The following is a 56,512-nucleotide window of genomic DNA, read 5'->3' on the forward strand; positions in this document are numbered from 1 at the left end:
GTATGGCGAGCGATTTACTGCCGCTCGAGGCTGAAAGAATTCAAAACCGCCTCGCACACAAAAATACGGATAGGCCCGGCAACGTCAGGGGCTGTCAGCAAGAACCCTATCCCACCAACTCCCCACTCCTCACCGCCATAATAAAATCATTCCGATGCAACCCCTTGATCTTCTTGGTCCGCCAGGAAACCGTAGCATGCCCCCATCCAAAACTGATCTCCGGATGATGCCCCTGCTCTTCCGCCAGCTGCCCGACGCGATCAACAAACGCCAATGCCTCGGCAAAGTTGGCAAATGAAAATCGCCTCTCCAACCGAGTAGCCCCATCCACCAGATCCCATCCAGGCGCCTGCGGCAATAACGCCTCAGCCTCATCAGGCGTCAGCGGCGGGACGCCGCCACGACATGGCGTGCATGTTTGCGATGCCAGATCCTCACTCATAGCCCACTCCTAAACAGGCAGGCAGCTAAAACCTCAACCGCCCTCGGTCTCAGCCAGCGCGCGCAAGAATTCACTACTCCACCAGTGCACATCTTGCGCCCGAATCCGCTCCAGCAGCTTCTGGTGCCGCGACTGGCGCTCGGCCAGCGGCATGTGCAATGCCTGCTGGATCGCCTGCGCAGTCGCGCGGGTATCGTAGGGATTCACCAGCAGCGCCTCCTTCAATTGCTCCGCCGCGCCGGCAAATCGCGACAACACCAGCACCCCCGGATCCTCCGGATCCTGCGCGGCAATGAATTCCTTGGCCACCAGGTTCATCCCGTCCCGCAGCGGCGTCACCAACGCCACGCGACTCGCGCGGCACAGCCCAGGCAGCCGCTTGCGCGCGGTAGTGCGATGGATATACCGCACCGGCATCCAGTCCAGTTCGCCGAACTCGCCATTGATCGCGCCAGTCAACTGCTCCATCGCGCTGCGCAGGTCCACATAGGCATCGACCGACTCGCGCGACGGCGCGGCGATCTGCACCAGTGTGGCGCTCATCCGGTTTTCCGGATATTCCGCCAGCAGCCGGTAGAACGCTTTCAGCCGCTGCGGCAGTCCCTTTGAGTAATCGAGCCGGTCGATGCCGAGCAGCAGCCGCCGGCGCGCGTACTGGGCGCACATCATCTCGTAGGTTTCCTGCGCCTCCTCGCCGCGGCCGAGTGTGATGAACTCATCCACGTCGATCCCGATCGGGAACGCCTGCGCCCGCACCGTGCGATGGAAGGCCCGGTAGCGGTGCTCGCCCATCGGCTCGGCCTGCGCCTCGGCCTGCACGTAGCGCGAGAAGTGCTCCACGTCGGCGTGGCTCTGGAAGCCGAGCAGGTCGTACGCGAACAGCGCGCGCATCAGCCACTCATGCTGCGGGATGGCCGCCAGGATCAGCGGCGGCGGCAGCGGCACGTGCAGGAAGAAGCCGATCTTCTGGCCGCAGCCGATCGCGCGCAACTCGGACGCCAGCGGGATCAGGTGGTAGTCGTGGATCCAGATGACGTCGTCGGGCTTGAGCAGCGGCGCCAGCTTGCGCGCGAACAGCTGGTTCACCCGGCGGTAGCCGTTGAGGAAGTTGGAATCGAAGTCGGCGAGGTCGAGCCGGTAGTGGAACACCGGCCACAGCACGCCATTGCTGTAGCCCAGGTAATACGCGTCGTGGTCTTCGCGGCTCAGGTCCACCGTGGCCAGCGTCACGTTGCCGGCCTGCTGCAGGTGCAGTTCGCCTTCACCGGGGGTGCCGCCCTGCGCTGCTTCCAGCGCCTTGCCGCTCCAGCCAAACCACATCCCGCCAGTCTGGCGCAAGGCTTCGGAAAGCGCCACGGCAAGGCCGCCGGCGGCCACGTTGCGCGGATCTGCGACACGGTTGGATACCGCTACAAGTCTTGGCATATGTTGTTTTCTGGATTCCTTTGTTCTTGCCGTGCGAGATGCCGGGAGCGCGGGTGCGAGGTCAGATCACCGTGTCCCACGGCGCCGACAGCCGCATCGCGCCATTGATCAGCCCGACCATCGAGTAGGTCTGCGGGAAATTGCCCCACATCTCGCCGGTCACGGGATGGGTGTCCTCGGAGAGCAGGCCGAGCGGGTTGCGCGCGGCGAGCATCGCCTCGAAGATCTCGCGCGCCTCGTCGCGCCGGCCGATGCGCGCCAGCGCGTCGATGCGCCAGAAGGTGCAGATATTGAACGCGGTCTCGGGCTTGCCGAAATCGTCGGGGGCCTCGTAGCGGCGCATATACGGCCCGTCGCACAGCGAAGTCTCCAGCGCCTTCACCGTGGCGATAAAGCGCGGGTCGCGCGGATCGATGAAGTTGACCTCGGCCATCAGCAGCACGCTGGCGTCGAGCTCGCGCCCGCCGAAGCTTTCGGCAAAGGCCTGGCGCGATTCGCTCCACGCCTCGGCCAGGATCTGTTCCTTCATGCGGTTGGCATGGTCGTGCCAGTACGCCGCGCGTGTCGTGATCTGCAGCTTTTCCGCGACCTTGGCCAGCCGGTCGCATGCAGCCCAGCTCATCAGCGCCGACGAGGTATGCACGCGGGCACGCGTGCGCAGTTCCCACATGCCGGCGTCGGGGGTGCCAAAGACTTTCACCGCCTGCTCGCCCACCTCTTCCAGCCGGCGGAACTCGGCCGGGCCGCCGCGGTGCAGCAGCCGGTGGTCATGGAAGGCCTGCGCCGCGCCCAGCACCACGTTGCCATAGACGTCATGCTGGAAGTGTTCCTGCGCCTGGTTGCCCACGCGCACCGGCCCCATGCCGCGGTAGCCGGGCAGGTGGTCGAGCATGCTTTCGGGCAGCTCGCGTTCCAGGCCGATGCCGTACAGCGGCTGGATATGTCCGTCCTGCGACTGCATCACCACGTTGGAGAGCCAGCGCAGGTAGTCCTCCATGGTGCCGACCTCGGACAGGCTGTTGAGCGCGCGCACCACGAAAAACGCGTCGCGCAGCCAGCAGAAGCGGTAGTCCCAGTTGCGGCCGCTGCCCGGCGCCTCGGGGATGCTGGTGGTCATTGCCGCGACAATGGCGCCGGTCTCTTCGTACAGCGACATCTTCAGCGTGATGGCGGCACGGATCACCGCGTCCTGCCATTCGCGCGGCACCGCCAGCCGGCGGCTCCACAGGCGCCAGTAGGCGGTGGTTTCCTGCTCGAAGTCGCGCGCGATCTCTTCCACGCCATGCGCCAGGGTCTCGTCGGGGCCCAGGATAAAGTTGTGCCCGCGCGTGACCAGGAACGGCGTGTGCGACAGCACGTAGGCCAGCGGCGCATCGGTAGTCATGCGCAGCGTCATCGATTCGCCGATGTAGCGCACGTGGCTGCTGCCGCGCGAGATCTCCGGCGCCTTGCGGCCCCATTCGAAGCGCGGCGCCACCACCACCCGCACGCGCGGCGCGCCGCGCACGGGACGGATGCGCCGGATCAGCGTGGTCGGCCGGAAATAGCGGCCCAGCCGGAAGAAGCGCGGCGCGAAGTCGGTGATCTCAAGGCAGTTGCCGTGCGTGTCGCTCAGCCGCGTGCGCAGCACCGCGGTGTTGGGTTCGTACCACTGGCTGGCGCTGTGGAAGTCCTCGATCTCGATCGAGAAATGGCCGGCGTTCTCGCTCGGGTCGAGCAGTGCGTTGAAGACGGGATCGCCGTCAAAGCGCGGCAGGCACGACCAGACGATGCGCCCGCGGCAATCCACCAGCGCGGAGATTGCGCAGTTGCCGATCATGCCCAGCGAGAGCGAGCCCTCGGCATGCCGGCAGTTGCCGTCCACGGTCTTGTTCACGCCTTCGCTCGGCGGCTTTCCCAGCTCGCTGGGGCTGCTCGTATTGGTCACAGCAGTACCTCCCTCAGGATGCTGTCGGATAGGGGTTGTGGCGCGGTGCGCCTTCGCGGCCTGGCTCGGCCTCGTGCGGCACCGCGGCGGGCTGGCCGGCGGCGCGCGCGGATTGATCCAGCGCCCGCGCCGAGCGGTGCAGCCAGCAGCGCAGCGCAGCGGGCCCTTCCACGCAGACGCCGGCCACGGTCTCGCGCCGGCCCACCAGCACGCCCAGCCCGCCGAGCTTGCGCACGGCGGCAAAGCCGGGCTCGTCGGTCATGTCGTCGCCGGCAAACAGCGGCGTGCGGTCGCAGAACGGCGCCGACTTCATGAAGGCGGCGATGGCATCGCCCTTGTCGACGCCGGCGGGCTTGATCTCGACCACCATCTTGCCGGGCAACGCTTCCAGCCCGACCGCGTGGCGCAATACGTCAGTGACCGCGGCATCGACGAGGCCGGCCAGCTCGGGTGCCTGGCGGTAGTGGATGGCAACGGCGACGGACTTGCGCTCCAGCCGCAACGCCGGGTAGGCGTGCACGAGCGCTTCAAGGTGTGGGATCAACGGCTCGAGGGCCGGCGCGGGTGTCTGGGACACCATGCCGCCGTCGGTGCGGAATTCCGCCCCGTGGATGCCGGCCGCCGGCAACTGCAATGGCTGCAGGAAATGGTCCAGCTCGACGATGGGCCTGCCGGAGATGACGGCGAGCGCGCCGTCCAGCCGCTGGTAGAGCGTACGCAGCGTGCCGACCAGTTCAGGTTCCACCTGCACCAGTTCGGGCCGCGGCGCGAGGTCGGCCAGCGTGCCGTCGAAGTCGAGAAACAGCGCGGTATTGGGTTCGATAAGCGGTAGCTGAGGCATCGCGTTACACCGTAACACGTCGTTTTGACCGGCGTCCACCGGGCGCAGTCCTACATGGCGGGAGCGCAATCGTCAGCCGATGCAAGTCCGGGGCCAGCCCCGGCGCATCGTTCCGGGCCCCGCCGCCAGTGCCTTCCCCACCACTTCAAGGCACGGCCACATCCGTCCCGCGCTAACTTCCGCGGGCGACGGTTGGGCTGCCCCGGTGGGGTGCGCGGCGCCGCCATCCTTTATCATTGACGGTTTCCGCCAGAATTTCCGGTTTTTTTGCGCCGCCCCCGCGGCCCCTGCCCTGACACCATGACCCGCTCGTCCGCCGCCCGCCCCGACTACCTGAAGAAAATCCTGACCGCCAAGGTCTACGACGTGGCGCAGGAAACCGAACTGACCTATGCGCACCAGCTGTCGGCTCGCACCGGCAACTCGGTCTGGTTCAAGCGAGAAGACACCCAGCCGGTGTTCTCGTTCAAGCTGCGCGGCGCGTACAACAAGATGGCCTCGCTCACGGCGGAGGAACTCAAGCGCGGCGTGGTCGCGGCGTCGGCCGGCAACCACGCCCAGGGCGTGGCGCTGTCCGCGGCCCGGCTGCAGTGCAAGGCCATCATCGCCATGCCGGTGACCACGCCGCAGGTAAAGATCGACGCGGTGCGCGAGCGCGGCGGCCAGTGGGTCCAGGTCGAGCTGCACGGCGAGTCCTACAGCGATGCCTACCACCACGCCGCCGAGCTGGAGAAGAAGCACAAGCTGACCTTCATCCACCCGTTCGACGATCCCGAAGTGATCGCGGGCCAGGGCACCATCGCCATGGAAATCCTGCGCCAGCACCCGGGCCCGATCCATGCGGTGTTCGTCGCCATCGGCGGCGGCGGGCTGATCTCCGGCGTCGCCGCCTACATCAAGGCAGTGCGTCCGGAGATCAAGGTGATCGGCGTGCAAACCGTGGACTCGGATGCGATGAAGCGCTCGGTCGATGCCGGCAAGCGCATCGAGCTGAAGGAAGTGGGCCTGTTCTCGGACGGCACCGCGGTCAAGCTGGTCGGCAAGGAAACCTTCCGCATCACGCGCGAGCTGGTCGACGACATCATCCTGGTCGACACCGATGCCATCTGCGCAGGCGTGAAGGACGTGTTCCAGGACACCCGCAGCATCCTGGAGCCGGCCGGCGCGCTGGCGGTGGCGGGCCTGAAGGCGTATGCCGAGCGCGAGAAGCTCAAGGGCCAGCACCTGGTCGCGATCGCCTGCGGCGCCAACATGAACTTTGACCGCCTGCGCTTTGTCGCCGAGCGCGCCGAGGTGGGCGAGGCGCGCGAAGGCGTGTTCGCCGTGACCATCCCCGAGGAGCGCGGCAGCTTCAAGCGCTTCTGCGAGCTGGTCGGCACGCGCAGCGTGACCGAGTTCAACTACCGCATCGCCGACACCAGCATGGCGCATATCTTCGTCGGCGTGCAGATCGCCAGCCGCGCCGAGAACGACAAGATCGCCGCCAGCTTCCGCAAGCATGGCTTCGACACGCTCGACCTGTCCAACGACGAACTGGCCAAGCAGCACATCCGCTACATGGTCGGCGGCCGCTCGGCGCTGGCGCATGACGAACTGCTGTACCGCTTCGAGTTCCCGGAGCGCCCGGGCGCGCTGATGAAGTTCCTGTCGAGCATGAGCCCGAACTGGAACATCAGCCTGTTCCACTACCGCAACCAGGGGGCGGACACCTCCAACATCCTGGTCGGCATCCAGGTGCCGAAGAACGAAAAGCGCGCCTTCCGCGCCTTCCTTTCGACGCTGGGCTACGTACACTGGGACGAAACCGACAACCCGGTGTACAAGCTGTTCCTGTCCTGATTGCTGTCCCGCTTCCTTCCGAGCGCCCCATGAGCCTCCCCGAACACTCGCCGCTGGGCAAGCCCTCGGCCTACAAGACCGAATACGACGCCTCGCTGCTGTTCCCGATCCCGCGCCAGCCCAAGCGCACCGAGATCGGCCTGCCCGAAGGCAAGCCGGTGCCGTTCTTCGGCGTCGACATCTGGAACGCGTACGAACTGTCGTGGCTGAACCTGAAGGGCAAGCCGCAGGTGGCGCTGGCCACCTTCATCATCCCGTCGGACACGCCCAACATCGTCGAGTCCAAGTCGTTCAAGCTGTACCTGAACTCGTTCAACCAGACCAGGATCGCTTCGCCGGAAGCGCTGCAGCAGCTGTTGCACCACGACCTGTCCGACGCCACCGGCGGCACGGTGCAGGTGCGGCTGGTGACGGAGGCAGATCTTGGCAAGCAACAAATGGGCGAGCTCGACGGCCTGCTGCTGGACCGGCTCGACATCGAGGTCGACCGCTACGAGCCCGCGCCCGAACTGCTGTTCGCCAACCAGGAGGAAACGCCGGTGGAAGAAACGCTGGTGTCGCACCTGCTCAAGTCCAACTGCCTGGTCACCGGGCAGCCCGACTGGGGCAGCGTGCAGATCCGCTACGTCGGCGCGCCGATCAACCAGGAAGCGCTGCTCAAGTACCTGATCTCGTTCCGCAACCACAACGAGTTCCATGAGCAATGCGTCGAGCGGATCTTCATGGACGTGCTGCGGCAATGCAAGCCGGTGAAGCTGGCGGTGTATGCGCGCTACACGCGGCGCGGGGGGCTGGATATCAATCCGTTCCGGACCAACTTCAATACGGCCTGGCCGGACAACAAGCGCAACGCGCGGCAATAAGGCTGGACGGGGAGTCAGAACTCCCCGTGAAACCTCACCCCATAGAACTTCACCGGCCCGCGGTCCCGGTTGTAGCCGGGATTGCGCACGAACTGGAAGTCCGGGCTGATGCTCAGGTATTTCACCGGCTGGAAACTGTAGTAGACCTCCAGGATCTGCTCGGGGCCATAACGCAGCGCACCGTCACCAAGAAAGGCGCCCTGCCCGCCCGCGGCAAGATAGTTGCGATGCTGGCCGCCCAGCATATTGATCGCGACCGCCACGCCCAGCGCATCGCGGGCACGTCCCCATGCATCCCCCTTCATCACGCCGCCACCTGACACCTGCCTGCCGATCTCGGTAAAGGCATAGGTCTCGGTCTTGTCATCCGACAGGCTGGCGCGCGCAAACACTCCCAGCGAATCCGACACCTCCTGCAGCAGCGTCACGCCGACGCCCGTCTTGGCGTGCTCGCGCCGCACCTCGGCCAGGTCCGGCGTGGTGTTGTTGGCGATGCCGAACTGGATCGCATCGCTGAACGCGCCCATGCGCGCCTTGTTGCGGAACAGCAGCAGCCGCGCGGCGCCGGGCCGGCCCGCGAGCTGGTAGCGCTTCTCCAGCTCGATGATGTCGCCGTAGTGCTCGAACATGCGCGTATCGAGCTCCAGCCCGTTCGATTCCAGCGGCTGCAGGAAGCGCCCGATGCGCGCCGACCAGCCGTCGCCGATGTATTCCAGCGACACGCCCCAGGTATAGCCGCGCGCATCGGCCGGATAGTCGAACGCGCCATGCGTCATGAACGACCAGTTCATGAATTGCGTGCGCGGGTCCGAGCCGAACTCGTTCTGGTCGAACACGTCGAGCACGCCGAAGTTGCCCGCGGTCAGCACCACGCGCTGGCGGTCGACGGTGCGTGCGAACTGGTTGAAGTCGGCCTCCAGCGCCTCGCTGCCGCCGCCCATGCCCCAGGTCTGCCGCACGAAGGCGCGCGCGCGGTAGAAGACGGGGCTGGTGCTGGCCGCCTTGCCCAGTTCGCCGTTGGACAGCCCGCCCAGGCCGTGCAGGCCTGAGAACGGCACGCCTTGCGTGGCTTCCGGATTGAAGTGGAATTCCGCACCGCGCCACAGCTTCAGCCCGAGGTCGAGCGTCGCGCTGAAGGAGTAGCTCTTGGCGCGTTCGGTGCCAATGCTGTTCGGGCCCGAATAGGCGGCGTTGAACGCCGGCTTGCGCTGCCAGACGTAGGTGCTCTGGCCGTGGAAGGCGAACGGGCTATCGGCATCCGCGGCGGCGTCGGCGGCAGTTGCCTGCTGCGCCGTGGCCGCCGGCAGGCATGCGCAGCAGGCCAGCGCGGCAAGCGCGCGGCGGAATCTGTGTCGGGCGCGCGGGTACGCGGCGGCAAGTGGCGAAAACAGCATGAACAAAGAGGAGGCGAATGATGTGCCGGCGGCGGCGCGGCGCGGCGCGGCGCCGCGCACGCAGCATAGCCAAGCGCACATGACATGTCCACCGCGGAGCCAGGTGCGGTAATGCCGACGTTGTAACTGGGCTTGAATTAATTAATTCGAAAATTAATATTGTTTTCGACACGGTTCAACACACGCCCATGCCACGCAAACCAGCTACCCCGAATCCGCCCGATCGTCGCACACCCGGTCGCACACCCGGCCGCCCTGCCGCGGGTCAACCCGGCCAGCGCGAGCGCATTCTCGATGCCGCCACCGAACTGTTCTCGCGGCACGGCGTCGCCGGCACGCCGGTCAAGGCCATCGCCGTGAAGGCAGGCGTCACGCCCGCGCTGGTCCACTACTACTTCAGCGACCGCGAGCTGCTGCTCGATGCCGTGATCGAGGAGAAGGTACAGCCGCTGGTCGCACAGTTCTTCGCCACCGGCCCGGAAGTTTCGGAGCCGCTGGCGATGCTGGTCGGCATCGCCACCCGGCTGGTCCGCGCCGCGGCGGATACGCCCTGGTTTCCCGGACTATGGATTCGCGAGGTCGCCAGCGACGACGGCGCGCTGCGCGAACGCGTGCTGAAACGCTTCGCGCTGGAGCGCGGCAGCGCGCTGATGGCGCCGCTGGCCGCGGCGATCGCCAATGGGCAGCTCAACCGCGGGCTGGAGCCCGCGCTGGTGATGCCCTCGCTGGTGGGCCTGACGCTGCTGCCGCTGGCCACCACCCATATCTGGCGCCGGCTGCCGGGTGCCGAAGCGGTCGATACCGACGCGCTGGTGCGCCATGTCTCGGCGCTGCTCACGCACGGGCTGGCCCCCGCGCCGACTGACCGCGCCGGAACCTCGCCCCCACCCGCATCAAAAAAGAAGGGCCGTGCGCCCAGGCATTCCCCGGAGTCCGCTGCATGAACACCGTTGTTTCCCCCCTTCCCCTTCTGGCGCGCGCGCTCCCCATCGCCGCGCTGCTCGGCGCCGCGCTGCTTGCCGCCGGCTGCGGCAAGTCCGGCACCGACACCTGGCAAGGCTATATCGAAGGCGAGTTCGTCAGCGTCGCCTCGCCCTTCGCCGGCCGCCTCGACACGCTTTCCGTGCAGCGCGGCCAGCAGGTGGCGCAGGGCGCGGCGCTGTTCGCGCTCGAATCCGACGACGAACGCGCCGCGCGCCAGCAGGCCGAAGACCAGTTGCGCGCCGCCGAAGCGCAGCTGCAGGACATGAAGACCGGCAAGCGCCCGGTCGAAGTCGACGTGAGCCGCGCCCAGCTGGCGCAGGCGCAGGCCCAGGCGCAACGCAGCGCCGCCGCGCTGCGGCGCGACGAGCGCCAGTTTGAGATCGGCGGCATTGCGCAGGCGCAGCTCGACGAGTCGCGCGCCCAGGCGCGCAGCGATGCGGCGCGCGTGCGCGAGCTGCAGCGCGATATCGACGTGGCACGCTTGCCCGGACGCGACGCGCAACAGGCCGCACAGGCCGCGCAAGTGGCCGCGGCGCGCGCCGCGCTGGCGCAGGCGGACTGGAAGCTGTCGCGCAAGACCGTGGCCGCCACGCAGGCAGGGCTGGTCTACGATACGCCCTACCGCCTCGGCGAATGGGTGCCCGCCGGCAGCCCGGTGGTGCGCATGCTGCCGCCCGGCAACGTCAAGGTGCGTTTCTACGTACCCGAGGCCGTGGTCGGCGCGCTGCGCAACGGGCAGGCCGTGCAGGTGCGCTGCGATGGCTGCGCCGCGCCGGTGGCGGCCAGCATCACCTATGTCGCCAACGAAGCCGAATTCACGCCGCCGGTGATCTACAGCAACGAGACCCGCAACAAGCTGGTGTTCCTGGTGGAAGCACGCCCGTCCGCCGCCGATGCCATCAAGCTGCGGCCCGGCCAGCCCGTCGAGGTGGTGCGGCAATGAACACGGAGACCAGCCACGCTGACAACGGCCGCGCGCAGGAACTTGCCATCGACGTGCGCGGGCTGAACAAGCACTTCGGCGACAAGCACGTGGTCAACGACCTCAGCATGCAGGTCGCGCGCGGCGAGATCTTCGGCTTCCTCGGCCCCAACGGCAGCGGCAAGACTACCTCGATCCGCATGATGTGCGGCCTGCTGACGCCGGATTCGGGCGAAGGCACCTGCCTGGGTTTCGGCATCCTGACCGAATCCGACGAAATCAAGCGCCGAGTCGGCTACATGACGCAGAAGTTCTCGTACTGGGACGACCTGTCGATCCGCGAGAACCTGGACTTCGTCGCGCGCATGTATGGCATGCCGGACCGGCGTGATGCCGTCGACCGCGCGCTCGAAGACCTGGGCCTGGCGACGCGCTCGGCACAGCTGGCGGGATCCTTGTCGGGCGGCTGGAAGCAGCGGCTGGCGCTGGCGGCCTGTCTGCTGCACGAGCCGGAACTGCTGCTGCTCGACGAACCTACCGCCGGTGTCGACCCCAAGGCGCGGCGGGATTTCTGGGAGCATCTGCACCTGCTTGCCGCGCGCGGCATCTCGGTGCTGGTCAGCACGCACTACATGGACGAGGCCGAGCGCTGCCACAAGCTCGCCTATATCGCCTACGGCAAGCTGCTGGCGCAAGGCACCGCCGACGAAGTCGTGGCCAGCCAGCAACTGTCGACGTGGAGCGTGGAAGGCGACGACCTCGCCACGCTGTCGGAGCAATTGCAGGGCGCGCCGGGCGTGGAACAGACCGTGGCATTCGGCACCGCGCTGCACGTCACCGGGCGCGATGCGCAGGCGTTGGCGGGCACGCTGCAGCGCCTGGCCGGACCGGGACGGCGCGTGATACAGGCCCACACCAGCCTGGAAGACGTGTTCATCCACATGATGAGCCGGGCCGATGACAACATGGACACGCGCAAGGCGAAGGAGCCGACATGAACGCCGCCGCAATCCGGAACCCGCGCCAGCCTCGCGCCAACGGCACGCGCTTCTCGGTCCAGCGCTGGTGGAGCATCGTGCTGAAGGAATTCCTGCAGCTGCGCCGCGACCGCGTCACCTTCGGCATGATCGTCGGCCTGCCGATCATGCAGCTGCTGCTGTTCGGCTTTGCCATCAACACCGACCCGCGCCACCTGCCGACCGCGGTGATCGCTGCCGACCAGAGCGAATTCACCCGCACCTTCATTGCCAGCATGCAGAACTCCACCTATTTCAAGGTGGTGGCCACGCTGCCCGACGAGGCCGCCGGCAGAGAGGCGCTGATGAAGGGTGACGTGCAGTTCGTGCTCAGCATCCCGCCCGATTTCACGCGCAAGCTGCTGCGCGGCGAACGCCCCGCGCTGCTGGTGGAGGCCGACGCCACCGATCCCTCGGCCACCGGCCAGGCGATCGCCGCGCTGCCGCAGCTGCCATTCAGGGTCGGCACCCACGACCTGAAAGGCTCGCTGGCGCCGCTGGCGGGCGGCAAGGCGCCGTTCGACGTGCAGGTGCAGCGCCTGTACAACCCCGAGGGCCTGACCCAGTACAACATCATCCCCGGCCTGATGGGCGTGATCCTGTCGATGACCATGGTGATGATGACCGGGCTGGCGATGACGCGCGAACGCGAGCGCGGCACCATGGAAAACCTGCTGGCCATGCCGGTGCAGCCGCTCGAGGTGATGACCGGCAAGATCGTGCCGTACATTTTCATCGGGCTGATCCAGGTGACCATCGTGCTGCTGGCCGCGCGCTGGGTATTCAGCGTGCCTTTCGTCGGCTCGGTGACGGCGGTCTACCTCGCGGCGCTGCTGTTTATCGCGGCCAACCTGACGGTGGGCATCACCCTGTCGTCGCTGGCGCAGAACCAGCTGCAGGCGATGCAGCTGACCTTCTTCTACTTCCTGCCCAACATCCTGCTATCGGGCTTCATGTTCCCGTTTGCGGGCATGCCCGGCTGGGCGCAGGCGATCGGCAACATCCTGCCGATGACGTATTTCAACCGCATGGTGCGCGGCATCCTGCTCAAGGGCAGCGGCTGGGCCGAGCTATGGCCGCAGGTCTGGCCGATGGCGCTGTTCATCGTGGTGGTGATGACGATCGCGGTGCGCTTCTACCGCCGCACGCTGGACTGAAGGATTGCTGCCATGACCCGATTTCTTCCTTTGATGGCCGCTGCCGCGCTGCTGGCCGGCTGTGCCGTCGGCCCCGATTTCCGCCGCCCCGCGCCGACCGATGATGCCGGCTACGTGCCGGGCCCGCAACCGGTTGCCACCGTCGCGGCCGACAGCGGCGATCGCCATCCGCAATCGCACGCGCAGACACTGGCCGCAGGCGCCGACGTGCCGGCGCAATGGTGGACGCTGTTCCATAGCGCCGAGCTGGACGCCACCATCCGCATGGCGCTCGACGCCAGCCCCACGCTGGCCCAGGCGCGCGCGCGGCTGCGCGAGGCGCAGGAAAACCTTGCCGCGCGCACTGGCGCCACGCGCTGGCCCGCGGTTGACGCGCAGCTCAATACCACGCGGCAGCAGGTCAATTTCCAGTCGATGGGCATTTCGACGATCCCCAGCCCGGGACCATTTACGCTGTATGGCGCTACGGTGCAGGTGTCCTATGTACTCGACCTGTTCGGCGGGCAGCGGCGCGAGCTCGAAGGGCTGCAGGCGGCGGTCGACTACCAGCGCTACGAGCTGGAAGCGGCGCGGCTGGCGCTGGCCGCCAACGTCGCCACCGCGGCGATCCGCGAGGCCGGACTGCGCGCGCAACTGGCCGACACGGTGGCGCTGGCCGAAGCCCAGCGGCGCCAGCTCGGCATCGCCGAGGAACGCCTGCGCGCCGGCGGCGTCGCGCGCGTCGACGTGCAGCGCCAGCGCGCACAACTGGCGCAGACGCAGGCGCTGGTGCCGGGCCTGCAGCGCCAGCTGGAAGCGACACGGCACCAGCTCGCGGTCTACACCGGCCAGACTCCGGCAGCCGCCTCCTTGCCCGCATTCACGCTGGACGCGCTGCATCTGCCCGACACGCTGCCGGTCAGCCTGCCGGCCACGCTGGCGCGGCGCCGCCCCGACATCCGCGCGGCCGAAGCGCTGCTGCACCAGGCCAGCGCCGATATCGGCGTGGCCACCGCCAACCTCTATCCGCAGGTCACGCTGAGCGCCAGCGGCGGCAGCCAGGTCACCGCCGCGCGCGACCTGTTCAGCAGCCTCAATGTGTGGAGCCTCGCAGCCGGGCTGGTGCAGCCGGTGTTCCGCGGCGGCGAACTGCAGGCGCGCAAGCGCGCCGCCGAAGCGGCGTACGAGCAGGCACTGGCCGCCTACCGGCAGGCCGTGCTGCAGGGCTTGCAGGACGTGGCTGATTCGCTGCGCGCGCTCGAGGCCGACGCCGCGACGCTGCGCGAGCGCGCCGACAATGCGCGCCAGGCGCGCGACACGCTGACGGTGGTGTCGGAACAGTACCGGCTCGGCGGCGTCAGCCAGCTGGCCGTGCTCGATGCCGAGCGCGAGGCGCGGCAGGCTTCGCTGGACCTGGCGCAGTCGCGCGCCGACCGGCTGGCGGATTCGGCGGCGCTGCTGCAGGCGTTGGGGGGTGGGTGGTGGCAGGAGGAAGAAACGCCGATGGCGGCGGCGCCCCGGTAAGCGCGCCGCCGCCGCACCCGGTCACTTGCGGTCGGTCTGCGAGTACCAGTAAGTGCGCTTGCGCTTGCCGATCCCCGGCGGCGAGATCTTCTGCGCGCCCAGCGACGAGGTATTGTCGCCGCCGCCGGGACCGGTCTGGTTGCCGCCGCCGATCAGCACCGGCACGTTGCTGGTGTTGCCTGCCGCATCCGTGACGGCAACCACCCCGAACACCGGCGACGGCGGCAAGCCACCGTTGTTGAACACGACATGGCGGTCGTCGTTCAGGCCTTTGCCGGTAAGGAACGAAATTGCATAGCCGCGCGCCTTGCCCAGGTCCGGGTAGCACACGCCCGACTTCGGCACGCTTGGCTGATTGGTGCCGAAGTAGGTGTAGCCGGCCACGGTCAGCGGCGCGTTGACCACCTTCTCGCCGGTGCCCAGCACGAGGTAGAAGCCCTTGCCCGCGCTTGTGTCGGCGTATGCGGTCGAAGTCGCGTTGAACAGGTCGGCCTCGGTCAGCGGCGTCCATGTCGACGGCAGCCCGCCGGTGAGCGTCGTGTCCTTCAGCATGTAGAAGCGGTTGCTGACGTTGTAGGCCAGGCCCGGCGTAGTGCTGGTGGTGTACAGCGGATGCTCGCGGTCGCCGCTGCCGATCATCACCGCATCGTAGTTGCCGGTGGTGATGACATCCGGCGGATACATGAACTTGCGCGCATCGTTGGTGCCCTGCGCGCCGCCCAGGGATGCGAATTTATGCAGCGTCCAGGCATCTGACCCGGTGCCGGCCGCCGTCTCGAAGTCCAGCCGCCAGACATTGCCGCCGACGTCGCCGACATAGCCCTTGTCTACCAGCCCGTCACCGTTGCGGTCCACCACGGCCACGTCGGACGGGATCGCGCGGTTCATGCCGGCAGGCGTCGTGCACACCGTGGCGGAAAGACCGGTGCAGTCGGCCAGCCATGCGCGCACCACATCGCCCGTGAAGGCATCGAACACGATCACGCCACGCCCTTGTCCCGAACTGCCGCCACCCTGGGACGGCTCGGCATCCTCGGCGGGATCGTAGCCGGCGCCCATCACCACGAGCGGGTTTGCATACCCCTTGACGCGGATCACGCGCGGCTGCGACCAGGTCTGTCCCAGTTCCGCGATGCTGGTGCTGTCGGCCTTCCACAGGAATTCCGGCGCCATCGGGTCGGTGACGTCCAGCGCGTAGGTCAGGCGCCCGCCGCGGCGCGCGGTCAGGTAGATCACCACACGAGGCTTGGCCGGGTCGCGCAGGTCCTGGAACACCGTCGTGGTGCCATCGAAGAAATAGTCGCGCGGCTTCGCGCCCGCACCGGTGGGCGATCCGCTCAGCTGCACCTCGGGCGTATTGGTGTAGAGACGGCCGAGCTTGCCATAGAACTCCGGTGCAATGAAGCCCCACAGCTCCCCGCCCGGACGTATGCCGCCGATGCCGGTGGTCTGGTTGCCATTGACCGCATGGAAGACGCCGTCGTTGGCGCCATAGAACACCACCACGCCGGTCGTGCCGCCATAGTTGATCACCACCGGGCGCGAATGCAGTACATCGCCATGCACCGAGCCGCGCATGGTAACGCTGCCCCCCGGGCCTTTCTGCAACTCCGCGCCGGCCACCGAACTTTCGCCCAGTGCCCGCACGTCGCGGCCGCGCACCCAATTGATCAGGTTGTTGACGTCGGCGGCCGTGGTATTGAGCGCGGCCTGCCCGCTGGTGCCGGTCAGCCAGCTGTTGGACGTATCGAACGAAGCCAAATTCTTGCCGCTGCATGCCCCCGACGCGCAGGTGTAGAGCTTGCGCCCGCTCTGGTCGGTGGTGAACTGGGCGCGCAGCATTTCGCCGGCGCCACCTTTCTCGACGATTTCGCCATCGCCGCCGACCACACCCGCCACGCCGTCGGCAGAGTCCAGCGCACCGGCAGCGCCGGACGGACTGTTGACCCAGAACCCCTTGGCAGGCCAGCCGCTTACCTGGCTGCCGGTATAGCTGGAACCACTGAACCCCAGCGGCGGCTCGGCGGTCCAGAAACTCTTGGCGCTGGGCGAGATGAAACCCGTGCCGGCATTGCTGATCGCACTCTGCTGGTTGGGGCCGCTGGGGTTGGCGTCCAGCACCACGATCTGGTTCTTGTTGTCGTAGCCAAGCTTGTACTGCTTCAGGTTGCCCATCCAGCGCGGCGCTGCGGTGGCGTCGGGCCGGAACATGCCGATGTAGATCTGGTTCAGGTACGAACCCTGCCCGTTCACGCTGACCGGCAGGCTCACCGAGGAGAACACGTTGTTGACGGCCTGCATCTCGTTGAAGATCTGCAGCAGCGCCTTCACCAGCGCGTCCACGTCGCCCAGGTCAACCACATAGCGCTTGCCGCCGGCATTGTCGGCCATGCTGCGGGTCGACTCGACATAGTCGGGGTTCCTGCCGTCCGTGATGGCGATCGTATAGGTGATGATGTTCTGGTTATTGTCGAGATTGCCGTTCACGTCGGTTTCGTACATGAACCGCGCCCACTCGTCTCCCCAGTTGCTTTCGTACTTGTTGGCCGCCGTGTCGAGCTTGAGCTGGGTCATCTGCTTGGCGCTGGCCCCCGCCGCGGCAAGCGCGTCCTTGGGCTCGGTGCCGGTGTCCTGCGGCTTGCCGTTGTTGACCGCGTTGGCGATGTAGATAACGAAGTTCTTCTGGCACGGGTTGGTGATCGGCGACGTGTACTGCGTACCTGACAAGCCCTTCCTGCCGCCGAAGAATGCCCAGGCTTCCTGCATGCCCCCACCCACCTGGGAATTGTTTGAGTTGTCGGTCTGGCGGTCGATGCTCTTGATGTACTCAAGGAATTGCGCGCCATTGGTGGCGTCCATCAGCGGCAATGTGTATGGCGCCGCCGACGGATAGCGGAATTTGCCGCCGGGGTTGGTGCCCGTGCCGAACATCATCAAGCCCATGTTGATGTTGCCGGCCAGCTGCGGGTTGGTCGCGAGCGTGTTCACCGCGCGGTACAGTGCGCACTGGATCGCGCCGACGTCGGTGCCGGCGTTGTTGGCGCTGACGACATCGACATCGCAGCCACGGATGGTCGTGGCCGCATTCCACGTGGACGCATTGTCCAGCAGCAACAGCACATTGGGCTTGGTACCGGCATTGCTCTGCAGGCCGGTGAACAGGTCGATGTCTTCGGCATGCGCGCCCTGCCATCCGGCCAGGGCAAGCAGGGCTGCGGCGAAGGCGGCAAGGCGCCGATTCCGGCGGGCTGGGCTCGTCATCCGGGTTCCTGTGCGATCAATGGTGAATAGGTGGCAACGCCGGTGCGGTCAGGGGCAGGCCGAGCCGGTCGGCATGCGCACCGCCACGCCCTGATGGACCGTTGCCACGGCGCCGGTGCCGGCGCTGTCATCGACCGTGGCGGCTACGTCCCACTGGGTGGCGTTGCACAGCGAATTGCCCGCGTTGTTGCCGGCCGTGACGATGCCGGTGTTCTGCACGCCGCTGCCGATCATGCACGACACATCGTCGGGATCCTTCAGGTCGAGCTCGACGTTCTTGATGGGATTGCTTGCCATGCATTCCGGCTTCGCCACCTGGGCCACGTAATCGGCCTTGCCATCTCCACTGACATCCACCGGCACGCTGATGGCCGCCGGCGCCTTGGTGAAGTCGTCGGAGATCACCTGCTCGATCGACTGCTGCGCGACGTCGCGCGCTTCGGCGGTGTGCTGCTGGTTGGCCGCGACCTTGACGTTGACCAGGCCCGAATTGACCAGCGCCACGGCGATCAGCAGGAACAGCACCATGAACACCAGCGTCACGACCAGCGTGACGCCCGTCTGCCTGCGGCGCAGTGGCCGGCCGGATAACTTCGTCATTGCTTGCCCTTCGCGGTATCGCATCATTGCTCGCGCAGTCCGGCCACGTTGACCAGCCGCGCCACCTGGGCGTAGACGTGGCGCTTGTAGCCGTCATTGAACGGACCGCTGGCGGCGGCGCGCCCCAGGTCGTAGGTGCGCGTGTCTACCGTGCCGCCAGAGGTGCGCAGCGTGCGCGCCAGCAGGTTTACGCGCACGGTGGTCACGTTGCTCCAGTTGGTTAGCGCATTGGTCCAGTCGTAGCCCGGCACGATTGGGCAGGCGGCGGCATTGTTGGCGCCGGGATCGTCCACGTAGCAGTCGGCGGAGCCGTTGCTGTCCAGGTCCATGCCGTAGGCCACATGCATGTCCTGGATGCCCTGCGCCAGCGAACGCGTCTGGAACGCGCCGTTGACCAGCTCGGCCATCTTCAGCGTGGGGATGCCGTCGCCGCCGTTGGTGCAGCGGTCGCACGGCGCGAGATAGAACGCGCGCACCACCGCTTCGCGCAGCACTGCCGGTACCGCCGCATCGCAAGCCTTGGTGCGCAACGGGAAAGCGGCCGCCGCGCTGGCATCGAAGACAAAGGCAGTGGTGTCGTTCGGGCAGGCCGATACCTGCAGGTAAGGCACGCCCGGCGTCGGGGCCGCGACCGGCGTGGTCGACACGCGCCGCACCACCAGCACCTCGGAAGTGGCGGCAAGGTCGGCCAGGCAGGGCGCAACCACGCCGGCCGCATAGCCTGCCAGAGGCAGTGGGACGGTGCCTCCTGCCGCGAAGCCGAGCGCTGCCGGGTCTGTCGCGCACAGCGCGGGACCGGCCACCGTGGCGCCCCGCGCAATGCTGCCTGCCCCGTAGAACCCCGCCAGTTCCACCTCGCGCCGGATCTGCTCCAGCGCATAGCGGCCGTTCTCCACCTGCTCGGCCGACTTGACGAACTCGGTGCGCGACAAGCTGTTGGCGTAATAGAGACTGGCCAGCGCAGTCAGCATCAGCAGGCCGATGGTGATGCCGATCATCAGCTCCACCAGCGACACGCCGCGCTGGCGCCGGCGGCCTTGTGCGATACGCGGAGGCAGGCGCTTCATGACACGGTCCCCAGCGAGCCAATGCGGATCTGCGTGCTGACCGCGCGACGGTAGGCTTCGTTGCCGTACTGGTTCTGGCCGCAGCCGAGCGCGGGGGCGCCGGTGGCGGCCAGGCCTTGCCAGGCGACGGTGATGCGGTAGACGTTGGCGGCCGCGTCGACGGTGTCGATGCAGCCGCGCGCGCCGATCATGGCGCCGACCGGCTGCGCCGCCACGCCGCTGGCCGCGGCCGTCATCTCGGCGCTGCCCAGCAGCGCGGTGTTCCATGCCTGCAGGTCGCCGTTGGCGGTGGCGTTCTGCGCGGCCGTTCCCAGCGTGCAGGCCGCCGGCGCGGCTGTGCCGGTGCCCAGCCGCACGCCGTTGGCGCCATTGGCATAGCACTGCGCCACCTGGCGGTTGGCATTGATGCGGGCGGCCATGTCCTGCAGCAGCGCGAGCGCCTGCACGCGCTGGTAGGACTCCATCTCGTTCTGGCCCGAGCGCGCCACCAGTCCCGCCGTGCCCAGCAGCGCGGCGAGCAGGATCACCACCGCCACCAGCACTTCGATCAGCAGCAGGCCACGCTGCGCGGTGCGTCGCGGCAGGCGCGCCGGCCGTTGCCCGTGGCGGCGGCCGGCGTGGGGAAGGATGCGGGTCATGTGCAGGCTCCCGTTTCAGAGGCAACGCGGCCGGTCTCGCTGACCTGCACGCACACGCGCAGCGCGACCGTCGTGTCATTGGCGGGAGCGATCTCGAAGCGCATTGCCGCGCCGGCAAGCCGGCCGTCGTTGCCGACCGACAACGCCCCGGCGGCGCTGGGGGTGATGGTGAGGCTGGCGTAGGGCCCGAAGGTGCGCACTGTCTCCGCGCCGGCGCTGACGGCCCAGCCCGCGGTCCAGGCCGCACCGGTGGGCGCCAGCGTCACGGTGGCGTTGCGCTTGACCGCCTCGCTGCGCGCCAGCAGCAGCGCCGAGCTCAGGTCGAGCGAGGCGCTGCGCACGCGCTGCCCCGCCATCAGCGACGCAAACGACGGCGCGGCGGCGAACGCGAGGATCGCCAGCACGGCCAGCGTGCACATCAGTTCGACCAGGGTGAAGCCGCGCAGCGCCCGCGGCTGCGGGCGGCACAGGCGAAGCCGGTAGGTGGCTGCCATGGTCAGTTCCAGCAATCGGTGCCGCCACCGGACGCCGACCTGGCGCCGGCGCTGGTCAGCGTCAGCGTGCCGCAGCCGGTATCGGCGCTCAGCTGGCTGCCCTTGGGCGTGGCCACGATGCTGTAGCCCGGCGGCAGCGCGGCATTGGGAGTCACGGTGACGTCGTAGCGCGTGCTCTGCGCGGACGGCACCGACATGCCTAGCGCGCCGAGATTGGCGGCATAGGCGCGGTTGTCGACGAGAAACCGCTCCTGCGCGCCGGAGACTTCGAGCATGAACGACTCGATCGCGGCGCGGTGCGATCGCACCACATGGCGGCTGTAGTTGGGGATGGCGACGGCGGCCAGGATGGCGATGATCGCGACGGCGATCATCAGCTCGACCAGCGTGAAGCCGCGCGCGCGCGCGCCGCGGCCCGGCATGGCGCCCGCCGCGTCTGTTCCTGCCCCGATTTGACCCTTGACCCGAAACGGCGGCGTGACCATGCCGCCGTGTCGCACTGCAGGGCTTCTATGTCCCATGCTCGCGCTCCGTACCAATTATGTTCCGGTTGACCGATTTCCGGAGGTTATGGCGCGGAGTGTAAGTCACCGCCATTCAAGTGGGTAAGGAAATTCTGATGACAGTGCGCCAGCGTTGCGGCAATCCGACAATCGGGGGGCTTGCCAAAAACCCCGGGTACAGCTTTGGCGGTGTCCGGACGTTAACCGGCTTTCGAAGTAACGATGTGACGGCGTGACGACGTGGCAGCGCGTCGTCTGCAAGCGCCGCCGCCCGGCGCTCCGGTGCGCGGCTGTGCAACAATCGTTACAACCACGAACCCGGAGTGCCCATGCCGTCCGACAGCCCCACCCATCCGCCGCAGCCTTCCCAGGCCGGTCCCACGCCGGCGCCGCCCCACGACCTCGACGCGCTGCTGGCGTTGCTGCGCGCCAGCTTCCCGAGCCTGAGCACGCAGTTCCAGAGCGGCGCGCGCTACCTGCTCGACCACCCGCAGGACGTGCCGGTGCTGTCGATGCGCAAGATCGCCGCCAGCGCCGGCGTGCAGCCCGCCACGCTGGTGCGGCTGTCGCAGCACCTCGGCTTCGAGGGCTGGCAGGGCCTGCGCGAACTCTTTGTCGATGCGCTGCGCGGCGGTAGCCAGCCCTATGCGCGCCGCGCGCGCAAGGTGGTGCGCGAAAGCAGCGCCAGCCGCATGCTGGGCGAGATGCTCGACGCGCAGCACCATAACCTCGACCTGATCGCCGCCAACAACGACAAGACGCTGCAGCAGGCGGCGGAACTGTTGTCGCAAGCGCAGAACGTGCACGTGGCGGGCTTCCGCTCGTGCTTCCCGATCGCGTTCACCTTCCACTATGTCTACCGGCTGTTCCGCAGCTCGGTGCAGCTGATCCGCGCCGATGCCGGCACGCTGGAAATGGAGCTGCGCGGCCTGGCGCCCAAGGACGCCGTGGTGGTGGCCAGCTTCGCCCCGTATTCGCAGGAAAGCATCCGCGTGGCGGCGGCCGCGCGCGAGTGCGGCTGCAAGGTGATCGCGCTGACCGACAGCACCGTGGCGCCGATCGCGCTGGCGGCGGACTGCACGCTGCTGTTCTCGGTCGAGAGCCCGTCGTTCTTCCCCTCGATCACGGCCGGCGTGGCCATGGTCGAGGCGCTGGTCGAGCAGTTGCTGGCGCGCAAGGGCAAGGGCGCGATCCGCGCGCTCGAGCAGGCCGAGGGCGAGCTGCACCGCGCCGGGGCCTACGTGCCCGCCGGCCGCGGCTGAGGACGATTATTCGAAGGCCTCGTCGCTGGGGCTGGCGTAGGCCTTCTTCAAAGGCTCGCTCATCTGCAGCTCGAAATTGACCTGCTTGGGCGGCACCGGCGCGGCAAACCACTTGCTGTAGAGCTTGTTGATCTCGCCGCTGCGGATCAGCCCGCCGATGGCGCCGTCGACCACCTGCTTGAAGCCAGGATCGTCCTTGCGCAGCATGAACGCATAGGCCTCGAACGACTGCGGCGTGCCCACCACGGTCCAGTCGGCGGGGTTGGGCGCCAGCGTGCGCGCTCCCGACAGCAGCACGTCGTCCATCATGAACGCGGCCACGCGCCCTGACTGCAGGATCAGGAACGACTCGCCATAGTCCTTGGCGCTCTGGATGGTGATGTTGGCCTGCTTCTCGTCGTTGAGCCGGCGCAGGATGCGCTCCGAGGTGGTGCCGGCATTGGTCACCACCGCCTTGCCCGAGAGGTCGCCGAAGTCGCGCACCGGGCTGCCTTTCTTCACCAGCAGCCGCGTGCCGGCGACGAAGAACGTGGTCGAGAACGCCACCTGCTGCTGGCGCGACTTCAGGTTGGTGGTGACGCCGCATTCCAGGTCGACGGTGCCGTTCTGCACCAGCGAGATCCGGTTCTGCGAAGTCACCGGCACCATGCGCACCTGCAGCGCCGGCAGGCCGGTCTCGCGCTTCACCGCATCGATCACCCGGTCGCAGATGTCCTGCGAGAAGCCGATGACCTTCTGGTTGGCGTCGTAGTACGAGAACGGGATCGACGAGGTGCGATGGCCGATGGAGATCGTGCCTGACGACTTGATCTTGCCGAGGGTCGGGCTGGCGGCGGAATTGGCGACACCGGCGGCGACACCGGCGGCATGCGCCGTGCCGGCCGGGCCGCTGCAGAGCACCAGCGCCGCCGCTGCGGCCGATGCAACCGCGGACCGGCGCGGGGTCGGTGAACCGCCGCACGGACGCGTGACTTCTGCTGCTTTCATACAGGCTCTCCTTGGATGCGTGAATAGCTTGGTTGTCGGGGTAGCGGTCAGCGACGCGCCATCGCATCGCCAATGCTAGGCAATCAGCAACAACTGTTCCATCATGGATAACCATGAAACATATGTATTTTTCACCGGCGCGGTGAAACGACCGTTGGCGCCGCGGGCGGATGGGCGCAAACGTGGGGCATCGACGCCCGACGCTTGTGCAGCCGGCGCAGCATGGGAACGAGCAAGGAGGCAGGGAGTCGGGCGCGGGACCGCGCCGGGAGGTGGGTGGCGACGTGGGGCGGACGCCGCGCCTGGCGCGCCCGTCCGCCGTGGAACCGGCTTACCGGGTGCACTTCTCCTGGTACGCCTGCTGCAGCGACTTGCGCGGGCGCTCGCGTTCCAGCTCGGGCACCTGCCGCCCTTGCGCGGTCTCGATGGTCGAGTCGGTGGTGCGGTACTCGCGCTTGGGCGCGGTGGCGATCTGGGCGGCGAGCTCACGGCATTCCGCCGACTCGATGCTGGCCGGCGTCGCGTCCGGGTCGGGGCGGTAGGGCGTGGTGCCCTGCTGGACTGCCTCGTTGATGGCAGCGGCGGCGGCGCCCTGGACGTCCTGCTTCTGCGCCTGGGCGCTGCAGGCCACGACAAGGGTGGCAAGTGCGGCTAGGCGGATCAGGGGGCGCTGGCGGCTCGGCATGGTGGCTCCTCGGATGTATGGCTCGTTGATTTGCAGAAGTCGCCAGCTTAAACGTTCGCGCCCTGTCTGGCACTAGCGGCATCTGCGGCACTTCCGGCATTTGTTGCCGGCCGCGGCAGCCGTTGCGCTAGCGCCCGCGGTGCCCGCCCTCGTCGTCGAGTTGCCAGTCGCGCCGCATCACCACGTAGGTGAAAGACGCGGACCAGCCGATCAGGATCAGGCCCACCAGCGGCTCGATGGTCGCGATCAGCCGGGTCGCGCCGACCGGGTAGAGGTCGCCCAGGCTCTGCGTGGTGAAGGTCTCCAGCGCAAAGTAGGCATAGACCAGCAGTGAGGGCTCGCCGTGGCGGGTGGGCATGCCGGGCGCGGTCGATCCGGCCAGCCAGCCGAGGCCGAGCACATTGTCGGCAAACCAGAAGCCGAACGCGAACACCATCGCCTCCAGGCAGTGGACGAGGATGATGCAGACGATCAGCACGCCAATGTTGACGCGCCCGCTCCAGCGCCGCGGATGCAGCGACGACAGCACGCGCAGCGCCTCGTAGTGGATCCCCACCACGGCCACGGTCAGCACCGCGGCGCACAGCAGGGCCAGCAAAAAATTCTCGGCAGAGTTTTCCATGCGCAACCGGTCGAGTGGCTGGGGCGTCCGGCTTATGGCGGGCAAAAAAGACGCCCTCCAACATAACATCGGAAGGCTCGCGGGAAAACAGCCGCGGAACGCCGCAAGATGTCATGCAGAACCCGGCAAGCCACAGGATTCGTGGCCATGCGGGCCATGCACTATGCTGGAATTCCCACAATCCCAATGCAAGCGGAGGCCGACATGCGTAAATCCATCCCGATCCTGGCGGCGCTGGTGCTGTGCGGCGCCAGCGGCCTGGCACTCGCCCACAACTGCCCCAACGAGATGAAGGCGATCGACGCCAAGCTCTCGACCAAGCCGGCGCTGTCGCCGGAAGATACCGCCAAGGTGGCCAAGCTGCGTGCCGACGGCGCGGCCTATCACAAGGCCGGCAAGCATGACGAAGCGATGAAGTCGCTGCTCGAGGCCAAGAAGATACTTGGCATCTGAAGCGGGGCGCCGCACTAGAAAAAAAAGAGCCGCCGGGCAATCCCGCGCGGCGGCTTTCTCATTGCTGCATGGCCCAGGGCGAGGGCCCTGGCCCAGTCCGGTCAGGAGCCCGACCCGACCTGCTGGATCACGCCATTGGGCGCCACCAGGTAATACTCGGCGCCAACCCCCACCCAGCGCGTGCCCTTGCGCGGCGCCGGCAGGTTGTATTGCTTGTAGTCGTCGATCACATATTGGCGGTCCCTGAACTCGGTCGGCAGGCGGTCGCCCTTCTTCCATTGCTGCACCTGCACATACGGCGAGCTTTGCGGAGCTGGCGGCGGCGCAGACGCCGCGGGTTCCGTCATCGGCCGGGTAGAAGTCTTGCCACCACCCTGCGCCATGGCAAACGGCGCCGCCAGCACGCTTGCCGCCAGCAACAGGGCCGGCATCGCTTTCTTGGTATTCATCGTGATCTCCTTGCGTACGGAAAACCGAACTGCCGGAGGATCCGGACAGCTTCTACCAGATTAGTCACAAAAGCGGGAAACCGTGGCAACCGTGGCCCGGCAGCCACGTCCGCGGTGTTCACAATTGTTTGCCCGGCCGCGGCGGGCGCCATGCGCCGCGGGCCATGGTGGTGGCTAGAATGAGGCCTGACGGAAACACTCAGCAGGCCGCGGCAAGCGCCGCGCCTGCCCGGGCGCCCATGCCCTCCATAATGTTCCCTGGCCATGCCCTTCGGCCGCGCGATGCCGCGACGCATGCGCACCCTCGCCGGAGCTTGCAACCACCCCTGCCAGAGAACGACAAGAACGGGGGACTCTCGTGTTGCAAGACGCTGGTCGATTCCTGGCACTGGTCAATCCCGCCATCGCATTCTCGCTGTGCTTCGTGCTGGCCTGGCGCTATGAGCGCAGCCGGCACTACCTGCTGCTGCCGGCTGCCGCGTATTGCATGTACGCGATCGCCATCACCCTGCAGATCGTCTGGCCGCCGCACCCCGGCGGCGGGCAGGCCACGGTGACCGGCCTGCTGTACCTGGGCAGCGGCGTGCTGCTGCTGCGCGGCATGCTGGCGCGCGTCGGTGCGCGGGTCGATACCTGCGCGCAGGTGGCATTGCCGCTCGCGCTGCTCGGCGCGATCGCGTGGTTCGACCTGGTGCAGCCGCGGCTGGTGGCGCGCATCTACATCCTGAACGTCGGCATCGCCATGATCCTGCTGCTGGGCATGCCGGCACTGGCGCGGCTGCGCAGCGGGCGGCTGGCGGACCGCGTGCTGTTCTGGTTCTACCTGCTGTTCGCGCTGCACTTCCTGCCGCGCACCGTGCTGACCGTGGTGCCGGCCGCATCGCACGATCCGGTGGCCTTTATCCAATCTGCCTACTGGCTGTGGCTGCAGGCCACGCTGGCGCTGCTGCTGATGGCACTGGCCCTGGCGTTGCTGGCCGCGGCGGTGCAGGACATCATCGTCGGCCTGCGGCACGAGCGCGACACCGACCCGCTGACGCTGCTGCATACCCGCCGCGGCCTGGCCGCGCTCGCCATGCAGCAGATCCCGCCGCCGCCGGGGCAGCCGCTCAGCCTGCTGGTGTGCGACCTCGACTTCTTCAAGTTCATCAACGACAACTACGGCCACAGCGCCGGCGACGCGGTGCTGGCGCAGTTCGGCCAGATCATTGCCGGCGGCATCCGCCGGCGCGATATCGCGGCGCGGCTGGGCGGCGAAGAGTTCGTCGTGCTGCTGCCCGATACCGCGCCCGACGCCGCGCTGCAACTGGCCGAGCGCCTGCGCCATACGCTCGAACACACGCCGATGACAGTGCTGCCCGGCGTGCACCGCGTGACCGCCAGCTTCGGCGTGGCGACGCTGCGGCCCGGCGAAGACCTGGATACGCTGCTGATGCGCGCCGACCACGTGCTCTACGCGGCCAAGAACCGCGGCCGCAACTGCGTCGCGTGGGAGCGGGACGAAGCCTTGCTGGCGCCCGGCGCCCTTGCGTGAGGCGGGGCTACAGGTAGATCACCGCGAGCGCACGCAGGATCCCGCGCAGGATCCCGATGACGATGACCGGGCGGTCGTCCGCGATCCGGTCCGGATCATGACGACAAGCGTGAATGGCGGTAGCCGGGCAGGCAGGCATCCAGGATCAGGCCGAGTTCGCCGATGCGGTCCTGCGTCGCCTGCACTGCCCACGCGGCGCCGGCCTCCAGTTCGCGGCACAGCTCCGCCGCGTCGCGCGCGGCATCGATCTGCGCGAGCGCACCGCGCATGCGATGCGCGTGCGCCTGTACCGCGCCCAGGTCGCCGCTGGCGGCAGCGGCAAGCAAGGCATCGAAATCGGCCTGCACGCTCCGCGCCAGCAGCGCGGCATCGGCGTCGCCGCTAATGCGCGGCGACGCCTGAGCGCGCCCCGGCATCAGCTCCTGCAGGCACGCCGCCAGCTCCTGCAGCAACACCGGCTTGACGAGGCAGCGGTCCATGCCGGCGTCGTGGCAGCGACCGGCTTCGCCAGCGCCGGCGTTGGCGGTCAGCGCGACGATGCGCACCGGGTTGCCCGCCGCGCGCAGCCGGCGGCTGAGCGCGTAGCCATCCATGACCGGCATCTGCACATCGGTCAGCACGACGTCGAAGGCCCCTGCCGTGCACGCCGCCAGCCCCTGCGCGCCGTCGCTCGCCAGTTGCACCGCGCAGCCGAGCCGCTCCAGCTGGCCACGCAGCAATAGCCGGTTGTGCGGATGATCCTCCACGACCAGCACGCGCAGCCCGAGCTGCGGCAGCGCCGGCATCGCTGGCGCCGCATCGGCACCGGCGGCGGCGGGCGCCGGCCGTGAGGCGGTGACGGGCAGCTGCAGCGCAACGGTAAAGCGGCTGCCCTGGCCCGGCGAGCTGTCGGCGGTGATGTCGCCGCCCATCAGCCGGGCCAGTTTCCTGCAGACGGTCAGCCCGAGCCCGGCGCCGCCGGGTTCGGCCGCGCGCGTGGCATCGCCCTGCGTGAAGGGCTCGAACAGGTGCGGCAGCAGCGCGCCATCGATGCCGGGGCCGGTGTCGGCCACTTCCAGCATCAGCGTGACCTGGTCCGCGGAGGGCTGCGGTTCCTGCCACATGCGCAGCGTGACGCGCCCTTGCGCGGTGAACTTGATTGCATTGCGCAACAGGTTGGCCAGTACCTGCCGCACGCGCAGCGGATCGCCCAGCAGCCACGGCAGGCCCGGCTGCAGGTCGCAGTCCAGGGCCACGCCCTTGTGCATGGCCAACGGCTCCTGCGCGCGCGCCACGGTTTCGGCCAGCGCCACCGGATCGAACGGCACCGCGTCCAGCCTGATCTGGCCGGCTTCGATGCGCGAGAAGTCGAGCAGGTCGTCGAGCATCTGCAGCAACACCCGCGACGACTCGGTAATGGTCGCCACCTGCTGGCGCTGCCCTGCGTCCAGCTCGCTCATCGACAGCAGTTCCAGCGTGCCGAGCATGCCGTACAGAGGCGTGCGGATCTCGTGGCTCATCGCGGCCAGCAGGCGCGCGCCGGCGGTCCGGGCCGCCTCGGCCGGCGCCGGGCCAGCGCTGTCGTCGTTCGTCGTCATGGCATTTGTCCGGGGCTGCATGCCTGCCCGAAGGTGGCGGAGATATGCCAAGCATAGCCACGCGCGGCCGCGGATGCATGGAATTCGCATCGAGCGCTGTCGATGTCGATGTCGAACTCCTCCAGCCTTTGCGGCAGGGCATCGACGGCTAAATGCAACTGCGCGCCAGCAAGGCGGCGCGGCAGCGGAAGGCTCAGGTCGTGCCCAGCCGGTCGCGGGTGCGCCGGGCCACATCCTTCATCCACGGGAATGCATCCCAGTAGCGGCGCGCAAACTGTTCGATCTCGTCGCGCTGCTTCAGCGACAGGCCGATCATGTCGAGCCCCTCCAGGAACATGCGGCGATGCCGCGCCGACAGCTCGAACGGGAAGTCGCCGACCGGCGTGCGCACCTGCATCGCTTCGACGTCGATGCGGATCTCATTGGCGCTGTCGGCATCGACCGCGTCCATCAGCCGCTCGATCACCTCGCGCGGCAGCATCACCAGCAGCAGCCGGTTGTTCATCGCGTTCGAGTAGAAGATCTCGCCGAAGCTGGGTGCGATCACCGCGCGGATGCCGAACTGCTGCAGGCCCCATACGGCATGCTCGCGGCTGGAGCCGCAGCCGAAGTTGGCGCCGCCGGCCAGGATGCTGGTGCCGGCGTACTCGGGCCGGTTCAGCACGAATTCCGGGCGCCGCGCGCCGGTGGCGTCGAACCGGTGGTCATAGAGAATGCCATCGGCCAGGCCCGACTTGTCGATGCCGCGCAGGAACTGCTTGGGAATGATCTGGTCGGTGTCGAGGTTCTCGAAACGGATCGCGGCGGCTTTGCCGGCGAGGCAGGAAAGTTCAGGCATGGGACAGCTCCAGCTTGCGGATGTCGGTGATCGCGCCGGTAATGGCGGCCGCGGCCGCCATTACCGGGCTCATCAGGTGGGTGATGGCACCCCGCCCCTGCCGGCCTTCGAAATTGCGGTTGGTGGTGGAGGCGCAGCGCACGCCGTCGGCGAGCACATCGTCGTTCATGGCCAGGCACATCGAGCAGCCGGGCTGGCGCCATTCGAATCCCGCCGCGATGAGGATGTCGGCCAGCCCTTCGCGCTCGGCCTGTGCCTTCACCGCGCCCGATCCCGGCACGACCATCGCACGCACGCCCGCGGCGACGGTCTTGCCGCGCACCACGCTGGCGACCGCGCGCAGGTCTTCGATGCGGCCGTTGGTGCATGAGCCGATGAAGACGTGCTGGATCGGCGTGCCAGCCAGCGTCGCGCCCGGCTGCAGGTGCGTATAGGCCAGCGCGCGCTGGACCGAGCGCTGCTCCGCTTCGTCGATCTGGTCTTCCGGGAACGGGACCTGGCCCGACACCGGCAGCACCTGGTCGGGGCTGGTGCCCCAGGTCACGTGCGGCTCGACCTGGCTGGCGTCGAACATGTATTCCATGTCGAACCGCGCGCCGGCATCGCTGTGAAGCGTCTGCCAGTGCTCCAGCGCGGCCTCGCGCCGGGCGCCGTCGATGTCAGGGGCGCGGCGCAGCACGTAGTCGATGGCGGCCTCGTCCGGCGCGATCAGCGCGCCGCGCGCGGCGGCCTCGACCGTCATGTTGCACAGCGTGAAGCGGGCTTCGATGCTCAGGTCGCGGATGGCCGAGCCGCAGTATTCCACCACGTGGCCGCGCGCACCCTGTGCGCCGATCGCCCCGATGATGCGCAGGATCAGGTCTTTGGCGGTGGTCCCGACCGGCAGCTTGCCGTCCACGCGGATGCGCATGGTTTTTGCCATCCGGTAGACCAGCGTCTGCGTGGCCAGCACGTGCTCGACCTCGGACGTGCCGATGCCGAAGCCCAGCGCGCCGAGCGCACCGTAGGTGGTGGTGTGGCTGTCGCCGCAGATCACCACCATGCCCGGGCGGATCATGCCGTGCTCGGGCGCCACCACGTGCTCGATGCCCTGCAGCGCGTCGTTGGTGTCGAACAGCGGGATCGCGTGCCGCTCGCAGTTGGCGTGCAGGTTGGTGGCCTGCAGCGCCGACGCCGGATCGGCGATCACGCGGATCGCGCCGGGGTGCGTGGGGATGATATGGCTGACCACCGCCACGTTCTGCCCCGGCACCAGCACGCCACGCCCCTGCTCGTGCAGGCCGGCGAAGGCCTGCGGGCTGGTGTATTCGTTCATCAGGTGCAGGTCGCAATACAACAGCACGTTGTCGTCGTCGATCCTGGCGACGGTATGGGAGTCGACCAGCTTCTGGTACAGGGTGCGGGGTGTCATGGCACAAGCCTTGGTAACGGTTTGACGGTCATTCCGCGGTCATTCCGCGGTGATACCGCGCTGCTTGATCAGGTCGGCCCACACCGGCATTTCTTGCTCCAGCCGCTGCCGGGCGGCCGCGGGCGTGCCCGGCGTCGGCTCGAAGCCTTCCTTGAGCATCCGGTCGCGTGTGGCCGGCGTCGCGAGCGCGGCATTCAGCGCGGTGTTCAGCTTGTCGATGACCGGCTTGGGCGTGCCAGTGGGCGCGAACACCATGAACCAGGTCTCGAAGTTGTAGCCGGGCAAGCTGGCCTCCGCCGCGGTCGGCACGTTCGGCAGCTGGGCCGAGCGCTTCGAACCGGTCACGGCCAGCGCCTTGAGCTTGCCGCCCTGCACATGCTGCTGGGCCGCGGACACCACCGGAAAGCTCATGTCGACCTGGCCGGCAATGGTGTCGACCAGCGCCGGGCCGCCGCCGCGATACGGCACGTGCACGATCGACACGTTGGCCACCGACTTGAACAGCTCCGCCGACATATGGAAGGTGCTGCCATTGCCGGCCGAGCCGTAGGTCAGCTTGCCCGGCTGGGCCTTGGCCGCGGTGATCAGCTCCGGCAGCGTCTTGGCCGGGATGTTGTTGTTGACCACCAGCACGTGCTGCGAGCTGGCGACCATGCCGATCGGCGCGAGGTCCTTCAGCGTGTCATACGGCATGCGCGGGAACAGGCCGGGGTTGATGGCCAGCGACACCGTCTGCAGGCCGACGGTGTAGCCATCGGCGGGCGCCTTGGCGACCGCGTCGACGCCGATGTTGCCGCCGGCGCCGGCACGGTTCTCCACCACGATGGTGCCGCCGAGGCTCCTGGCCCAGGCATCGGCGACCAGGCGCGCGGCGATGTCGGCGCTGCCGCCGGGCGCATACGGCACGATCAGGCGGACCGGGCGCTGGGGGTAGGACTGGGCAGCGGCAGTGCCGGCGGTGGCGGCGAAAACCGCGGCACAGGCCAGCAAGGCGGTCAGGTGGACAAGTTTCACGGGCGTCTCCTGTGGGATGAATTGTTGTGGAAACGATCGTATCATTGCCCCGGAGAAACATAATTCAGACGCCGTTACTTCTTTAGTTCCTGTAATTCAGCAATGGATAACTTCTCCGATCTCGCCTTCTTCCAGTGCATCAACAAGCACGGCAGCCTGGCCGCCGCGGCGCAGGAACTGGGCGTGACGCCGCCCGCGGTCAGCAAGCGGCTGGCCGCGCTGGAAGCGCGGCTGGGCGTGCGGCTGCTGCACCGGACCACGCGGCGCATCGGCCTGACGCCGGAGGGCGAAAGCTACCTGGTCGAAGGGGCGCGCATCCTGGCGGAAATGGAGGCGCTGGAGCGCGCCATCGCCGGCAGCAGCAGCACGCCGCACGGCCTGCTGAAGATCGGGGCGACGCTGGGTTTCGGCCGCCGCCATATCGCGCCGGCGCTGTCGGCATTCGCGCGCGCGTTTCCCAGGATCGAGGTCCAGCTGCACCTGAGCGACCGGCCGCTCAACCTGGTCGAACAGGGCCTGGACGCGCTGATCCATTTCGGCGAGCTGCCCGACGTGCGGCTCACCGCGCGGCTGCTAGCCAACAACCGGCGCCTGCTGTGCGCGGCGCCGTCCTACCTTCAGGCCGCCGGCGAGCCGGCGAATCCACGCGAGCTGGCACGGCACAACTGCATCTTTATCCGCGAGGCCGACGAGACCTTCGGCACCTGGCACCTGCGCAACGGCGCGCAGCAGGAGACGGTCAAGGTGCGCGGCACCATGAGCACCAACGACGGCGAATCGGCGCTGGCGTGGGCGCTCGACGGGCAAGGGCTGCTGGTGCGCTCCGAATGGGACGTGGCCGAGCACCTGCGCAGCGGCGCACTGCGCCGCGTGCTGCCGCAGTGGCAGCTGGCGCCGGCGGACATCTACCTGGTATTCCCGGCGCGCAACCACCGGCCCGACAAGGTGCGGGCGCTGGTGGATTTCATGCTGGAGCGGTTTGCCGGCCACCGCGCCCGCGGGCCGGGCGGCGCGGACAGCGCGTGGTAGCGTGGTAGCGCGCGGTGGCGGGATGACCGGCTGAGAGAACCGCCTTAGCCGGCAAACCGGTAGCCCAGCCCCACTTCGGTCAGCAGGTGGGCCGGCTGCGCCGGGTCCGCTTCGAGCTTGTGCCGCAGGTGCCCCATGTAGACGCGCAGGTACTGGCTGCTTTCCGATTGCGCGGGCCCCCATACCTCGCGCAGCAGCTCGCGGTGCGTCATGACCTTGCCGCGATGCGCGATCAGCACGGCCAGCAGCCGGTACTCGATCGGCGTCAGGTGCACCGCCTGCCCGGCGCGCGTGACCAGTCGGTTGGCAAGGTCGACCTGGACGTCGCCGAACGTGACCTGGCTGGAACCCTGCGCGCTGGCGCGGGCATGCCGGCGCAGCAGCACCCGCAGCCGCGCCACCAGCTCGGCCACGCCGAAGGGCTTGGTCAGGTAGTCGTCGGCCCCCGCATCCAGCGCGCCGACCTTGTCGGCTTCGCCGCTGCGCGCGGACAGCACCAGGATCGGCACGGCGGTCCAGGTGCGCACCTCGCCGATCAGCTTGAGCCCGTCGCCGTCCGGCAGGCCAAGGTCGAGGATGACCAGGTCGGGCTGCCGCGTGCCGGCCTCGATCAGGCCGCGCTTGAGCGACTCGGCCTCGTGCACCGTGCAGCCCTCGGCCTCCAGCGTCAGGCGCACGAAGCGGCGGATATGCGGTTCGTCCTCGACGAGCAGGATCGTGGGCGAAAAATCGAACGGCATCTATGCCTCTCCTTGCCTGGTTGGCGACGGCTCGGGCAGTTCGGCCGGCTCGGGCTCGATCGCCGGCGGGTTGCCGCGCGGCAATGCGATCGTGAAGCGCGCGCCGGTGCCATCGCCAGGGCGCGACTGACCCTGCCGCTGCGCCGGCTCCACCCAGATGCGGCCGCCATGCGCCTGCATGATGGCCTCGCATACGGCCAGGCCCAGCCCGACGCCGGCGGTCGCGGACTCGCGTTCGCCGCGCGTGAATTTCTCGAAGATCTGCCGCTCCCTGCCGCGGGGCACGCCCGGACCGTCGTCCTCGACCACTACCCGGACCTCGTCGCCCGCAGCCATGGCCGACAACCGGATTTCGGTGCCTGGCGGCGTGTACTTGGCGGCATTCTCCAGCAGGTTGCACAGCACGCGGTCGACCAGCACGGCGTCGCACTCCACCAGCGGCACCTGCGACAGGCTGGCCACGACAACGCGGTGGCGCGCCAGCGCCTCGCGCATCGCGGCCAGGCTCGCGCCCACCAGTTCCTCCACCGATTGCCATTCGCGCCGGATGTGGACGTCGCGGCTTTGCAACCTGGCCATGTCGAGCAGGTTGACCACCATGGTCCGCATGCGGCGCGCCTGCTCCAGCATCGCGGCGACAGTCTCCTCCAGCGGCGGGGCCAGCGGCGGCGTGCCGCGCTGCATGGTTTCTGCCATGCCGATCAGGCTGGTCAGCGGCGTGCGCAGGTCATGCGAGACCGCGGCCAGCAGCGAACTGCGCAGGCGTTCCGACTCCATCGACAACAGCGCCTGCTGTGCCACCTCGACGTAATGCAGCCGTTCTATCGCGATCGCGATCAGCGTGCAGAACACATCAGCCTGGCGTCGTAGCGCCGGCTGCGCGAACGCATGCGGCACCGCGGGCTCCACGGCGAGCACGCCGCGGGTGCGCATCGGCGCCTTCAGCGGCAGGTACAGCACGGTGCTGCCCGGCAGCGTGCCGGTGCCGGTGCCCGCGGGCTGGCCATGGTGGAAGACCCATTCGGCGAGCACGCGGTCGATCGAGTCGCTGTGTCCCGCGCTGTGGCCCGCGCTGTGGCCGGCGCTGTTTCCCATGCCGCGCGCCGGGCCGTCATCCGACACCGGTGGCAGCAGCCGCCCGTCCGCCGAGACCAGGAAGAAGGCCGAACTGGCATCGAAGGCGGCGCGCAGGAAGCGGCTGCCGATCGCGACGATCTGCTCGGACTGCAATGCCGCCGACAGCTCGCGCGCCAGCTCGTACAGCGTGCGCGCGTCCTCTTCGCGCTGCACCGCCAGCCGCGCCTGCTCGCGCAGCCCGGCGGTAAGCTGGCCGATCACCAGCCCGACCGACAGCAGCACCAGGAAGGTCAGCAGGTACTGCACGTCGGAGACGGCGAACGACAGCCGTGGCGGCACGAAGAAGAAATCGAACGACGCCACCGCCAGCACCGACGCCAGCGCCGCCGGCCCGCGGCCGTGGCGCAGCGCCACGCCGACCACCGCCACCAGGAACAGCATGACGATGTTGACCACGTCGAACCATGGCAGCGCCAGCGCCGACAGCAGCGTCGCGCCCGCGCACCAGGCCACGGCCCAGGCGTAGTCCTTGCGCCTGGCGCCGTCAGGGCTTGCCGTGGTTTCCGTGTCGTCGGCGGCATGGCGCGGACGCAGATCCGCGCGCGTCATGTCGGCGGCCACGCGGATGATATCGATCTCGGGGCAGCCGCGCGCCAGCGCATCGGCAAAGCTGGCGCGGCGGCCGGGCAGCCAGCCCGGTCCGCTGAAGAACGGCGACAGTGCCAGCCCGAGCAGCGCACGCGCGCGCTCCACCAGCGAGCCGCCGCGGCGCCAGTCCGCCGGCGCGCGGCCGAGCACGACCTTGGTCAGGTTGTGGCGCCGCACGTAGCCCGCAATCGCCTGCACCATGTCGTTGCCGGCCAGCGTCTCGGTCCGTGCGCCAAGCTCCTCGGCAAGGCGCATCGCGGCCTGCAGGCGCAGCCTGGCGGTATCGGATAGCGGCGCCAGCCGGGGCGTCGCCACCGTGACCACGTGCCAGTCGCAATCGAGCTGCCCGGCGAGCCGGCGCGCGCTGCGCACCACCTGCTCGGCATCATCGCCGCTGCCGATGCAGGCGAGCACCGCCTCGCGCGTGCGCCAGACCGCCTGCACGGCTTCGGACTGGCGCCAGGCGCGCACATCGTCGTCGATGCGGTCCGCGGTGCGGCGCAGCGCCAGTTCGCGCAGCGCGATCAGGTTGCCCTTGCGGAAGAAGTTGCGCGCCGCGTGCCGCGCCTGCTCGGGCAGGTAGACCTTGCCCTCTTTCAGCCGGCGCAGCAGTTCGTCGGCCGGCAGGTCGACCAGCACGACCTCGTCGGCGCCGTCGAAGACCGTGTCGGGCACGGTCTCCCACACGCGGATGCCGGTGATGCCGCCGACGGCCTCGTTAAGGCTCTCCAGGTGCTGCACGTTGACCGTGGTCCACACATCGATGCCGGCCGCCTGCAGCTCCTGGATGTCCTGCCAGCGCTTCGGATGGCGGCTGCCCGGCGCATTGGAGTGCGCCAGTTCGTCGACCAGCACCAGCGCAGGATGGCGGGCCAGCGCCGCGTCCAGGTCGAATTCGCTGAGCACGCGCTCGCGGTACGGCACCGCCTTCATCGGCAGGCGCTCGATGCCGCCGACCAGCGCTTCGGTTTCCGCGCGGCCGTGGGTCTCGACCACGCCGCTGACGACGTCGACGCCCTGCGCCGCCGCCGCGCGCGCGGCGGTAAGCATGGCAAAGGTCTTGCCGACGCCCGCCGATGCGCCGAAGTAGACCCTAAGCTTGCCGCGCGCAGCCCGAGCCGTTTCGGCCTGCACCTGCCTGAGCAGGGCATCGGGATCGGGGCGTGTGCCGGCGGCGCGGAGTTCGGTATCAGGCATGGGAAAGTTCGCGCCCCATGCTAGCAGAACCGCCTGCCCGACGCGCCGCCACGGCGCATGGCTGGCGCTGCGCGGCAAAAGGGATCGATACGATCTGGAAGATCCCGGTCACGGCTGACATCCTTGAATGGGTCCGGGCAAGCCTACCGGCGTGTCCGTAAAAACCGGGTAGAAAGAAGGCGGACCGGCATAAAAATCCTATAAAAATCGCAGCGCGCACGTCCCGATGCTGATCCGGATCGACTTCGGCGCCATGGGACAGGTCGCCGGCCACTGGCGCGGCATCGGCGTCACGCTGTTCGTCAACTGGCTGGTCAAGCCGTTCTCGATGGCCTTGCTCGGATGGATCTTCGTGCGCCAGCTGTTTTCCGCATGGCTGCCGGCCGACCAGACCGACAGCTACGTGGCGGGACTTATCCTGCTGGCCGCGGCGCCGTGTACCGCGATGGTCTTCGTCTGGTCGCAGTTGTGCAAGGGCGATCCCTATTTCACGCTGTCGCAGGTGGCGGTGAACGACGCCATCATGGTGGTAGCCTTCGCGCCGATCGTCGGACTGCTGTTGGGACTGTCCTCGATCACCGTCCCGTGGGACACGCTCATCATGTCGGTGGCACTCTACATCGTCATTCCGGTGCTGTTCGCGCAGATCATCCGCAAGGCGCTGCTGGCCAGAGGTGAAGCGGCGTACCGCCGCGTGGTGGATGCGCTGGGCCCCGGCTCCATCACGGCGCTGCTTGCCACGCTTGTGCTGCTGTTCGGCTTCCAGGGCAACGCGATCGTCGAGCAACCCCTGATCATCCTACTGCTTGCGGTACCGATCCTGATCCAGGTGCTGCTGAACTCCGGCCTGGCTTATCTGCTGAACCGCAAGCTCGGCGTTGCCCATTGCGTGGCGGGACCATCGGCGCTCATCGGGGCAAGCAATTTCTTCGAACTGGCCGAGGCCACGGCCATCAGCCTGTTCGGCTTTCAATCCGGCGCGGCACTGGCCACCGTGGTCGGCGTGCTGATCGAGGTGCCCGTCATGCTGTTCGTCGTGGGCGTGGTCAACCGTTCGCGGCGCTGGTACGAATCGCACTGAGTCTCCACTGGCGCACCATCAGTCAGCTACGGACATAAAAAAACCCCGCGCAGAGGCGGGGTTGATCTTTACAGATTTTGGTTAGACAAGGTCAGAACGGAATATCGTCGTCCATATCCTCGAAACCATTCGACGGTGCCTGCTGCGGGCGACGAGCGCCGCCACCACCTTGGCCGCCGCCCTGGCCGCCGCCCTGGCCGCCACGGCCGCCGCCGTAGCCACCGCCGCCGCCCTGCGATTCACGGCTGTAGCCGCCGCCACCACCGCCACCACCGCCGCCGCCGTAGCCGCCTTCATCGCCACCGCCGCCGCCACCCTGGCGCGAGCCCAGCATCTGCATCTGGTCGGCAACGATTTCGGTCGAGTACTTGTCCTGGCCGGACTGGTCCTGCCACTTGCGGGTGCGGATGCGGCCTTCGATATAGACCGACGAGCCCTTGCGCAGGTACTGGCCAGCGATTTCGGCCAGCTTGCCGAACATCGAAACGCGGTGCCACTCGGTGGCTTCCTTCATCTCGCCGGACTGCTTGTCCTTGTAGCGATCGGTGGTCGCCAGGCGAAGGTTGGTGACCGCGTCGCCGCTGGGCATGTAGCGGGTTTCGGGGTCGGCGCCGAGATTGCCGACGAGAATGACTTTGTTGACCGAGGCCATGTGAATGTTCTCCAAAAGCCACGCGCTGTGTTGAAAAGCGTGGCAATACGATAAGGCGACAAGGGTGAAGCTGACTGCAAGTGTGATCCGATACTGCGCCGACGGCTAGCGTGGCCGGTTGCCGGGTTCGGCACTGCGCCGTCACTGCGGCGCCGCCAAGGCGCAGCGACATGCAGCAACTAAAGCAACGTAAACGAACATCGCGCCGCCCGGCCGGTGTCGGGTGGCGCGATCATGCTAGGCCATTTTCGGCCCGGAAAGCGTTACGGATTGATGCGATGCCAAGGCAACTTCATGCAGCCGGCGCAGGTGCGGCTTCCTGCCCGCGGGCCGGAGGTGCCTTCATGCTCCAGGCGATTATAAGCCAGAGCAGCAGCACGGCCGCGCAGCCGACGAACACCGCGCTGCGGCCCTCGTGCTTGAGCAGCCAGCCGCCGACGGCGCCGCCCAGGAACAGGCCCAGCGCCTGCGTGGTGTTGTACACGCCGAGCGCCGCGCCGCGCGCGGATGCGGCATAGCGCGACACCAGCGAGGGCTGCATAGCCTCCAGCACGTTGAACGCGACAAAGAACAGCAGCAGCACACCGACGATGGCCCACAGGCCGTGCACCGCTGCGAACAGCAGCTGCACCGCGGTCATCAGCGCCACCGCGCCCAGCAGCACCGGGCGCACGCGGCCGTAGCGCTCGGCCGCCATCATCGGACCCAGCATCAGCACGAACGACACCAGCACCACCGGCAGGTAGACCTTCCAGTGCTGGTCGAGCGGCATGCCGGCATCGGTCAGCATCGCCGGCACCACCATGAACATGGCCACCTGCGATGCATGGAGCGCCAGCACGCCGACGTTCAGCCGCGCCAGGTCGGCATTGAGCAGCACCTTGCGGAACGGCAGCCGCACCGGGTGCGGCGCGGGCGGCGTCGGGACCAGGAACAGCGTCACGCCGATGGCCACCAGCCCCAGCACCGACATCAGGCTGAAGATGCCCGGCATGCCGATGCTGTGCAGCAGCGGCGAGGCGATCACCAGCGACAGCGCAAAGGTCAGGCCGATGCTGCCGCCAACCATCGCCATCGCCTTGGTGCGATGGCGCTCGCGCGTGAGGTCGGCGATGCAGGCGGTGATGGCCGCCGAGATTGCGCCCATGCCCTGCAGCGCGCGGCCGGCGATGATGCCCGTCAGCGTATCGGAGAACGCCGCCACCAGGCCGCCCGCGATAAACAGCAGCAGCCCGGCCACCATCACCGGCTTGCGCCCGATGCGGTCGGACAGCCAGCCCAGCGGGATATGCAGGAAGGCCTGCATCAGGCCATAGATGCCCATGGCCAGGCCGACGCGCTGGGCGTCATGCCCGTCGGGCAGGTTGCGGGCGTATTCGGCAAATACAGGCAGGATCAGGAACAGCCCCAGCATGCGCAGCGCGAAGATGCTGGCCAGCGACACGCTGGCGCGCAGCTCGGTGCGCGTCATGCGTTCGCGGGCGGGGGCCTGGGACGCGCCGGCAGGGCTCGCGTCCGGGGAAGAAGACTGGATCGGCGGCATTGCGATCGTGAGGATCTCTGGAAAGCGGGTCGGCTGGCGGGGCCGGCCGGGTGGCCGTTTTGTGACGGCGTCGGCCGGTATGGCCTCTGGCCGGTGTCCGCCCGCCTTCCGGGTCGCCCTGGAAATGAGGCCGGCGACGGCTCCGCGCCGGGGTTCCCGGCATGCGCCCGTTCTGGACCGGCTACCCCGGAAACCGAAGTTGGGTATATTAACAGGTTTGCTCCTTCGCGCTTCCCGGGTCACCTGGCCTTGCCAGCGAGCCCCCGGGCGTGTGCCCGGATGCGCTTTCCGCCGTCGCCAGCGGCAGGAAGTGCGAGCCAGCGCACCTGGACACTGGGTTTTGCCTTTCCTTCAGACAGCCTCGGCCAGCCCGGCCCGGGCGGCCTGGCTGGCGACGACTTTTCGGCATATGGAAGAAATCAAGATCCGTGGGGCGCGTACCCACAACCTGAAGAACATCAATCTCGACCTGCCGCGCAACCGGCTGATCGTGATCACCGGCCTGTCGGGCTCGGGCAAGTCTTCGCTCGCCTTCGACACGCTCTATGCCGAGGGCCAGCGCCGCTACGTGGAGTCGCTCTCCGCCTACGCCCGCCAGTTCCTGCAGCTGATGGAAAAGCCGGACGTCGACCTGATCGAAGGCCTGTCGCCGGCGATCTCGATCGAGCAGAAGGCCACGAGCCACAACCCGCGCTCCACCGTCGGCACAGTCACCGAGATCCACGACTACCTGCGCCTGCTGTACGCGCGCGCCGGCACGCCCTACTGCCCAGACCACAACCTGCCGCTGCAGGCGCAGAGCGTGTCGCAGATGGTGGATGCGGCGCTGGCGCTGCCGGAAGACACCAAGCTGATGATCCTGGCGCCGGTGGTGGTCGACCGCAAGGGCGAGCACTCGGACCTGTTCGACAGCATGCAGGCGCAGGGCTTCGTGCGCTTCCGCATCCGCTCGGGCGGCGGCACCGCACATGAGGCCGAGGCCAGAGTCTATGAGGTCGACCAGCTGCCCAAGCTGAAGAAGACCGAGAAGCACAGCATCGACGTGGTGGTCGACCGCGTGAAGGTCCGCGCCGACATCAAGCAGCGCCTGGCCGAATCGTTCGAGACCGCGCTGCGCCTGGCCGACGGCCGCGCGCTGGCGCTGGAGATGGACAGCAACAAGGAGCACACCTTCAGCTCGCGCTTTGCCTGCCCGATCTGCTCGTACTCGCTGCAGGAGCTGGAGCCGCGGCTGTTCTCGTTCAACAACCCGATGGGCGCGTGCCCGAGCTGCGACGGGCTGGGCCAGATCACCTTCTTCGACCCCAGGCGCGTGGTGGCCTTCCCCAACCTGTCGCTGGCCTCGGGCGCGATCAAGGGCTGGGACCGGCGCAACCAGTTCTACTTCCAGATGCTGCAGAGCCTGGCGGCGTTCTACGACTTCGATACCGAGACAGCGTTCGAAGAGCTGCCGGAGAACGTGCAGCAAGTGGTGCTGCACGGCTCGGGCGAACAGGAGATCCCGTTCACCTACATCAACGAGCGCGGCCGCACCACGGTGCGCGAGCATGTGTTCGAAGGGATCATCCCCAACCTGGAGCGCCGCTACCGCGAGACCGATTCCGTCGCCGTGCGCGAGGAACTGGCCAAGTACCAGAACAACCAGCCCTGCCCCGCCTGCCACGGCACGCGGCTGCGCACCGAGGCGCGCCACGTCAAGCTGGGCGAGAACGAGCAGGCGCGCGCGATCTATGAGATCAACGGCTGGCCGCTGCGCGATGCGCTGACCTATTTCCTGACGCTGGACATGCATGGCGCCAAGCGCGAGATCGCCGACAAGATCGTCAAGGAGATCACCGCGCGGCTGAACTTCCTCAACAACGTGGGCCTGGACTACCTGTCGCTGGAGCGCAGCGCCGATACGCTGTCGGGCGGCGAGGCCCAGCGCATCCGGCTGGCGTCGCAGATCGGCTCGGGGCTGACCGGCGTGATGTACGTGCTGGACGAGCCGTCGATCGGCCTGCACCAGCGCGACAACGACCGCCTGATCGGCACGCTCAAGCACCTGCGCGACATCGGCAACTCGGTGCTGGTGGTCGAGCATGACGAGGACATGATCCGCGCCTGCGACTACGTGGTCGATATCGGCCCGGGCGCGGGCGTGCACGGCGGCATGATCGTGGCCGAGGGCACGCCAGGGCAGATTGAGGCTTCGCCGGCATCGCTGACGGGGCAGTACCTGTCCGGACAGCGCCGCATCGAAGTGCCGAAGAAGCGTGCCGCTCCGGACGAAGAGCGGCTGCTGCGCATCGTCAACGCCAGCGGCAACAATCTGCGCAACGTCACCGCCGAAGTGCCGGTGGGCCTGCTCACCTGCATCACGGGTGTGTCCGGCTCGGGCAAGTCGACGCTGATCAACGACACGCTCTACCACGCGGTGGCGCGCCACCTGTATGGCTCGACGCCGGAGCCGGCGCAGCACGACCGCATCGAAGGGCTGGAGCATTTCGACAAGGTCATCAACGTCGACCAGAGCCCGATCGGCCGCACGCCGCGTTCCAACCCGGCCACCTACACCGGCCTGTTCACGCCGATCCGCGAGCTGTTCGCCGGCGTGCCCGCGGCCAAGGAGCGCGGCTACGATCCGGGCCGCTTCTCGTTCAACGTCAAGGGCGGACGCTGCGAGTCATGCCAGGGCGACGGCGTGCTCAAGGTCGAGATGCACTTCCTGCCCGACGTGTACGTGCCCTGCGACGTCTGCCACGGCAAGCGCTACAACCGCGAGACGCTGGAGGTGCTGTACAAGGGCAGGAACATCTCCGAGGTGCTGGACCTGACCGTCGAGCAGGCGCATGAGTTCTTCAGCGCGGTGCCGGTGGTGCGGCGCAAACTGCAGACGCTGCTGGACGTGGGCCTCGGTTATATCCGGCTGGGGCAGTCGGCGACCACACTGTCGGGCGGCGAGGCGCAGCGCGTCAAGCTGTCGCTGGAGCTGTCCAAGCGCGACACCGGGCGCACGCTCTATATCCTGGACGAGCCCACCACGGGCCTGCACTTCCACGATATCGAGCTGCTGCTCAAGGTCATCCACAAGCTGCGCGACCAGGGCAATACCGTGGTCATCATCGAGCACAACCTGGACGTCATCAAGACCGCCGACTGGCTGATCGACATGGGCCCGGAAGGTGGCGCCGGCGGCGGCCAGGTGATCGCGCGCGGCACGCCGGAGGCCGTGGCGAAGAGCAAGGCCAGCTTTACCGGCAAATACCTGGCGCCGCTGCTCGAGCGCGGCTGACCTGCCGGCCACCCGATAGGCCGCGGCTCAGTCGAGCCCGGCGGCCGGCAGCACGCGCGTGCGCCGCGCCGTGCCGCCCTGCGGCAACTCGATCGCCACGCCGCCACCGCTGTCGGCGCCGTGGCCGGTCAACGCGGTGATCACCACCTGGTGCGTGACCATCAGGTAGGGCCCGCCGTGCGGGTCGAGCCCGTCGATCAGGCGCGACAGCTGCGCGACCTGCGCGTCGCGGCGCTGCGCATCCGCCCCGAAGAACGAATTGAGCAGCGGCTGCACCTGTACCGGCCCCAGGCCGATCAGCCGCGCCGTGTCCTGGCAGCGGCACCAGGCGCTGCTCCAAACCTGCGTCGGCCTGAAGCCGGCCGCCTTCCAGCTCGTTCCCAGCCGCGCCGCCTGCTCGCGTCCGCGCGCGTCGAGGTTGCGCTGGGTGGCGCAATCGGCTAGCCGGAACCCGGGCGGGTCGCCCACGCCCGGCGCGCTGGCATGGCGCAGCACCACCAGGACATTGGGGCGCTGCAGCTCGCTCACCGCGATCTCGCGCTGTGATGCCGGAGCGACCTGCGCAGCGGCAAACGCCGGGACCATGGCGATTACGGCAAGCAAGGAAATCAAGCGGCCAAGGGCAGGCATCGGCTGCTCCGGTGGAGGGTCAACCCCTCCGGTATAGCAGGCGCCGGCTTGCTTTCACCACCTCGCGCCCTACCATGAACCGGACGGCGACATGCATCGCACAGGAGCCCTGCCATGGAACTGACGGTCGTACCGGTCACCAAGCCGGAAGCCACCAACTTCATCTTCGGCCAGTCGCATTTCATCAAGACCGTGGAAGACCTGCACGAGGCGCTGGTTGGCACGGTGCCCGGCATCCGCTTCGGGATCGCGTTCTGCGAGGCCTCGGGCAAGCGGCTGGTGCGCTGGTCGGGCACCGACGAGCACCTGATCGACATGGCCTGCGAGAACGCGCGCGCCATCGGCGCGGGGCACAGCTTCCTGATCTTCCTGGGGGACGGTTTTTTCCCGGTGAACGTGCTGGGCGCGGTGCGCGCGGTGCCGGAGGTTTGCCGGATCTACTGCGCGACCGCGAACCCGACGCAGGTGATCGTCGCGCAGACCGATGCCGGCCGCGGCGTGATGGGCGTGATCGACGGCGCCTCGCCGCTGGGGATCGAGACCGAGGCCGATGTGGCGGAGCGCAAGGCCCTGCTGCGCAAGTTCGGCTACAAGATGTAGCCGTGCCGCTCAGTGCTGCGCCGCCTGTACCCGCGTGACGGGCGGCACATCGTCTTCTTTCATCCGGCTGCGGTTCAGCACGCCCGCTTGCTCCAGCACCGGATAGGCCGTCGCGCAGAACAGCGAATTCAGCCGCTTCAGCTCGCTGATCACATCCAGATGCAGCGAACTGGTCTCGACGCTTTCCGCCGTCTGCACCGCCACGCGCTGCAGATGGGTGCGCGCGTACTTGCGCTCCAGCTCACGGAAGTTGGCCTTCTCCGCCATCAGCGCCTGCGCGCTCTTCAGGTCGCCGTTGAGGAACACCGACAAACCCAGCCGCAGGTTGGCCACCAGGCGTGCATGCATCTCGGCGATTTCCTGCATGCCGGCCTCGGAGAACATCAGGTTGTGGGCGATCTTCTTGTCCTTGGTATCGAGCAGGATGCGCTCGATGATGTCGCCGGCATGCTCCAGGTTGATGGTCAGCGAGATGATCTCGGTCCAGCGCTGGCCGTCGCGCTCGTCCAGCGCTTCGAGGCTGATGCGGGTCAGGTAGAGCTTGATCGCGGTGTAGAGGTCGTCGACCTCGTTGTCGATGCGGCAGGTGGCGGTGGCCAGCTTGGCGTCGTTGGTGCGCATCACGCGCAGCATGTTGTCGAGCATCTGCTCGACGCGGTCGCCGATGCGCAGCACCTCGCGCGCGGCATTGGACAGCGCCAGCGTGGGCGTCGACAGCGCGGCCGGGTCGAGATGGCGCGGCGTGACCTGGCTGTCGCCGGTATTGCGCCCGGGCAGCACCTTCTCGCACAGGCGTGCCAGCGGCGCCGTGGCGCCGAGCAGCAGCACCGCCAGCGTGACATTGAACAGCAGATGGAAATTGACGATCAGCCGCTGCGGATCATGGTCGATCAACGCCAGCAGTTCTTCGGCCTGGCTTAGCAGCGGCAGCGCCACCAGGCACCCCAGCAGGCGCGACAGCAGGTTTCCCAGCGTCACGCGCTTGCCCGGCTGGTTGTTGCCCGAGGTGGTCAGCAGCGCCGAGATGCCCGAGCCCAGGTTGGCGCCCAGCACCAGCGCCAGCGCCACGTGGATCGACACCACGCCGGCCGAGGCCAGCGCGCCGCAGAACAGCACCACGGCCAGGCTGGAATAGCACAGGACGGTCAGGAAGGCGCCGACCAGCATGTCGAGCCCCGAGTCGCCGGTCAGCGAGGCGAACAGCACCTTGACCCCGGCGGCCTGCACCACAGGACGCGTGGCAATGGAGATCAGCTCCAGCGCCAGCGTGATCAGCCCCAGGCCGATCAGCACCCGCCCCACGTGGCCCGCCTTGCTGCCCTTCCAGCTCAGATGGCCGATCACGCCGACGAAGATCAGCAGCGGCGACAGCCATGACAGGTCGAGTGAAAACACCTGCACCATCAGCGCGGTGCCGACGTTGGCGCCCAGCATGATCGCCAGCGCCGGCGCCACGGCGATCAGGCCCTGGCCGACGAAGGAACTGACGATGACCGCGGTGGCGTTGCTGCTCTGGACCAGCCCGGTGACGCCGAGCCCGGCAAGGAAGGCGGTGAAGCGGTTGGAGACGCTGGTCGACAGCACGTGGCGCAGGTTGGCGCCGTAGACGCGCAGGATGCCGACCTTGACGATGTTGGTGCCCCATACAAGCAGGGCAACACCCGAGAGCAGATGAAGAAGTACGCCCATTGTGCGCCTCAGCGTGACCGGTGCCGGATTACTGCCGGAGGCGGCCCTGCCCGGTCATCGTGTAGTTGTCAATGGGGCATTATGCGCCCGTCACCGGGCAGCGGCAACGGCACAAGGCGAGGGGTGCGGGCAACCGGCAACACATGCCGCGGCACGTCCGCGGCCGCGCTCAGGGCAGCGCGACCTTGATTCCCAGCCCGACGAAGATCGCCCCCGCGGCGCGGTCGAGCCAGCGCCCCGTGGCCGGACGGCGCCGCAGCCATGCCCCCAGCCAGCCCGCGCACAGGCCGAACAGGGAGAACACCACCGCGGTCTGCAGCATGAAGACCACGCCCAGCAGCAGGAACTGCAGCCCGGGATGCGCGGCATCGGCGCGCACGAACTGCGGCAGGAACACCAGGAAGAACAGCGTCACCTTGGGGTTCATCATGTTGCCGAGCACGCTCTGGCGGAACACGCGGCCCAGCGGCACCGCGTCGACGTCGCGGCCCTGCGCCAGCCCGCCCCTGGCGCGCAGCGCCTGGATGCCGATCCAGATCAGGTAGGCGGCGCCGGCATACTTGATCAGCTGGAACGCCAGCGGCGAAGAGCGCAACACCGCCGCCAGCCCGACCGCCGCGATCACGGTATGGAACAGGCAGCCGACCGAGAAGCCCAGCGCCGCCACCAGCCCCGCGCGCCGCCCCTGCGCCATGCCGCGCGCGAGCACCTGCAGGTTGTCGGGGCCGGGCGCGACGGTGACCGCGACCGAGGTCAGCAGAAACAGCAGCAGGTCTGGCATACGATCTCCGGTCTTTCCGTCAGTGAGGTCCTGTCAGTGAGCGAGTATCAGTGCCCGTCGAAGCGGCACACCGTGAACAGCGGCAGCCCGCCGCCCTGCAGCAGCTTCGAGCCGCCCAGTTCCGGCAGGTCGACAATGGCGGCACCCTCCACTACCGTGGCGCCCAGCCGCTCCAGCAGCTTGCGCCCCGCCATCATGGTGCCGCCGGTGGCGATCAGGTCGTCGACCAGCAGCACGCGGTCGCCGGCCTTGCAGGCATCGGCATGGATCTCGACGGTCGCGCTGCCGTACTCCAGCTCGTATTCCTCGGCCACCGTCTGGAACGGCAGCTTGCCCTTCTTGCGGATCGGCACGAAGCCCAGGTTCAGCTCGTAGGCGACGATCGCGCCCAGGATAAAGCCGCGCGCGTCGATGCCGGCGACGAGGTCCAGCTCGGCGTCCATGTAGCGGTGCACGAAGACATCGATCAGCACGCGCAGCGTCTTGGGGTCCTGCAACAGCGGCGTGATGTCGCGGAACATCACGCCCGGCATGGGCCAGTCCGGCACGGTCCGGATGCGGTCGCGCAGGTAGCCGGTGACGTCGCCGAGGTCGGGAGACTGGATGATGGAATCTGCCATAGGGTCTGGAAAAAAACAGGAGCACAGGAGCACGCCTGGCGCGCCGGTGAAAGATGCCCGCGCCGGCTGCGGTAACGGGCTACCACCCGCTCCGCCGGGCCGGCCAGCACAATGGCCCTGCCGGCTGCCGCCGGACACCCGTAACCATACAGGAGACCGCGATGGCGAAGAAGATACTGATGCTGGTCGGCGACTACGCCGAAGACTACGAGACCATGGTGCCGTTCCAGGCACTGCAGATGGTCGGCCATACCGTCCACGCCGTCTGTCCCGACAAGAAGGCAGGCGCCGCCTGCGCCACGGCGATCCACGACTTCGAGGGCGACCAGACCTACACCGAAAAGCGCGGCCACAATTTCACGCTGAATGCCAGCTTCGCCGAGATCGACCCGGCCGCGTACGACGCGCTGGTGATCCCCGGCGGCCGCGCCCCCGAATACCTGCGCCTGAACGCCCACGTGCTGGAGATCGTGCGCCACTTCGCCCAGGCGGACAAGCCGATCGCCGCGGTCTGCCACGGCGCCCAGCTGCTGGCCGCCGCCGGCGTGCTGGAAGGCAAGGGCTGCTCGGCCTACCCGGCGTGCGCGCCGGAAGTGAAGCTGGCCGGCGGCACCTATGTCGATATCCCGGTCGACCAGGCGCATACCGACGGCAAGCTGGTCACCGCGCCGGCCTGGCCCGCGCACCCGGCGTGGCTGGCGCAGTTCCTTGCGGTGCTGGGCACGCGGATCGTACATTAGAGCCTTCCGCCACGCGGCGCCGCGCCATCGCGGTGCGGCGCCGCATGCACCCGCGCGCCGCTTGCGGCGCAGCACGGAGAGCTTCGATGTGTGAGATCTTTATCCGCGCCAATCCGGCCTCGTACCAGACCCAGGCCCGGTCGCTGCGGCTGCATGGCGTGGCCACCAGCATCCGCCTGGAGAGCCTGTTCTGGGAAGTGCTGGAAGAACTGGCCACGCGCGACGGCATGACCGTCAACCAGCTGATTACACGCCTGCATGACGAGCTGACCGCCCACCGCGGTAGCGAGGCGGTAGCGGGCAACTTCTCTTCTTTCCTGCGGGTGTGCTGCCTGCGCTACCTGAAGCTGCAGGGCGAAGGACGGATTCCGGCGGACCAGTCGGTGCCGATCCGCTCGCTGGACGCGCGCGCGGTACTGAACGACCTGCCGGAGTCCTGGGTGGAAGCGCGCCCACGGCAGGCGTTCTCCCACTGATGCGCGCCCCGCGCGGCGACTAGCCGTTCAGGATCCGCATCTCGGCGGCTTCCAATGCTTCCGGCTGGCCGCGCAGCACGACGATATCGCCCGGTTCCAGCACGGTCTCGGGCTCCGGGTCGAAGGCGCGGATGCCGCGCCGGCGCACCGCCGTTACCTCCACGCCGATCCGCTCCAGCCCGAGCATGCCCAAGCGCCGCCCGACCGCGGTGGACTGCGGCCCCAGCGACACGGAATGCAGCCGCACCGAATCGCGCTCGACCATGTCTTCTTCGTCGTCACGGCCGTGGAAGTAGCCGCGCAGCAGGCTGTAGCGCGCGTCGCGCGCCTCCTGCACGCCGCGCAGCACATGCCGCATCGGCACGCCCAGCAGCACCAGCGCGTGCGAGGCCAGCATCAGGCTGCCCTCGATGATCTCGGGCACCACCTCGGTGGCGCCGGCCTTTTGCAGGACATCCAGCTCCGAATCGTCGACGGTGCGCACGATCACCGGCAGCGCCGGCTCCAGCTCCTGCACGTGGTGCAGCACCTTGAGCGCCGACGGCGTGTTGGCGTAGGTGACGATCAGTGCCGCAGCGCGGTGGATGCCGGCGGCGATCAGCGCCTCGCGCCGGCCGGCGTCGCCGTAGACCACGGTGTCGCCGGCGGCGGCGGCTTCGCGCACGCGGTCGGGGTCCAGGTCGAGCGCGACATAAGTGATGCCCTCGCGCTCCAGCATGTGCGCCAGGTTCTGCCCGCTGCGGCCGAAGCCACAGATGATGGCGTGCTTTTCCGTCTGCAGGCTCTGCGCGGCGATGCGGGTCATGTTCAGCGACTGCATCAGCCATTCGTTGGCGGCAAAGCGCAGCACGATGGCGTCGCTGTACTGGATCAGGAACGGCGCGGCCAGCATCGACAGCAGCATCGAGGCCAGGATCACCTGGATCAGCACCGGGTCGACCAGGTTCAGGCCGTCGATCTGGTTCAGCAGCACGAAACCGAATTCGCCGGCCTGCGCCAGTCCCAGCCCGGTACGGATCGCCACCCCCTGGCGCGAGCCGAACACCCGCGCCAGCACCGCGATCAGCACCAGCTTGAACAGGATCGGTACCAGCAGCAGCGCCAGTACCAGCCACAAGTGGTCCAGCACCACGCGGATATTGAGCAGCATGCCGATGGTGACGAAGAACAGCCCCAGCAGCACGTCGCGGAACGGCTTGATGTCTTCTTCCACCTGGTGCCGGTACGGCGTCTCGGAGATCAGCATGCCGGCCATGAACGCGCCCAGCGCCATCGACAGCCCCAGCCGCTCGGTCAGCGCCGCCATGCCCAGCGTCACCAGCAGCAGGTTCAGCATGAACAGTTCCTGCGACCGGCGCGCCGCCACGATATGGAACCAGCGGCTCATCAGGCGCTGGCCGAGGAAGAAGATCGCGCCCAGCGCCACCACGATCTTGACCGTGGCCAGCCCCAGAGCCATCACCAGGTCGCCGGGATCGCGCGACAGCGCCGGGATCACGATCAGCAGCGGCACCACCGCCAGGTCCTGGAACAGCAGGATGCTGATGATGTTGCGGCCGTGCTCGCTCTCCAGCTCCATGCGCTCGGACAGCATCTTGGAGACGATCGCCGTGGACGACATTGCCAGCGCCCCGCCCAGCGCCACCGAGGCCTGCCACGACAGCGGGAACAGCCAGTTGAAGGCCCAGCTGGCGGGCACCACCGCCAGCATCGACAGCACCACCTGCGAGCCGCCCAGCCCGAACACCAGGCGCTTCATCGACCGCAGCTTGCTCAGGCTGAACTCCAGCCCGATCGAGAACATCAGGAACACCACGCCGAACTCGGCCAGGTACTTGGTCTGCGCGGTATCGCTGGCCAGCCCCAGCGCATGCGGGCCGATCAGGATGCCGACGGCCAGGTAGCCGAGCATCGGCGGCAGCTGCAGCATGCGGAAAGCGACCACGCCGAAGACGGCAGCGGCCAGCAGCACCAGGGTCAGTTCCAGCGGTGAGTGCATCAGGATGGTCGGGTGACCGGCCGGGCGCGCGCCCGACCCGGCACGGGCACCCTGCCGGGGAAACTTGGCAAGCGCGTCGATGCGGCGGGCACGCGGGGGCACATCGAGGCAGCCCCGGGCGACGTCGCATTCGTTGGTATACTTCGACGCCATGATAGCCAATTTCGATGCGGATCGAGCACTCAGGCTCGCCCGCGACACACTCCAGACCGAAGCCGAAGCGGTTTCCGCACTTTCCGGCCGCCTGACCGACGACTTTGCCCGTGCCGTGCAGATGATCCTGCAATGCAGCGGGCGCGTGGTGGTCTCCGGTATCGGCAAGTCCGGCCATATCGGGCGCAAGGTGGCGGCGACGCTCGCTTCCACCGGCACCCCCGCGTTCTTCGTGCATCCGGCCGAGGCCAGCCACGGCGACCTGGGCATGGTCACGCGCGACGACGTGCTGATCGCCTTCTCCAATTCCGGCGAAACCGGCGAGTTGCTGTCGATCATCCCGATCGTCAAGCGCATCGGCGCGCGGCTGATCTCGGTCACCGGCAACCCGGAGTCGAACCTCGCCAAGCTGGCCGACGCGCACCTCGACGCGGGCGTGGAAAAGGAAGCCTGCCCGCTCAACCTGGCGCCAACGGCAAGCACCACCGCCGCGCTGGCGCTGGGCGATGCGCTGGCGGTGGCGGTGCTGGACGCGCGCGGCTTCGGCGAAGAAGACTTCGCCCGCTCGCACCCGGGCGGCGCGCTCGGCCGCAAGCTGCTGACCCATGTGCTCGACGTCATGCGCACCGGCAACGCGGTGCCCGAAGTCCGCGAAAACACCCCGCTGGCCCAGGCGCTGATGGAAATCACGCGCAAGGGCATGGCCATGACCGCTGTGGTCGATCCCGACGGCCGTGCCATCGGCGTCTTCACCGACGGCGACCTGCGCCGCCTGCTGGAAACCCCGCGCGACTGGAAGACCGTTCCCATCGGCGAGGTCATGCACCGCAACCCGCATGTGGTCAACCAGAGCCAGCTGGCCGTCGAGGCGGTGCAGGTCATGGAAGCCAACCGCATCAACCAGTTGCTGGTGGTCGACGACGACGGGCGCCTGGTCGGTGCGCTGCATATCCACGACCTGACCCGCGCCAAGGTCATCTGAACGGGGCGCGAGAAGCACCGACAAGCACACCAACAAGCACACCATGCAGGCACTCATCGCCTCCCTCAGCGGCATCGTCATGCGCCTGCTGCCGCTGCTGCTGATGGCCTTCGTCGCCGGCAGCACCTTCTGGCTGGTGCAGATCAACTCGCCCAAGGAAAGCCAGGACACGCAGGCGACCAAGAAGCACGAGCCGGACTATTTCATGGACCGTTTTTCGGCCACGGAACTGGCGCAGGACGGCAGCACCAAGATCCGCTTCACCGGCGAACGCATGGTCCACTTCGAGGACGACCAGACCTACGAGGTCACGCGCCCCGCGCTGCGCGCCTATGAACCGGACCGTCCGCCGGTGACGGCACGGGCCGACCTTGGCCGCATGAACGCCGAAGGCTCGGTGATCGACCTGTACGGCAACGGCCATGTGCTGCGCCAGCAGGGCGCCGACGCCTCCAAGGATCCGCAGCTGACCGCCGCGTCGAGCTATTTCCAGCTGCTGGTCAATGACGACATCGTCAAGACCGACAAGCCGGTAAAGCTGACGCGCGGACCCTCGGTGATGACCGCGAACGGGCTGATCTTCAACAACGTCACCCGCGAAGTACAATTGCTCGGCAATGTACGCGGCACCATCGTCACCGGGCCGTCTCCGGGCCGTACGCCGGGACGCTGACCCGGCCCGCGCGGCCGGCCGCCGCGCAACGGCAATAACGCTGCGCGCCCTGCCTGCCCCGCAAGACCCGCATAACCCGCATAACCCGCATAACCCGGCCTAACCCGCACCACCACGCCCTCTAGCCACCGCTGCCAACATGACTGCATCCCTGACGACTTCGTCCCGCCGACACGCCGCCCCGGCCCTGCTCGCCACGGCCATGGCCATCGGCCTGCTGCTGGCCCAGCCCGCGCTGGCCGAGCGCGCGGACCGCGACAAGCCGATGGTGCTCGAGGCCGACAACGCCAGCTACGACGACGTCAAGCAGATCTATACGCTGACCGGCAACGTGGTGCTGACCAAGGGCACGATGATCCTGAAGTCGGATGCGGCCGAGCTGCGCACCGACCCCGAGGGCTACCAGTTCGCGGTGGCCACCGCCAAGGCTGGCAAGCAGGCCTATATCCGGCAGAAGCGCGAGGGCGTCGACGAATACATCGACGGCTGGGGCGACCGCATCGAATACGACGGCAAGCAGGAGCTGTCCAAGCTGATCGGCAACGCGCGCATGGCGCGCCTGCAGGGCGCCAAGATGCTCGACGAGATCCGCGGCGCGGTGCTGACCTACGACAGCCGCAAGGAGTTTTACACCGCTGCCGGCGGCAGCGACAACACCTCGGCCGCCAATCCGTCGGGCCGCGTGCGCGCGGTGCTGTCGCCGCGGCAGAACCCGAATGCGCAGGGTTCGGGCAGCGGCTCGCCGCTGGACCTGAAGCCGGCGCCCGCGCCCGCCAACAAACCCTGACGCCTCGCGGGGACCGATGCCTTGCAAGGACCGCCTCCCCGCCTGAAACGCTGAACGCCAGACTGCCAATGACCGATACCGCCACCATCGCCGAAAAGCCTTCCGTCCAAGCCACGGCCGTCCTCGAAGGCGGCAGCACGCTGGTCGTGCGCCACCTGAAGAAGCGCTATGGCTCGCGCACGGTGGTCAAGGATGTCTCGCTGGACGTGAAGAGCGGCGAAGTGGTTGGCCTGCTCGGCCCCAACGGCGCGGGCAAGACCACCTCGTTCTACATGATCGTGGGGCTGGTGAACCTGGACGAGGGCGATATCGTGCTCGACGGCGACCACATCAGCGGCCTGCCGATCCACGAACGCGCGCGCATGGGCCTGTCTTACCTGCCGCAGGAAGCATCGGTCTTCCGCAAGCTCAACGTCGAGGAAAACATCCGCGCCGTGCTCGAGCTGCAGGTGGAAAACGGCAAGCCGCTGGCCAGGGCCGAGATCGACCGCAGGCTCGACGCGCTGCTCGACGACCTGCAGATCGCGCACCTGCGCAACAACCCGGCGCTGTCGCTGTCGGGCGGCGAACGCCGCCGCGTGGAAATCGCGCGCGCGCTGGCATCGTCGCCGCGCTTCATCCTGCTGGATGAACCGTTCGCCGGCGTGGACCCGATCGCAGTGGGCGAGATCCAGCGCATCGTCAGCTTCCTGAAGGCGCGCAACATCGGCGTGCTGATCACCGACCACAACGTGCGCGAGACGCTTGGCATCTGCGACCACGCGTACATCATCAGCGAAGGCACCGTGCTTGCCGCCGGGCGGCCCGAAGAGATCATCGCCAACGAATCGGTGCGGCGCGTCTACCTGGGCGAAAACTTCCGCATGTGATGTACTGGCCTGCCCGCGGCGGCAGGCCATTGATTCTGCCTGGTTTCACCCCCATCATCTGCATGTGGGACAGCCCACTGCCGGCGTCGATCAAGCCGCGACATCGATAGCAATTTCCGTTCCAACAACGGAAAGATGCGCATAAAATAGGTCGCATGAAACCGTCGCTACAGCTCCGCCTCTCCCAGCACCTGGCACTGACGCCGCAACTGCAGCAGTCGATCAGGCTGTTGCAGCTTTCGACGCTGGAATTGCAGCAGGAAGTCGAACAGGCGCTCACGGAAAACCCCCTGCTCGAACGCGAGAACGACTGGATCGAAAGCCCGCTGCGCGTGGCCGCCGATGGCTCGGTCAACCTGCAGAGCGCGCCCGCGCCGGCACCGGCCGAACCGCAAGGCAACGGCGAGGCGCGCGCCGAGGGCGCGGGCGATGACGACAGCTACGGCGACAGCAACAGCGGCGACGACTATGGCGGCGACTGGAGCCTCGACGATTTCGCGCGCCGCCCGCAAGGCGACGAAGACGAGAAGACGCCGATGCAGCTGCGTGAGGCCGAGCCCACGCTGCGCGAATACCTGATGGAACAGCTCACGCCGCTGAAGATCTCGGTGCGCGACAAGGGCCTGGCCATCTTCCTGATCGAATCGCTCGACGACGACGGCTACCTGAGCGCGACGCTCGAAGAGATCTGCGCCGAACTGCCCGAAGAACTCGAATTCGAGATCGAGGAAGTACAAGCGATGCTGACGCTGCTGCAGAGCTTCGACCCGCCGGGCGTCGGCGCGCGCAACGCGGCCGAGTGCCTGGGCCTGCAATTGCGCCGGCTGCAGCATCCGCAGCGCGAGCTGGCGCTGAACATCGTGCATAACCACCTCGAGCTGCTGGCCGTGCGCGACTACACGCGCCTGAAAAAAGCGCTGCAGGTAGACGAGCCTGCACTCAAGGCCGCGCATGAACTGATCCGCTCGCTGGCACCCTACCCGGGCCACGCATACAGCCGCCCCGAAGCCGACTTCGTCGTGCCCGATGTGTTCGTGCGCAAGAGCGGCAGCGGCTGGATCGCGCAGCTCAATCCGGATGTGATGCCGCGGCTGCGCATCAATGACATGTACGCGCAGATCCTGCGCGGCGCCAAGGGCGAGTCGGGTACCGCAGGCCTGCAGCAGAAACTGCAGGAAGCGCGCTGGCTGATCAAGAATATCCAGCAAAGGTTCGACACGATCCTGCGTGTCTCGCAGGCCATTGTCGAGCGTCAAAAGAACTTTTTCACGCACGGCGAAATCGCCATGCGCCCCTTGGTTTTGCGGGAGATTGCCGATACACTGGGATTACACGAGTCAACCATCTCCCGGGTGACGACCAATAAATACATGGCAACGCCGATGGGTACTTTCGAACTGAAGTACTTCTTCGGCAGCCACGTGTCCACCGAGACCGGTGGCGCGGCTTCATCAACGGCCATCCGCGCCTTGATCAAGCAACTGATAGGAGCCGAAGACCCGAGGAATCCCCTTTCCGACAGTCGCATCGCCGAACTGCTGGGTGAGCAAGGCTTCGTTGTCGCACGACGCACCGTAGCCAAATATCGCGAAGCCCTGAAGATCCCCGCAGTGAATCTCCGCAAGTCTTTGTAGCCGAGCCCACCGCCTGCCTGGTGAGGCTCTTTCAGAAGGAGAAGCGCTATGAACTTCAAGATCAGTGGACACCACCTTGACATCACGCCGCCGTTGCGTGAGTACGTGGAAACGAAGCTGGAGCGAATCGTCAGGCATTTCGATCAGGTCATTGGCGTTAGCGTGCTGCTCTCTGTCGACAATCACAAGGAAAAGGACAGGCGGCAATATGCGGAAATCAATCTACATCTCAGGGGCAAGGACATCTTCGTTGAAGCGCATCATGAAGACCTGTATGCAGCGATCGACGCACTAGTCGACAAGCTGGACCGTCAGGTACTGCGCTACAAGGACCGCGTGCAAGGCCACGACCGCGAAGCGGTCAAGTACCAGATGGCCGCAGCGCAGATGCAGCAATGAGCGTGCCCGGTGGCCCCGCAGAGGGCCGCTGAATCAAAACTGAACAGGCAAGCCGCGCGTAGCGCGGCTTTTTTGCGCCTGCGGCGCTGTGGCGCCTGCGCAAAGGGCCTGTCACCCGTTTGAGACGGAGTGTTCGCAACGGCCGCGGCAGGGTGTATGCTGCGCCATACATGCAGGGCCGCATCCTGCCCGCGCCCGGTTAAGGTGCGGACGCCAACCGGGCGGCGCTGCGCTGCACAATCACAGGGAGGCTGCTGCTCTATAATGGCCGGACGCCTCGGCGTTGCCGGCGACCGGCAGCCCCTGAGCCACACACTGCCCGGCGGAACGGCGGAACCGCCCGCTAACTGAACTCCTGCGCATCGCCCATGAATCGTTTGGCCAAATTGCTGCCACCCGGCAACATCACCCTCGACGTCAGCGTCACCAGCAAGAAGCGTGTGTTCGAGCAGGCCGGGCTCCTCTTCGAGAACAACCATGGCGTGGCGCGCGCCACCGTGACGGACAACCTGTTTGCGCGCGAGTCACTGG

General features: G+C 67.8%; 50 protein-coding genes and 1 pseudogene (1 of these 51 running past the window's edge). 23 read left to right on the top strand and 28 right to left on the bottom strand.

The features are described 5' to 3' along the window. Positions 1–106 precede the first annotated feature (106 nt). The 4 genes from ACAD63_RS20030 to otsB form a co-directional block, all read right to left on the bottom strand. On the bottom strand, positions 107–442 hold the full coding sequence (locus ACAD63_RS20030) for a 4a-hydroxytetrahydrobiopterin dehydratase (protein ID WP_084254411.1): 336 nt from the start codon (positions 440–442) through the stop codon (positions 107–109). A gap of 33 nt (positions 443–475) precedes the next feature. After that, positions 476–1,867, bottom strand: a complete 1,392-nt coding sequence (gene otsA, locus ACAD63_RS20035; protein ID WP_135704411.1) for an alpha,alpha-trehalose-phosphate synthase (UDP-forming) — start codon at positions 1,865–1,867, stop codon at positions 476–478. A gap of 61 nt (positions 1,868–1,928) precedes the next feature. Beyond that, positions 1,929–3,794: a glycoside hydrolase family 15 protein gene (locus ACAD63_RS20040; RefSeq protein WP_135704409.1), complete on the bottom strand. Its 1,866-nt coding sequence runs from the start codon at positions 3,792–3,794 to the stop codon at positions 1,929–1,931. A 13-nt stretch (positions 3,795–3,807) separates the two neighbouring features. After that, a complete protein-coding gene (otsB, locus tag ACAD63_RS20045) occupies positions 3,808–4,635 on the bottom strand; it encodes a trehalose-phosphatase (protein ID WP_135704407.1) in 828 nt (275 codons plus the stop codon). Between the two features lie 300 nt (positions 4,636–4,935). Between otsB and ilvA the strand changes: the two genes are divergently transcribed. Together ilvA and queF are read left to right on the top strand one after the other, a co-directional pair. Beyond that, positions 4,936–6,474: a threonine ammonia-lyase, biosynthetic gene (gene ilvA / locus ACAD63_RS20050; protein WP_135704405.1), complete on the top strand. Its 1,539-nt coding sequence runs from the start codon at positions 4,936–4,938 to the stop codon at positions 6,472–6,474. 29 nt (positions 6,475–6,503) lie between these two features. Beyond that, positions 6,504–7,337: an NADPH-dependent 7-cyano-7-deazaguanine reductase QueF gene (gene queF / locus ACAD63_RS20055; protein ID WP_434033199.1), complete on the top strand. Its 834-nt coding sequence runs from the start codon at positions 6,504–6,506 to the stop codon at positions 7,335–7,337. A 14-nt stretch (positions 7,338–7,351) separates the two neighbouring features. On the opposite strand, the gene ACAD63_RS20060 is transcribed toward queF, so the two are convergent. Then, on the bottom strand, positions 7,352–8,731 hold the full coding sequence (locus ACAD63_RS20060) for a carbohydrate porin (RefSeq protein WP_434034029.1): 1,380 nt from the start codon (positions 8,729–8,731) through the stop codon (positions 7,352–7,354). Between the two features lie 188 nt (positions 8,732–8,919). On the opposite strand from ACAD63_RS20060, the gene ACAD63_RS20065 reads away from it, so the two are divergent. The 5 genes from ACAD63_RS20065 to ACAD63_RS20085 are packed head-to-tail and all read left to right on the top strand — an operon-like array spanning position 8,920 to position 14,313. Next, positions 8,920–9,675, top strand: a complete 756-nt coding sequence (locus ACAD63_RS20065) for a TetR/AcrR family transcriptional regulator (protein WP_135704403.1) — start codon at positions 8,920–8,922, stop codon at positions 9,673–9,675. Continuing rightward, entirely contained in the window at positions 9,672–10,658 is a 987-nt protein-coding gene (locus tag ACAD63_RS20070) for an HlyD family secretion protein (protein WP_135704401.1), read from the top strand. The genes ACAD63_RS20065 and ACAD63_RS20070 overlap by 4 nt, the downstream gene beginning before the upstream one ends. Then, positions 10,655–11,635, top strand: a complete 981-nt coding sequence (locus tag ACAD63_RS20075; protein ID WP_135704399.1) for an ABC transporter ATP-binding protein — start codon at positions 10,655–10,657, stop codon at positions 11,633–11,635. The genes ACAD63_RS20070 and ACAD63_RS20075 overlap by 4 nt, the downstream gene beginning before the upstream one ends. Next, a complete protein-coding gene (locus ACAD63_RS20080) occupies positions 11,632–12,810 on the top strand; it encodes an ABC transporter permease (RefSeq protein ID WP_133093674.1) in 1,179 nt (392 codons plus the stop codon). The genes ACAD63_RS20075 and ACAD63_RS20080 overlap by 4 nt, the downstream gene beginning before the upstream one ends. A 12-nt stretch (positions 12,811–12,822) precedes the next feature. Next, the gene (locus ACAD63_RS20085) at positions 12,823–14,313 is read left to right on the top strand and encodes an efflux transporter outer membrane subunit (protein ID WP_135704397.1); all 1,491 of its coding nucleotides are present in this window, start codon (positions 12,823–12,825) and stop codon (positions 14,311–14,313) included. Positions 14,314–14,334: 21 nt separating this feature from the next. On the opposite strand, the gene ACAD63_RS20090 is transcribed toward ACAD63_RS20085, so the two are convergent. The 6 genes from ACAD63_RS20090 to ACAD63_RS20115 are packed head-to-tail and all read right to left on the bottom strand — an operon-like array spanning position 14,335 to position 20,894. Next, the gene (locus ACAD63_RS20090; RefSeq protein ID WP_135704395.1) at positions 14,335–17,574 is read right to left on the bottom strand and encodes a pilus assembly protein; all 3,240 of its coding nucleotides are present in this window, start codon (positions 17,572–17,574) and stop codon (positions 14,335–14,337) included. Between the two features lie 48 nt (positions 17,575–17,622). Then, a complete protein-coding gene (locus tag ACAD63_RS20095; RefSeq protein WP_135704393.1) occupies positions 17,623–18,174 on the bottom strand; it encodes a pilus assembly PilX family protein in 552 nt (183 codons plus the stop codon). 23 nt (positions 18,175–18,197) lie between these two features. After that, entirely contained in the window at positions 18,198–19,241 is a 1,044-nt protein-coding gene (locus tag ACAD63_RS20100) for a PilW family protein (protein WP_195430537.1), read from the bottom strand. Next, the gene (locus ACAD63_RS20105; protein WP_135704390.1) at positions 19,238–19,879 is read right to left on the bottom strand and encodes a type IV pilus modification PilV family protein; all 642 of its coding nucleotides are present in this window, start codon (positions 19,877–19,879) and stop codon (positions 19,238–19,240) included. The genes ACAD63_RS20100 and ACAD63_RS20105 overlap by 4 nt, the downstream gene beginning before the upstream one ends. Further along, positions 19,876–20,373, bottom strand: coding sequence for a GspH/FimT family pseudopilin (locus ACAD63_RS20110; protein WP_135704388.1), 498 nt, complete (start codon positions 20,371–20,373; stop codon positions 19,876–19,878). Before ACAD63_RS20110 ends, ACAD63_RS20105 begins: the two co-directional genes overlap by 4 nt. A 2-nt stretch (positions 20,374–20,375) precedes the next feature. Next, a complete protein-coding gene (locus ACAD63_RS20115; RefSeq protein ID WP_135704387.1) occupies positions 20,376–20,894 on the bottom strand; it encodes a type IV pilin protein in 519 nt (172 codons plus the stop codon). Positions 20,895–21,205: 311 nt separating this feature from the next. Between ACAD63_RS20115 and ACAD63_RS20120 the strand changes: the two genes are divergently transcribed. Beyond that, entirely contained in the window at positions 21,206–22,138 is a 933-nt protein-coding gene (locus ACAD63_RS20120) for a MurR/RpiR family transcriptional regulator (protein ID WP_133093666.1), read from the top strand. 6 nt (positions 22,139–22,144) lie between these two features. Here the strand turns inward: ACAD63_RS20120 and ACAD63_RS20125 are convergent, their stop codons facing one another. The 3 genes from ACAD63_RS20125 to ACAD63_RS20135 all read right to left on the bottom strand — a co-directional run bounded on the left by ACAD63_RS20125 (position 22,145) and on the right by ACAD63_RS20135 (position 24,432). Further along, positions 22,145–23,125: a transporter substrate-binding domain-containing protein gene (locus ACAD63_RS20125; protein ID WP_243736815.1), complete on the bottom strand. Its 981-nt coding sequence runs from the start codon at positions 23,123–23,125 to the stop codon at positions 22,145–22,147. Between the two features lie 331 nt (positions 23,126–23,456). After that, positions 23,457–23,810, bottom strand: coding sequence for a hypothetical protein (locus tag ACAD63_RS20130; RefSeq protein WP_133093665.1), 354 nt, complete (start codon positions 23,808–23,810; stop codon positions 23,457–23,459). Between the two features lie 127 nt (positions 23,811–23,937). Then, a complete protein-coding gene (locus ACAD63_RS20135) occupies positions 23,938–24,432 on the bottom strand; it encodes a two pore domain potassium channel family protein (protein WP_133093664.1) in 495 nt (164 codons plus the stop codon). A 204-nt stretch (positions 24,433–24,636) separates the two neighbouring features. Between ACAD63_RS20135 and ACAD63_RS20140 the strand changes: the two genes are divergently transcribed. Next, on the top strand, positions 24,637–24,885 hold the full coding sequence (locus ACAD63_RS20140) for a hypothetical protein (protein ID WP_195430533.1): 249 nt from the start codon (positions 24,637–24,639) through the stop codon (positions 24,883–24,885). Between the two features lie 101 nt (positions 24,886–24,986). On the opposite strand, the gene ACAD63_RS20145 is transcribed toward ACAD63_RS20140, so the two are convergent. Then, a complete protein-coding gene (locus ACAD63_RS20145; protein ID WP_133093663.1) occupies positions 24,987–25,334 on the bottom strand; it encodes an RcnB family protein in 348 nt (115 codons plus the stop codon). A gap of 358 nt (positions 25,335–25,692) precedes the next feature. Here ACAD63_RS20145 and ACAD63_RS20150 point away from each other — a divergent pair, with 358 nt between their 5' ends. Then, a complete protein-coding gene (locus ACAD63_RS20150; protein WP_434033200.1) occupies positions 25,693–26,868 on the top strand; it encodes a diguanylate cyclase in 1,176 nt (391 codons plus the stop codon). A gap of 95 nt (positions 26,869–26,963) precedes the next feature. Here ACAD63_RS20150 and ACAD63_RS20155 read toward each other — a convergent pair whose 3' ends face one another. From ACAD63_RS20155 to ACAD63_RS20170, 4 genes are all read right to left on the bottom strand, one after another. Then, the gene (locus tag ACAD63_RS20155; protein ID WP_434033201.1) at positions 26,964–28,445 is read right to left on the bottom strand and encodes an ATP-binding protein; all 1,482 of its coding nucleotides are present in this window, start codon (positions 28,443–28,445) and stop codon (positions 26,964–26,966) included. Between the two features lie 193 nt (positions 28,446–28,638). Next, on the bottom strand, positions 28,639–29,283 hold the full coding sequence (leuD, locus tag ACAD63_RS20160; RefSeq protein WP_135704380.1) for a 3-isopropylmalate dehydratase small subunit: 645 nt from the start codon (positions 29,281–29,283) through the stop codon (positions 28,639–28,641). Beyond that, on the bottom strand, positions 29,276–30,694 hold the full coding sequence (gene leuC, locus ACAD63_RS20165) for a 3-isopropylmalate dehydratase large subunit (protein WP_434033202.1): 1,419 nt from the start codon (positions 30,692–30,694) through the stop codon (positions 29,276–29,278). Before leuC ends, leuD begins: the two co-directional genes overlap by 8 nt. A gap of 39 nt (positions 30,695–30,733) precedes the next feature. Beyond that, positions 30,734–31,708 carry a tripartite tricarboxylate transporter substrate binding protein gene (locus ACAD63_RS20170; protein ID WP_434033203.1) on the bottom strand — a complete coding sequence of 325 codons (975 nt, stop codon included), beginning with the start codon at positions 31,706–31,708 and terminating at the stop codon, positions 30,734–30,736. Between the two features lie 102 nt (positions 31,709–31,810). On the opposite strand from ACAD63_RS20170, the gene ACAD63_RS20175 reads away from it, so the two are divergent. Beyond that, positions 31,811–32,737, top strand: a complete 927-nt coding sequence (locus tag ACAD63_RS20175) for a LysR family transcriptional regulator (protein WP_133093657.1) — start codon at positions 31,811–31,813, stop codon at positions 32,735–32,737. A 44-nt stretch (positions 32,738–32,781) separates the two neighbouring features. Here ACAD63_RS20175 and kdpE read toward each other — a convergent pair whose 3' ends face one another. After that, positions 32,782–33,477, bottom strand: coding sequence for a two-component system response regulator KdpE (kdpE, locus tag ACAD63_RS20180; RefSeq protein WP_133093656.1), 696 nt, complete (start codon positions 33,475–33,477; stop codon positions 32,782–32,784). Further along, entirely contained in the window at positions 33,478–36,399 is a 2,922-nt protein-coding gene (locus ACAD63_RS20185; RefSeq protein WP_135704376.1) for a sensor histidine kinase, read from the bottom strand. Positions 36,400–36,619: 220 nt separating this feature from the next. Between ACAD63_RS20185 and arsB the strand changes: the two are divergent. Further along, positions 36,620–37,480 (top strand): annotated as a pseudogene (arsB, locus tag ACAD63_RS20190) (ACR3 family arsenite efflux transporter); the annotation flags it as partial. A gap of 91 nt (positions 37,481–37,571) precedes the next feature. On the opposite strand, the gene ACAD63_RS20195 reads toward arsB, so the two are convergent. Together ACAD63_RS20195 and ACAD63_RS20200 are read right to left on the bottom strand one after the other, a co-directional pair. After that, positions 37,572–38,132, bottom strand: a complete 561-nt coding sequence (locus ACAD63_RS20195) for a single-stranded DNA-binding protein (RefSeq protein WP_434033204.1) — start codon at positions 38,130–38,132, stop codon at positions 37,572–37,574. Between the two features lie 292 nt (positions 38,133–38,424). Continuing rightward, complete coding sequence (locus tag ACAD63_RS20200; protein ID WP_135704372.1) at positions 38,425–39,675, bottom strand: MFS transporter; 1,251 nt, start codon at positions 39,673–39,675, stop codon at positions 38,425–38,427. 409 nt (positions 39,676–40,084) lie between these two features. Here ACAD63_RS20200 and uvrA point away from each other — a divergent pair, with 409 nt between their 5' ends. Next, entirely contained in the window at positions 40,085–42,949 is a 2,865-nt protein-coding gene (gene uvrA, locus ACAD63_RS20205; protein WP_133093652.1) for an excinuclease ABC subunit UvrA, read from the top strand. Between the two features lie 27 nt (positions 42,950–42,976). On the opposite strand, the gene ACAD63_RS20210 is transcribed toward uvrA, so the two are convergent. Next, a complete protein-coding gene (locus tag ACAD63_RS20210; RefSeq protein ID WP_133093651.1) occupies positions 42,977–43,579 on the bottom strand; it encodes a histidine phosphatase family protein in 603 nt (200 codons plus the stop codon). A 114-nt stretch (positions 43,580–43,693) separates the two neighbouring features. Here ACAD63_RS20210 and ACAD63_RS20215 point away from each other — a divergent pair, with 114 nt between their 5' ends. Continuing rightward, on the top strand, positions 43,694–44,179 hold the full coding sequence (locus ACAD63_RS20215; protein WP_133093650.1) for an adenosine-specific kinase: 486 nt from the start codon (positions 43,694–43,696) through the stop codon (positions 44,177–44,179). A 9-nt stretch (positions 44,180–44,188) separates the two neighbouring features. On the opposite strand, the gene ACAD63_RS20220 is transcribed toward ACAD63_RS20215, so the two are convergent. The 3 genes from ACAD63_RS20220 to ACAD63_RS20230 form a co-directional block, all read right to left on the bottom strand. Then, a complete protein-coding gene (locus ACAD63_RS20220; RefSeq protein ID WP_135704369.1) occupies positions 44,189–45,868 on the bottom strand; it encodes a Na/Pi cotransporter family protein in 1,680 nt (559 codons plus the stop codon). A gap of 169 nt (positions 45,869–46,037) precedes the next feature. Next, positions 46,038–46,649 (bottom strand): LysE family translocator, encoded by a 612-nt coding sequence (locus ACAD63_RS20225; RefSeq protein WP_434033205.1) that lies wholly within the window; start codon positions 46,647–46,649, stop codon positions 46,038–46,040. Between the two features lie 47 nt (positions 46,650–46,696). Continuing rightward, complete coding sequence (locus tag ACAD63_RS20230) at positions 46,697–47,269, bottom strand: adenine phosphoribosyltransferase (protein WP_133093647.1); 573 nt, start codon at positions 47,267–47,269, stop codon at positions 46,697–46,699. Between the two features lie 161 nt (positions 47,270–47,430). Between ACAD63_RS20230 and ACAD63_RS20235 the strand changes: the two genes are divergently transcribed. Then, entirely contained in the window at positions 47,431–48,009 is a 579-nt protein-coding gene (locus ACAD63_RS20235; RefSeq protein ID WP_135704368.1) for a DJ-1/PfpI family protein, read from the top strand. Between the two features lie 86 nt (positions 48,010–48,095). Then, the gene (locus tag ACAD63_RS20240; RefSeq protein WP_133093646.1) at positions 48,096–48,485 is read left to right on the top strand and encodes a ribbon-helix-helix domain-containing protein; all 390 of its coding nucleotides are present in this window, start codon (positions 48,096–48,098) and stop codon (positions 48,483–48,485) included. A gap of 19 nt (positions 48,486–48,504) precedes the next feature. Here ACAD63_RS20240 and ACAD63_RS20245 read toward each other — a convergent pair whose 3' ends face one another. Beyond that, the gene (locus tag ACAD63_RS20245) at positions 48,505–50,484 is read right to left on the bottom strand and encodes a monovalent cation:proton antiporter family protein (protein ID WP_133094198.1); all 1,980 of its coding nucleotides are present in this window, start codon (positions 50,482–50,484) and stop codon (positions 48,505–48,507) included. 151 nt (positions 50,485–50,635) lie between these two features. Between ACAD63_RS20245 and ACAD63_RS20250 the strand changes: the two genes are divergently transcribed. The 7 genes from ACAD63_RS20250 to ptsN form a co-directional block, all read left to right on the top strand. Then, positions 50,636–51,619 (top strand): KpsF/GutQ family sugar-phosphate isomerase, encoded by a 984-nt coding sequence (locus ACAD63_RS20250; RefSeq protein ID WP_135704366.1) that lies wholly within the window; start codon positions 50,636–50,638, stop codon positions 51,617–51,619. Positions 51,620–51,662: 43 nt separating this feature from the next. Beyond that, on the top strand, positions 51,663–52,292 hold the full coding sequence (gene lptC, locus ACAD63_RS20255; protein ID WP_135704364.1) for an LPS export ABC transporter periplasmic protein LptC: 630 nt from the start codon (positions 51,663–51,665) through the stop codon (positions 52,290–52,292). A gap of 139 nt (positions 52,293–52,431) precedes the next feature. After that, positions 52,432–53,079 carry a lipopolysaccharide transport periplasmic protein LptA gene (lptA, locus tag ACAD63_RS20260; protein ID WP_133093643.1) on the top strand — a complete coding sequence of 216 codons (648 nt, stop codon included), beginning with the start codon at positions 52,432–52,434 and terminating at the stop codon, positions 53,077–53,079. A gap of 68 nt (positions 53,080–53,147) precedes the next feature. After that, entirely contained in the window at positions 53,148–53,948 is an 801-nt protein-coding gene (lptB, locus tag ACAD63_RS20265; protein ID WP_133093642.1) for an LPS export ABC transporter ATP-binding protein, read from the top strand. 155 nt (positions 53,949–54,103) lie between these two features. After that, positions 54,104–55,582, top strand: coding sequence for an RNA polymerase factor sigma-54 (locus ACAD63_RS20270; RefSeq protein WP_133093641.1), 1,479 nt, complete (start codon positions 54,104–54,106; stop codon positions 55,580–55,582). Between the two features lie 48 nt (positions 55,583–55,630). Next, complete coding sequence (hpf, locus tag ACAD63_RS20275; protein ID WP_029046778.1) at positions 55,631–55,981, top strand: ribosome hibernation-promoting factor, HPF/YfiA family; 351 nt, start codon at positions 55,631–55,633, stop codon at positions 55,979–55,981. A 368-nt stretch (positions 55,982–56,349) separates the two neighbouring features. Next, on the top strand, positions 56,350–56,512 hold the beginning of the coding sequence (gene ptsN / locus ACAD63_RS20280; protein WP_029046777.1) for a PTS IIA-like nitrogen regulatory protein PtsN. 293 nt of this gene lie beyond the right edge of the window; the window shows 163 of its 456 coding nt (coding positions 1–163); it begins with the start codon at positions 56,350–56,352; the stop codon falls past the right edge of the window.

This window comes from Cupriavidus sp. a3 (assembly GCF_051015765.1).
Taxonomy (GTDB): domain Bacteria; phylum Pseudomonadota; class Gammaproteobacteria; order Burkholderiales; family Burkholderiaceae; genus Cupriavidus; species Cupriavidus oxalaticus_A.

Coding starts and splice junctions, on each gene's coding strand:
- ACAD63_RS20030 (WP_084254411.1), bottom strand. CDS start 442: ATGAGTGAGGATCTGGCATCGCAAACATGCACGCCATGTCGTGGCGGC.
- otsA (WP_135704411.1), bottom strand. CDS start 1,867: ATGCCAAGACTTGTAGCGGTATCCAACCGTGTCGCAGATCCGCGCAAC.
- otsB (WP_135704407.1), bottom strand. CDS start 4,635: ATGCCTCAGCTACCGCTTATCGAACCCAATACCGCGCTGTTTCTCGAC.
- ilvA (WP_135704405.1), top strand. CDS start 4,936: ATGACCCGCTCGTCCGCCGCCCGCCCCGACTACCTGAAGAAAATCCTG.
- queF (WP_434033199.1), top strand. CDS start 6,504: ATGAGCCTCCCCGAACACTCGCCGCTGGGCAAGCCCTCGGCCTACAAG.
- ACAD63_RS20060 (WP_434034029.1), bottom strand. CDS start 8,731: ATGCTGTTTTCGCCACTTGCCGCCGCGTACCCGCGCGCCCGACACAGA.
- ACAD63_RS20065 (WP_135704403.1), top strand. CDS start 8,920: ATGCCACGCAAACCAGCTACCCCGAATCCGCCCGATCGTCGCACACCC.
- ACAD63_RS20070 (WP_135704401.1), top strand. CDS start 9,672: ATGAACACCGTTGTTTCCCCCCTTCCCCTTCTGGCGCGCGCGCTCCCC.
- ACAD63_RS20075 (WP_135704399.1), top strand. CDS start 10,655: ATGAACACGGAGACCAGCCACGCTGACAACGGCCGCGCGCAGGAACTT.
- ACAD63_RS20080 (WP_133093674.1), top strand. CDS start 11,632: ATGAACGCCGCCGCAATCCGGAACCCGCGCCAGCCTCGCGCCAACGGC.
- ACAD63_RS20085 (WP_135704397.1), top strand. CDS start 12,823: ATGACCCGATTTCTTCCTTTGATGGCCGCTGCCGCGCTGCTGGCCGGC.
- ACAD63_RS20090 (WP_135704395.1), bottom strand. CDS start 17,574: ATGACGAGCCCAGCCCGCCGGAATCGGCGCCTTGCCGCCTTCGCCGCA.
- ACAD63_RS20095 (WP_135704393.1), bottom strand. CDS start 18,174: ATGACGAAGTTATCCGGCCGGCCACTGCGCCGCAGGCAGACGGGCGTC.
- ACAD63_RS20100 (WP_195430537.1), bottom strand. CDS start 19,241: ATGAAGCGCCTGCCTCCGCGTATCGCACAAGGCCGCCGGCGCCAGCGC.
- ACAD63_RS20105 (WP_135704390.1), bottom strand. CDS start 19,879: ATGACCCGCATCCTTCCCCACGCCGGCCGCCGCCACGGGCAACGGCCG.
- ACAD63_RS20110 (WP_135704388.1), bottom strand. CDS start 20,373: ATGGCAGCCACCTACCGGCTTCGCCTGTGCCGCCCGCAGCCGCGGGCG.
- ACAD63_RS20115 (WP_135704387.1), bottom strand. CDS start 20,894: ATGGGACATAGAAGCCCTGCAGTGCGACACGGCGGCATGGTCACGCCG.
- ACAD63_RS20120 (WP_133093666.1), top strand. CDS start 21,206: ATGCCGTCCGACAGCCCCACCCATCCGCCGCAGCCTTCCCAGGCCGGT.
- ACAD63_RS20125 (WP_243736815.1), bottom strand. CDS start 23,125: ATGAAAGCAGCAGAAGTCACGCGTCCGTGCGGCGGTTCACCGACCCCG.
- ACAD63_RS20130 (WP_133093665.1), bottom strand. CDS start 23,810: ATGCCGAGCCGCCAGCGCCCCCTGATCCGCCTAGCCGCACTTGCCACC.
- ACAD63_RS20135 (WP_133093664.1), bottom strand. CDS start 24,432: ATGGAAAACTCTGCCGAGAATTTTTTGCTGGCCCTGCTGTGCGCCGCG.
- ACAD63_RS20140 (WP_195430533.1), top strand. CDS start 24,637: ATGCGTAAATCCATCCCGATCCTGGCGGCGCTGGTGCTGTGCGGCGCC.
- ACAD63_RS20145 (WP_133093663.1), bottom strand. CDS start 25,334: ATGAATACCAAGAAAGCGATGCCGGCCCTGTTGCTGGCGGCAAGCGTG.
- ACAD63_RS20155 (WP_434033201.1), bottom strand. CDS start 28,445: ATGACGACGAACGACGACAGCGCTGGCCCGGCGCCGGCCGAGGCGGCC.
- leuD (WP_135704380.1), bottom strand. CDS start 29,283: ATGCCTGAACTTTCCTGCCTCGCCGGCAAAGCCGCCGCGATCCGTTTC.
- leuC (WP_434033202.1), bottom strand. CDS start 30,694: ATGACACCCCGCACCCTGTACCAGAAGCTGGTCGACTCCCATACCGTC.
- ACAD63_RS20175 (WP_133093657.1), top strand. CDS start 31,811: ATGGATAACTTCTCCGATCTCGCCTTCTTCCAGTGCATCAACAAGCAC.
- kdpE (WP_133093656.1), bottom strand. CDS start 33,477: ATGCCGTTCGATTTTTCGCCCACGATCCTGCTCGTCGAGGACGAACCG.
- ACAD63_RS20185 (WP_135704376.1), bottom strand. CDS start 36,399: ATGCCTGATACCGAACTCCGCGCCGCCGGCACACGCCCCGATCCCGAT.
- ACAD63_RS20195 (WP_434033204.1), bottom strand. CDS start 38,132: ATGGCCTCGGTCAACAAAGTCATTCTCGTCGGCAATCTCGGCGCCGAC.
- ACAD63_RS20200 (WP_135704372.1), bottom strand. CDS start 39,675: ATGCCGCCGATCCAGTCTTCTTCCCCGGACGCGAGCCCTGCCGGCGCG.
- uvrA (WP_133093652.1), top strand. CDS start 40,085: ATGGAAGAAATCAAGATCCGTGGGGCGCGTACCCACAACCTGAAGAAC.
- ACAD63_RS20210 (WP_133093651.1), bottom strand. CDS start 43,579: ATGCCTGCCCTTGGCCGCTTGATTTCCTTGCTTGCCGTAATCGCCATG.
- ACAD63_RS20215 (WP_133093650.1), top strand. CDS start 43,694: ATGGAACTGACGGTCGTACCGGTCACCAAGCCGGAAGCCACCAACTTC.
- ACAD63_RS20220 (WP_135704369.1), bottom strand. CDS start 45,868: ATGGGCGTACTTCTTCATCTGCTCTCGGGTGTTGCCCTGCTTGTATGG.
- ACAD63_RS20225 (WP_434033205.1), bottom strand. CDS start 46,649: ATGCCAGACCTGCTGCTGTTTCTGCTGACCTCGGTCGCGGTCACCGTC.
- ACAD63_RS20230 (WP_133093647.1), bottom strand. CDS start 47,269: ATGGCAGATTCCATCATCCAGTCTCCCGACCTCGGCGACGTCACCGGC.
- ACAD63_RS20235 (WP_135704368.1), top strand. CDS start 47,431: ATGGCGAAGAAGATACTGATGCTGGTCGGCGACTACGCCGAAGACTAC.
- ACAD63_RS20240 (WP_133093646.1), top strand. CDS start 48,096: ATGTGTGAGATCTTTATCCGCGCCAATCCGGCCTCGTACCAGACCCAG.
- ACAD63_RS20245 (WP_133094198.1), bottom strand. CDS start 50,484: ATGCACTCACCGCTGGAACTGACCCTGGTGCTGCTGGCCGCTGCCGTC.
- ACAD63_RS20250 (WP_135704366.1), top strand. CDS start 50,636: ATGATAGCCAATTTCGATGCGGATCGAGCACTCAGGCTCGCCCGCGAC.
- lptC (WP_135704364.1), top strand. CDS start 51,663: ATGCAGGCACTCATCGCCTCCCTCAGCGGCATCGTCATGCGCCTGCTG.
- lptA (WP_133093643.1), top strand. CDS start 52,432: ATGACTGCATCCCTGACGACTTCGTCCCGCCGACACGCCGCCCCGGCC.
- lptB (WP_133093642.1), top strand. CDS start 53,148: ATGACCGATACCGCCACCATCGCCGAAAAGCCTTCCGTCCAAGCCACG.
- ACAD63_RS20270 (WP_133093641.1), top strand. CDS start 54,104: ATGAAACCGTCGCTACAGCTCCGCCTCTCCCAGCACCTGGCACTGACG.
- hpf (WP_029046778.1), top strand. CDS start 55,631: ATGAACTTCAAGATCAGTGGACACCACCTTGACATCACGCCGCCGTTG.